The 49,840-nt window shown below is 60.4% G+C and carries 56 protein-coding genes (1 of these 56 only partly in view); 18 read left to right on the top strand and 38 right to left on the bottom strand.

Annotated elements, in window-relative coordinates:
• Positions 1-62: 62 nt before the first annotated feature.
• The 19 genes from traD to AWB76_RS12180 form a co-directional block, all read right to left on the bottom strand.
• The gene (gene traD / locus AWB76_RS12265; protein WP_244173333.1) at positions 63-1,679 is read right to left on the bottom strand and encodes a conjugative transfer system coupling protein TraD; all 1,617 of its coding nucleotides are present in this window, start codon (positions 1,677-1,679) and stop codon (positions 63-65) included.
• Positions 1,673-3,043 (bottom strand): TraI domain-containing protein, encoded by a 1,371-nt coding sequence (locus AWB76_RS12260; protein ID WP_061160373.1) that lies wholly within the window; start codon positions 3,041-3,043, stop codon positions 1,673-1,675. Before AWB76_RS12260 ends, traD begins: the two co-directional genes overlap by 7 nt.
• The gene (locus AWB76_RS12255; RefSeq protein ID WP_061160372.1) at positions 3,043-4,080 is read right to left on the bottom strand and encodes a type IV secretion system protein; all 1,038 of its coding nucleotides are present in this window, start codon (positions 4,078-4,080) and stop codon (positions 3,043-3,045) included. Before AWB76_RS12255 ends, AWB76_RS12260 begins: the two co-directional genes overlap by 1 nt.
• The gene (locus AWB76_RS12250) at positions 4,077-4,844 is read right to left on the bottom strand and encodes a TrbJ/VirB5 family protein (protein WP_061127554.1); all 768 of its coding nucleotides are present in this window, start codon (positions 4,842-4,844) and stop codon (positions 4,077-4,079) included. The genes AWB76_RS12255 and AWB76_RS12250 overlap by 4 nt, the downstream gene beginning before the upstream one ends.
• Before the next feature lie 57 nt (positions 4,845-4,901).
• Positions 4,902-7,364: a VirB4 family type IV secretion system protein gene (locus AWB76_RS12245; protein WP_061160371.1), complete on the bottom strand. Its 2,463-nt coding sequence runs from the start codon at positions 7,362-7,364 to the stop codon at positions 4,902-4,904.
• Positions 7,358-7,621 carry a conjugal transfer protein gene (locus tag AWB76_RS12240; RefSeq protein ID WP_061127553.1) on the bottom strand — a complete coding sequence of 88 codons (264 nt, stop codon included), beginning with the start codon at positions 7,619-7,621 and terminating at the stop codon, positions 7,358-7,360. The genes AWB76_RS12245 and AWB76_RS12240 overlap by 7 nt, the downstream gene beginning before the upstream one ends.
• A gap of 46 nt (positions 7,622-7,667) precedes the next feature.
• A complete protein-coding gene (locus tag AWB76_RS12235; protein WP_061160370.1) occupies positions 7,668-8,021 on the bottom strand; it encodes a TrbC/VirB2 family protein in 354 nt (117 codons plus the stop codon).
• A gap of 13 nt (positions 8,022-8,034) precedes the next feature.
• On the bottom strand, positions 8,035-9,084 hold the full coding sequence (locus tag AWB76_RS12230) for a TadA family conjugal transfer-associated ATPase (RefSeq protein WP_061160369.1): 1,050 nt from the start codon (positions 9,082-9,084) through the stop codon (positions 8,035-8,037).
• A gap of 747 nt (positions 9,085-9,831) precedes the next feature.
• The gene (locus AWB76_RS12225; protein WP_061160368.1) at positions 9,832-11,145 is read right to left on the bottom strand and encodes a vWA domain-containing protein; all 1,314 of its coding nucleotides are present in this window, start codon (positions 11,143-11,145) and stop codon (positions 9,832-9,834) included.
• A gap of 9 nt (positions 11,146-11,154) precedes the next feature.
• Positions 11,155-12,069: a hypothetical protein gene (locus AWB76_RS12220; protein ID WP_061160367.1), complete on the bottom strand. Its 915-nt coding sequence runs from the start codon at positions 12,067-12,069 to the stop codon at positions 11,155-11,157.
• Positions 12,070-12,202: 133 nt separating this feature from the next.
• Positions 12,203-13,228, bottom strand: coding sequence for an AAA family ATPase (locus AWB76_RS12215; RefSeq protein ID WP_061160366.1), 1,026 nt, complete (start codon positions 13,226-13,228; stop codon positions 12,203-12,205).
• Between the two features lie 251 nt (positions 13,229-13,479).
• Complete coding sequence (locus AWB76_RS12210; RefSeq protein WP_157696116.1) at positions 13,480-13,833, bottom strand: hypothetical protein; 354 nt, start codon at positions 13,831-13,833, stop codon at positions 13,480-13,482.
• A gap of 358 nt (positions 13,834-14,191) precedes the next feature.
• Entirely contained in the window at positions 14,192-15,496 is a 1,305-nt protein-coding gene (locus AWB76_RS12205; protein WP_061160363.1) for a hypothetical protein, read from the bottom strand.
• Positions 15,497-15,597: 101 nt separating this feature from the next.
• Complete coding sequence (locus AWB76_RS12200) at positions 15,598-16,044, bottom strand: hypothetical protein (RefSeq protein WP_143746525.1); 447 nt, start codon at positions 16,042-16,044, stop codon at positions 15,598-15,600.
• Positions 16,045-16,273: 229 nt separating this feature from the next.
• A complete protein-coding gene (locus AWB76_RS12195; protein WP_061160362.1) occupies positions 16,274-16,738 on the bottom strand; it encodes a hypothetical protein in 465 nt (154 codons plus the stop codon).
• On the bottom strand, positions 16,735-17,133 hold the full coding sequence (locus AWB76_RS39130; protein ID WP_200823051.1) for a hypothetical protein: 399 nt from the start codon (positions 17,131-17,133) through the stop codon (positions 16,735-16,737). Before AWB76_RS39130 ends, AWB76_RS12195 begins: the two co-directional genes overlap by 4 nt.
• 101 nt (positions 17,134-17,234) lie before the next feature.
• Positions 17,235-17,696 carry an outer membrane lipoprotein gene (locus tag AWB76_RS12190; protein WP_061127508.1) on the bottom strand — a complete coding sequence of 154 codons (462 nt, stop codon included), beginning with the start codon at positions 17,694-17,696 and terminating at the stop codon, positions 17,235-17,237.
• A gap of 104 nt (positions 17,697-17,800) precedes the next feature.
• Complete coding sequence (locus AWB76_RS42685) at positions 17,801-17,935, bottom strand: hypothetical protein (protein WP_279616402.1); 135 nt, start codon at positions 17,933-17,935, stop codon at positions 17,801-17,803.
• A 109-nt stretch (positions 17,936-18,044) separates the two neighbouring features.
• Positions 18,045-18,290: a hypothetical protein gene (locus tag AWB76_RS12180; protein WP_157696115.1), complete on the bottom strand. Its 246-nt coding sequence runs from the start codon at positions 18,288-18,290 to the stop codon at positions 18,045-18,047.
• A 598-nt stretch (positions 18,291-18,888) separates the two neighbouring features.
• Here AWB76_RS12180 and AWB76_RS12175 point away from each other — a divergent pair.
• Together AWB76_RS12175 and AWB76_RS12170 are read left to right on the top strand one after the other, a co-directional pair.
• Positions 18,889-20,157: an adenine nucleotide alpha hydrolase family protein gene (locus tag AWB76_RS12175; protein ID WP_244173326.1), complete on the top strand. Its 1,269-nt coding sequence runs from the start codon at positions 18,889-18,891 to the stop codon at positions 20,155-20,157.
• 108 nt (positions 20,158-20,265) lie between these two features.
• A complete protein-coding gene (locus tag AWB76_RS12170) occupies positions 20,266-20,835 on the top strand; it encodes a response regulator (RefSeq protein WP_061160359.1) in 570 nt (189 codons plus the stop codon).
• A gap of 51 nt (positions 20,836-20,886) precedes the next feature.
• Here the strand turns inward: AWB76_RS12170 and AWB76_RS12165 are convergent, their stop codons facing one another.
• The 15 genes from AWB76_RS12165 to AWB76_RS12095 form a co-directional block, all read right to left on the bottom strand.
• Entirely contained in the window at positions 20,887-21,969 is a 1,083-nt protein-coding gene (locus AWB76_RS12165) for a hypothetical protein (protein ID WP_061160358.1), read from the bottom strand.
• 90 nt (positions 21,970-22,059) lie between these two features.
• Positions 22,060-22,542 carry a hypothetical protein gene (locus AWB76_RS12160; protein WP_157696114.1) on the bottom strand — a complete coding sequence of 161 codons (483 nt, stop codon included), beginning with the start codon at positions 22,540-22,542 and terminating at the stop codon, positions 22,060-22,062.
• A 70-nt stretch (positions 22,543-22,612) separates the two neighbouring features.
• A complete protein-coding gene (locus AWB76_RS12155; RefSeq protein WP_061160356.1) occupies positions 22,613-23,446 on the bottom strand; it encodes a PRTRC system ThiF family protein in 834 nt (277 codons plus the stop codon).
• On the bottom strand, positions 23,443-24,084 hold the full coding sequence (locus AWB76_RS12150; RefSeq protein ID WP_061128471.1) for a PRTRC system protein A: 642 nt from the start codon (positions 24,082-24,084) through the stop codon (positions 23,443-23,445). Before AWB76_RS12150 ends, AWB76_RS12155 begins: the two co-directional genes overlap by 4 nt.
• 2 nt (positions 24,085-24,086) lie before the next feature.
• Positions 24,087-24,812 carry a PRTRC system protein B gene (locus AWB76_RS12145; RefSeq protein WP_061128470.1) on the bottom strand — a complete coding sequence of 242 codons (726 nt, stop codon included), beginning with the start codon at positions 24,810-24,812 and terminating at the stop codon, positions 24,087-24,089.
• A 16-nt stretch (positions 24,813-24,828) separates the two neighbouring features.
• Positions 24,829-25,866, bottom strand: a complete 1,038-nt coding sequence (locus AWB76_RS12140; protein WP_061128469.1) for a PRTRC system protein F — start codon at positions 25,864-25,866, stop codon at positions 24,829-24,831.
• Positions 25,867-25,868: 2 nt separating this feature from the next.
• Positions 25,869-26,084 carry a hypothetical protein gene (locus tag AWB76_RS40870; protein ID WP_061128468.1) on the bottom strand — a complete coding sequence of 72 codons (216 nt, stop codon included), beginning with the start codon at positions 26,082-26,084 and terminating at the stop codon, positions 25,869-25,871.
• Positions 26,077-26,325 (bottom strand): PRTRC system protein C, encoded by a 249-nt coding sequence (locus AWB76_RS12130; RefSeq protein ID WP_061128467.1) that lies wholly within the window; start codon positions 26,323-26,325, stop codon positions 26,077-26,079. Before AWB76_RS12130 ends, AWB76_RS40870 begins: the two co-directional genes overlap by 8 nt.
• A gap of 9 nt (positions 26,326-26,334) precedes the next feature.
• Positions 26,335-26,826 carry a PRTRC system protein E gene (locus AWB76_RS12125; protein ID WP_061160355.1) on the bottom strand — a complete coding sequence of 164 codons (492 nt, stop codon included), beginning with the start codon at positions 26,824-26,826 and terminating at the stop codon, positions 26,335-26,337.
• A gap of 87 nt (positions 26,827-26,913) precedes the next feature.
• Positions 26,914-28,599 carry a PRTRC system ParB family protein gene (locus tag AWB76_RS12120; RefSeq protein ID WP_061160354.1) on the bottom strand — a complete coding sequence of 562 codons (1,686 nt, stop codon included), beginning with the start codon at positions 28,597-28,599 and terminating at the stop codon, positions 26,914-26,916.
• Positions 28,600-28,861: 262 nt separating this feature from the next.
• Entirely contained in the window at positions 28,862-29,248 is a 387-nt protein-coding gene (locus AWB76_RS12115) for a hypothetical protein (RefSeq protein ID WP_061160353.1), read from the bottom strand.
• A gap of 167 nt (positions 29,249-29,415) precedes the next feature.
• On the bottom strand, positions 29,416-30,783 hold the full coding sequence (gene ltrA, locus AWB76_RS12110; protein WP_061160352.1) for a group II intron reverse transcriptase/maturase: 1,368 nt from the start codon (positions 30,781-30,783) through the stop codon (positions 29,416-29,418).
• Between the two features lie 463 nt (positions 30,784-31,246).
• Positions 31,247-31,492 (bottom strand): hypothetical protein, encoded by a 246-nt coding sequence (locus AWB76_RS12105; protein WP_061160351.1) that lies wholly within the window; start codon positions 31,490-31,492, stop codon positions 31,247-31,249.
• Entirely contained in the window at positions 31,489-34,608 is a 3,120-nt protein-coding gene (locus AWB76_RS12100) for an SNF2-related protein (protein ID WP_061160350.1), read from the bottom strand. The genes AWB76_RS12105 and AWB76_RS12100 overlap by 4 nt, the downstream gene beginning before the upstream one ends.
• Positions 34,609-34,671: 63 nt before the next feature.
• Positions 34,672-35,466: a hypothetical protein gene (locus AWB76_RS12095; protein WP_061128461.1), complete on the bottom strand. Its 795-nt coding sequence runs from the start codon at positions 35,464-35,466 to the stop codon at positions 34,672-34,674.
• A gap of 544 nt (positions 35,467-36,010) precedes the next feature.
• Here AWB76_RS12095 and AWB76_RS12090 point away from each other — a divergent pair.
• The 12 genes from AWB76_RS12090 to AWB76_RS40855 all read left to right on the top strand — a co-directional run bounded on the left by AWB76_RS12090 (position 36,011) and on the right by AWB76_RS40855 (position 42,977).
• Positions 36,011-36,649: a hypothetical protein gene (locus tag AWB76_RS12090; protein ID WP_157696113.1), complete on the top strand. Its 639-nt coding sequence runs from the start codon at positions 36,011-36,013 to the stop codon at positions 36,647-36,649.
• A gap of 204 nt (positions 36,650-36,853) precedes the next feature.
• Positions 36,854-37,087: a hypothetical protein gene (locus AWB76_RS40865; RefSeq protein WP_143746637.1), complete on the top strand. Its 234-nt coding sequence runs from the start codon at positions 36,854-36,856 to the stop codon at positions 37,085-37,087.
• Between the two features lie 110 nt (positions 37,088-37,197).
• A complete protein-coding gene (locus tag AWB76_RS41585) occupies positions 37,198-37,533 on the top strand; it encodes a hypothetical protein (protein WP_167357747.1) in 336 nt (111 codons plus the stop codon).
• Positions 37,530-38,735: a DUF1173 family protein gene (locus tag AWB76_RS12080; protein ID WP_061160404.1), complete on the top strand. Its 1,206-nt coding sequence runs from the start codon at positions 37,530-37,532 to the stop codon at positions 38,733-38,735. The genes AWB76_RS41585 and AWB76_RS12080 overlap by 4 nt, the downstream gene beginning before the upstream one ends.
• Positions 38,736-38,788: 53 nt before the next feature.
• A complete protein-coding gene (locus AWB76_RS12075) occupies positions 38,789-39,259 on the top strand; it encodes a hypothetical protein (protein WP_235012413.1) in 471 nt (156 codons plus the stop codon).
• 47 nt (positions 39,260-39,306) lie between these two features.
• Positions 39,307-39,897 (top strand): hypothetical protein, encoded by a 591-nt coding sequence (locus AWB76_RS40860; RefSeq protein WP_157696112.1) that lies wholly within the window; start codon positions 39,307-39,309, stop codon positions 39,895-39,897.
• Positions 39,872-40,144, top strand: coding sequence for a hypothetical protein (locus tag AWB76_RS12070; RefSeq protein ID WP_061160403.1), 273 nt, complete (start codon positions 39,872-39,874; stop codon positions 40,142-40,144). Before AWB76_RS40860 ends, AWB76_RS12070 begins: the two co-directional genes overlap by 26 nt.
• A complete protein-coding gene (locus AWB76_RS12065) occupies positions 40,141-41,211 on the top strand; it encodes a phage Gp37/Gp68 family protein (protein WP_061128566.1) in 1,071 nt (356 codons plus the stop codon). The genes AWB76_RS12070 and AWB76_RS12065 overlap by 4 nt, the downstream gene beginning before the upstream one ends.
• Positions 41,208-41,528, top strand: coding sequence for a hypothetical protein (locus AWB76_RS12060; RefSeq protein ID WP_061128565.1), 321 nt, complete (start codon positions 41,208-41,210; stop codon positions 41,526-41,528). Before AWB76_RS12065 ends, AWB76_RS12060 begins: the two co-directional genes overlap by 4 nt.
• A 52-nt stretch (positions 41,529-41,580) precedes the next feature.
• Positions 41,581-41,976, top strand: a complete 396-nt coding sequence (locus AWB76_RS12055; RefSeq protein ID WP_061160348.1) for a DUF7682 family zinc-binding protein — start codon at positions 41,581-41,583, stop codon at positions 41,974-41,976.
• Positions 41,977-42,092: 116 nt separating this feature from the next.
• Positions 42,093-42,758, top strand: coding sequence for a Lar family restriction alleviation protein (locus AWB76_RS12050; protein ID WP_063936332.1), 666 nt, complete (start codon positions 42,093-42,095; stop codon positions 42,756-42,758).
• A gap of 78 nt (positions 42,759-42,836) precedes the next feature.
• Positions 42,837-42,977, top strand: a complete 141-nt coding sequence (locus tag AWB76_RS40855) for a hypothetical protein (RefSeq protein WP_157696111.1) — start codon at positions 42,837-42,839, stop codon at positions 42,975-42,977.
• A 133-nt stretch (positions 42,978-43,110) separates the two neighbouring features.
• Here the strand turns inward: AWB76_RS40855 and AWB76_RS12045 are convergent, their stop codons facing one another.
• Complete coding sequence (locus AWB76_RS12045) at positions 43,111-44,253, bottom strand: integrase domain-containing protein (RefSeq protein ID WP_061160402.1); 1,143 nt, start codon at positions 44,251-44,253, stop codon at positions 43,111-43,113.
• A gap of 1,552 nt (positions 44,254-45,805) precedes the next feature.
• Between AWB76_RS12045 and AWB76_RS12040 the strand changes: the two genes are divergently transcribed.
• The 4 genes from AWB76_RS12040 (at position 45,806) to AWB76_RS12025 (ending at position 47,716) form a co-directional block, all read left to right on the top strand.
• Positions 45,806-46,828 (top strand): PRTRC system protein D, encoded by a 1,023-nt coding sequence (locus tag AWB76_RS12040; RefSeq protein ID WP_061128562.1) that lies wholly within the window; start codon positions 45,806-45,808, stop codon positions 46,826-46,828.
• A complete protein-coding gene (locus AWB76_RS12035; protein ID WP_061128561.1) occupies positions 46,825-47,184 on the top strand; it encodes a hypothetical protein in 360 nt (119 codons plus the stop codon). Before AWB76_RS12040 ends, AWB76_RS12035 begins: the two co-directional genes overlap by 4 nt.
• A gap of 153 nt (positions 47,185-47,337) precedes the next feature.
• Positions 47,338-47,490 (top strand): hypothetical protein, encoded by a 153-nt coding sequence (locus tag AWB76_RS12030; RefSeq protein ID WP_157696110.1) that lies wholly within the window; start codon positions 47,338-47,340, stop codon positions 47,488-47,490.
• Positions 47,480-47,716: a hypothetical protein gene (locus AWB76_RS12025; protein WP_061128559.1), complete on the top strand. Its 237-nt coding sequence runs from the start codon at positions 47,480-47,482 to the stop codon at positions 47,714-47,716. The genes AWB76_RS12030 and AWB76_RS12025 overlap by 11 nt, the downstream gene beginning before the upstream one ends.
• 60 nt (positions 47,717-47,776) lie before the next feature.
• On the opposite strand, the gene AWB76_RS12020 is transcribed toward AWB76_RS12025, so the two are convergent.
• The 3 genes from AWB76_RS12020 to AWB76_RS12010 all read right to left on the bottom strand — a co-directional run.
• A complete protein-coding gene (locus AWB76_RS12020) occupies positions 47,777-48,001 on the bottom strand; it encodes a hypothetical protein (protein ID WP_061127953.1) in 225 nt (74 codons plus the stop codon).
• Between the two features lie 103 nt (positions 48,002-48,104).
• Entirely contained in the window at positions 48,105-49,190 is a 1,086-nt protein-coding gene (locus tag AWB76_RS12015) for a DUF7146 domain-containing protein (RefSeq protein ID WP_061127952.1), read from the bottom strand.
• 289 nt (positions 49,191-49,479) lie between these two features.
• Positions 49,480-49,840: the 3' portion of a single-stranded DNA-binding protein gene (locus AWB76_RS12010; protein ID WP_061127951.1), read on the bottom strand. 170 nt of this gene lie beyond the right edge of the window; the window shows 361 of its 531 coding nt (coding positions 171-531); its start codon lies off the right edge, out of view; the stop codon is at positions 49,480-49,482.

The raw sequence follows: 49,840 nt of genomic DNA, 5'->3' as shown, positions 1-49,840 counted from the left end.
CGCCATGCGAAAACCCATCCGCTGCAAACCGCGTCTGAGGTTCAGATCGTCATGTAACAGCCTCAAAGGTTACGGTTTATCTGATTGTTTAAATTTCCTAATACCTGCAGCATTTTCGCTGCATTTCCAAGTTTTGCTTCGAGGTCGGCCCGCGCCTGGAAGGCGACGAACGCCTTGAACCCTGCTCCGCGCCCCTTGTTCAGGATTTGAATCACCTGTTCGTTGATGGCTTCAGCAATTTCGTCAATGATCAGAACGACATCGGGCTTTTCCGCGTAGAAGTTGTAGATCGCGCCGCACACGGCCGCGACATCGGACAGCGCCATCGAGGCGATCGCCTTCTGCACGATGTTGTTCGACAGCGAATCAAGCCCCATGTACAGCACGGCCTTCTGCTTGATGATCTTGTCGATGTCCCAGATCTCGCGCTCGTCCTCAAAGTCATCGGCCTTTGGAGCCAGCATCAGACCGGTCTCACCGGTGGCCAACATCTGCAGCAGCGGCAGCGCCGACGCGATGATCCGCATGTAATGCTCGCGATCGTGCGTGTGCGTGGCGATCAGACCGTCGAGCGTCTCATGGCCCCTGTCGTACGCGGCGAACTTGTCCAGGTAAAGCTTCGCCATCCCGTCCGTGAGGGACACGTCGTTGCGCCGCTGGGCGTCCTTGACCGTGGCTGCGACGGTCAACTCTTCCCAGTTCGGCAGGCCGTTCTCAACGAAGAAGCGTCGCAGGCAGCGCTCCAGCAGATTGCCGATGCCCGACTGCGCATACTTCAGGATCGAACGCAGGTTTGGCTTGTCGCCGACGTACAGTTCGCCCTTCACCGCGCGGTCGATGAACAGGAACGCGAAATCCCGAAAGGGTCCCTCGTCCATCAACTGCGCGATTCGCGAGGGGATTTCGGAAGGTTGCGACCAGTTTTCAAGCGGATTGAGGCGGATCGACTCGTTGGGCTTCGCCTGATTGAAGTACAGGAACTTCCGGCCGGCGCGCGCGCACTCTTTTTCGACACGCCTTTTCCACTCGTCGTCGTTCTTCGGGTCGACGATGATGAGCACGTCTCTCGGGTTGTGGATGACCTGGGTAGAGATGACTTCATAGGTCCGCGTCTTGCCCGCGCCCGTGGTGCCGCCAACCAGCGTATGGCCGCCCATCGCCTTGTAGTGAAACGGCACCCGTACCTTCTTCGGCTCCATGCCGTGGATCCACGACGAACCCTGCGGCATGCGATCGCGGACGCTGTCTCCCGGTCGAAACAGATTCTCGATGCGCGTCTCGACGTCCCGGCCAACCTCTGTTTTGGACAGCCATTTGGGCAACGATGGAATGTCGGTCACGGGCATGCGGAGGATCTCGTGTGCAATCTGCGTGTGCTTCTGCGTCCATTCAAAGCCGGTGCCGAGGTACATGGAGTCCGCTTGCTGCTTCATGAGCTTTTGCGTCGCGAGCAGCTTGTCGATGTGGATCTTGCTGAGCCACTTGGTGGAAATCGCCATGCGAAAGCTCAGCGCCTTCCACACCTGAAAGACCCGAATCGCCAAGAGCACAGCGCCCACGAGCGCGAAGGCCCAGCCGTACGGCATGCCCGAAGCGAGAATGCCCACCATGAGGACCGGCCAGAGGAGAAACGGCCGGAACTCGTAGATCGGACGGAAGTGATTGACGTATTTCATGATGTCGGCCGCTCCGAGATGAGCCTTCCTGCACGCCCGACAATGCAGACGTCATTGCCGTGCGCGCGAAGAAGCAGACTGCGTTTCCTGAGTTGCTCGACCAACGTATCGCTGGTCATGCCGTACGCACCCACCAGGCGCTTTTGCACCGCCAGTCCCTTCTCTTCCCACGCCACCTTCGCTTTCCCGGAGGCCACGTCGCCAGCCAACGCTTTGAAAAACTCCTTCAACATGGCGGAGCCCGGGCCCAACACGTCGTTCAACGCCTCATCTGTCGGCCCGGTCTTCGCCGACGTGGCGCGCGGGGGCGCACCTGCGGTTGCGGGATCGACGGGCGCGGGACGCGACGGCGCAGCACCGGCCGACGCGTCAGCTCCCACCGGGACTTGAGGAGCGGGCTCAGTCGAGGCCGCTGCAACGGCCTGTGCGTCGCTGCGCTCCAACGCATCGAGCAACGACTGAGAAAACTGCGGCCCACCCGAAGGTGCAGCAGCGGGGGCGGGCGAAGATGCAACAGTTGACTCGTTGGGCGCGGTTTGATTAGTAGCAGCTGTCCCCGGCGCAGCGGAAGGCTGAGGTCCAGCGGCCGCGCTTTGCGGCGCGTTCGCGACGATCTGCGGCTCCAGTTCCAGTGCGACATGAACGGCGGACGGCACATCGAACTTCACGGGCGCAAACACCGCGCGCTGCGCCTTTTGCTCAAAATTCACCGAGACATCCATGGCCTGCCGCACAACCTTGTGCACCAGTGCCTCGAATCCCTGCGGACTCCGTTCGGGATTGATCGCGTTGAACAGGTCGGAGTGCACTGCGGTATCGAGCCCTTCGAGTAGCTCGGGCGTGATGACGGTCTGCGCGAACATCGCCGTGCGCATCCGTTCGTTTTTCAGGGGCGCCACGCGCCGCTCAACGGCGTACTGCGCAGCACCTATCCAAGCACCGAACGCCCCGTGCGCGGCGGGATTCCATTTCGCGCGGTCGGATTGGCGGATGAACTCAAAGTGGCGGAATGGCTCGTCGAGCATCGAACACGCTGCGGCAAGGAACACAGCGTAGTTATATTGCGGCTCGAGCTTCCTGCGCTTGTCCGAAGTCAGGTCTGCCGCGAACTTCTGGCCACCGGCCAGACGCATCGCATAGAACGTCGATTCGATGGTCGCTCGAAACGCACCGCCCGGCTCGCAATGCAACTCAGGCGTGAGCGGCATCGAGGAGAACCAGTTCGCACATCGGCGAAGCACCGACACCCACTTCCTGCCAAATTCCGACTCAGTACTCTCGTTGGCACATTGCCGTACCAGTTCGATGCGCTTCTGGTGCGTCGTGAAGAGCGCTTCTACGGCAATCGGTTCATGCAGCCCGCCCATCACAGCATTCCCTTGAGAAGCCTGAGTGCTCCGGTGCCGGTCGCAGTTGCACCGCCGCCGAAGATCGTCGCCAGTTTGGGAATCTCGAACGACAGCAGAAGGACGAAAATCGAGAGATCGAAAACATAGGCGCCGTTCACCGTCGTGTTCCCGCCGACGTTCGTCGCGGCCGTCACAGCGTTCGTGATCGAATCGCCGACCAGTTTGATCAGTATCGCCACAATGACGACATACATGCCGGCACTGATCATCCAGTCCAGCCATTTCACAAAATAGTTTCGCGTGTAAGACGAGAATCCGAGCGCGAGCGCGATCGGTCCGAGCACGATGCCAACAGCCGCTTGGATTTGACCCACCGCCGAGAAGTACACAAACACGATCGAGGCCACGCACATGAAGAACGCGGCCAGCAAGAGAACGATAATGTCCGCCGCCGAGCCGCCAAGATCCAGCAAACCAGCCAGACTAAACTTGGCTTTCACCGCCTCAAAAATGGTGCCGGCTAGCTTCGCCATCGCCGCACCCGTGGTGCCGTTCTCACCCCCGCTGATATTGCCCGCCAGTTGCTCGAACCAGGTCCAGAAGCCATTAGCCGTGGTTGTATAGCCGAGATAGAGGGCTACGAAGATGCCCAGGATTGCGACTTCTTCAAAGAGATTGACCCAGGCTGACACTGGATGATGGGTTCCCGCGAAACGCACCCCGACGAGGACGAGCGAGATGATGCCCAAGCCCCACGCGAATTTGTTCGCCTCGGTCATCACCCCCGCGCTTGTCGCGATCGCGGTCGGCATGAGATCGCCCAGCAATGCGTGAATCTGCGCCGCGGCCCGCGTCGCACCACTCGCGAATTCCCCGGGTTTGCTTTGCAGCGCCGTCGCGGCCGCCGTTCCTGCTGCGGCAGCGGCCGCGTCCGAAGCCGTCGTCGGGCTTGCCGCTTGTGCTAACGCGACGGTGGACGAGCCGACGGCGCCCCAAGAGATCACGAGCATCAGGCAAAAGGCGCGAAGGATCGTCATGACGAGACCTTTCATCATTGCCCCAGGGTCCTCGACGAGCCGATTTGCGCATCGAATGCCGCCCGTTCACGATCCTGCTGCGCCTTCAAGGCGGCTTTCGCGTTGTTATTGGCTTCCTGCTGAACAACTGTGGCCGAGTCCTTGACCGCGTCACTGCGTTGCTTGGCCGCCATCATCGAGATGAGATCGCCGTTCTGGCTTGAGATGATGTCCAGCATGTGTGTGGTCAACTGCGCGGTCGCCTCCATCGTCGGCGACATATTCAGCTTGTCCTGAATTTCCTGTCGGCGCTTAGCGAGCGCCCCGACGTGCGAAATGACGTCGTTGCCCTGCTGGAAAAGTTGCTTGGCCGTCTTGTCGTTGTTCTGCAGCAGCGTGTTTTGGTCAGTGAACCACTGTTCGGGCGTCTTGCCCGATTGCGTGATAAGCGCCTGAACCTTGCTCGCATACTCCGCATTGCTCTGCAGGCCACCATACAGATCGTTGAGGGCACTGGTGTATTTCGACAGATCCGTGATATCGCTGGTGATGCTCTTGAACTGAGCCAGCATCGCGGCGGGGTCAAGATTGGTCGCCTGCTTAAGCTGGTTCAACATCATCTGGTACTGGTAAATCAGGTTGCTATCCTGATAAGCCTCACCTTTGACGGCGGCGGCCGCAGTCATCGTGTTCTGAATGAAGTTCGACGCATCGAACACAGGCATGTTTGCATCGGCGTGTTGCACGAATCCGATCGTCAGGACGCCGGTCGCGACGATGCAGCGAAGAATTTTTTTGATCATGGCCATTAACTCCGTTGAGCCTTCGATTGAGCGTTGGATTGAGCCTCGGATTGCGCGCTAAGCGTTGGCAAGCACGTCGCGCACGTAGTCCTGCTGCCACTGGGCACTTCCAGACTTCACGTGCTTGTCGAGTAGCGCTTGAGCGCGTCCGTCCGAGCGCAGGTAGGCCAGCGCTTCCTTCGGGAACTGGGCTTGCAGCATGCGTGTCTGCGTGGCCGTCACCCACAGATAGTCACGATTGGGCACCGCGTCCGAAATCATGCGGATCTGATGCGCCGTGAGGCCGAAAATGTCGTGATAGAGCGACTGGTTGTTGATCGCGTCGCTGTTGGGCAGGTAGATGATGTTCGGGATGTTCTCTTTGAGAATCTCGAAATTCGGCACCCGTGCGAGCTGTCCAAGCGACTGTGTCGCCATGAGCAAGGCAGCGTTAAGCTTTCGGATCGTGACGGCCCAGATTTCCAGACGCGCGTAGAACTTCGGGTACGTGAAGAAGAACCCCGCCTCCTCGATCTCGATCACGGTGTAGCGCTTGCCGTCCAGAATCTGCGCGATGCGATAGAACGCGTAGTCCATGAACAGCGCCGCGGCAACGGGATAGTTCTGAAACAGGTCGCCCATCTCGATCGAGAGGTTGTCCGAGATCGCGAAGCCGTCCTCGACATGGTCGAAGAAACGGCCGTTCTTCTGCCCTTCCGTCCACACGAACAGGCGATCGCGAAGGTCGGACGACAGCAGTGTGATCAGCCCCGACAACCGCCACGTCTCGGACGGGTAGCCCACCGCGAGCGTGCGGATGCGCTCGAAGATCTCCGTTTCTTGCTGCGGTGTACAGGTGTAATCCTCGCCCTCAATGACCAGTTGCACCCAGTCCGCCACGTACGGCCAGTGCTTCTCGTCGCCGATCAACGAGAGCGGATTCACCGACGTTGCCGCCTCGAAACGGCCCGTGGCGTCGATGAATCGTCCGCCGGCGAGCAGCGTTGGAATGCGCGTCGAACGATCCTTGTCAAAGCGGATGCGGCGCGCGCCGTGACGCTCCGTCTGCTCCATCAAGTAGTTCAGGAAAATCGACTTACCACCGCCAATCGGGCCCACGACGAGTAGATGGGCCTTGCCGCCCGGATGATGGAGGTCGAAATACTGGAGGGTCCGATGGCGGGTCGGCAGGCAAGTGAGCGGGCCGGTTTTTGTGCCGGATTGCTCGGTCAGCCAGTCGTTGACCTTCTTGCCTTCGCCGACACTGCACAGCGGCGCAATGTCCGAGATCGCGGGCGTCTCAACAAATTGCAGGCGCTTCTGCTGGTCCCAGCGGCCCGGCAAGGTCGCGCTCCACGACGCGAACAGGTTTGTCTTTTCCTGAATGACGCCGAAGCCCGCGTTGCCGATGACGCCGACAACCTGGCGGGTCGCGTCCTCGCACTCCTCGGGCGTGTTGCCGTACACCACCACAGAAATGTTTGCGAAGCCGTACTGCTGGCCTTCAGCATCGAGCTTGGCGAGCGCATCGCCCGCCTCTTTGGCGAGCAGCTCGCGCCCCTCGTCGTTTTTCTGCTCTTCCTTCGTTGCCCACTGCTTCAGGATGGCGACCGGATTGAACGCCGCCACCTTGTAGAAACCCCGAATCTTCTTGATGTAGCTGCTCGCGCGCGACGTATCGAGAAAGCGGAACATCACGCAGACGTCCAGCTCCGCATCGACCTGCGCGAGCACGTCGAGCGCCGCTTCCTGAAAGCCCATCCACTCTTTCACGCCGATGATGCGCGCGTACACCTTGCCGTGCGCGGACTCGAACATCAGTTCGGTCGCGCCAATCGTCACTTCAGTCTCCGTCAGATGCGTGTCGAGCATCGTGACCGGATAGCGCACCCGGCGTTTCGGACTCGAGGGATTCGCTCTCTGATGCAGGAACGACAGGATGTTCTGCAGTTGCAGCCGCTTCATATTCAGGCGCGTGACGCCACCCGTGAAGCCATCGATGACGGATTCAAAGCGCTTGATCTCGTTCTGGATCTTCGTCAGATCGAACGCGAACGCGCTGCGCGCGAGAATCGTGTCTTTCGCCGCCTCGAACATCGCGACGAACAGATTCTTCCCGCCCACGGTCATGTGGTAGCTGATCTTGTCGAACACCCGAGAAATGCCAGTCTCGGGCGTAAACGCGAGCGCGAGCGAATGCGAATTCTTGAAATACTTGCCGCTGCCGATGTTCGCCTGATTGATGGCGTCGATCCGCGCGGCGGCGGCCGACGAGAACACCCCGTCGATCCCGCCCTTCACGCGCCGGTGTGACATGCGCCACCACGCGGTTACCCGGTGATCGAAGTTGCGGCAGGCGTGGTCCAGGTTGTCGCGCGCGGCCGTGATATCGCCCGGATTCGGGGAGTCGGCGTCGACGCCGTCGAATTCGAACACGGTCAGCAGCGACCCGTCCTTATTGAGTATCAGCTCGGGCGTAACCAACGTCGCCCACGGCGCGATTTCCTGCACCCCGCGCTTCGTGAACGTCATCTTCAGCATGGTAGATCCTGATCGAAACCGTACGGGCGCTTGAAACGCGCGCTGAATTTCTCGCTCGGCCCCGGCTCATAGACGTCCGGATAGCGGTTATAGACCAGCATCACGATTCGCCACCAAGGGTCGGTCGAGCTTTTCCATCGCAGGAAGACATGCATGATTACCCCAACGACGAGGAACGCCGGGCTCCAGCTCGTGTAGCAGAGCAGCGCTGTCAACGTGCCGTTGAAGATCGCCAGTCCACGATCCGCCCCGCCCATCTGGCGCGGCAGTGACAGCCCTCGACTCACCTTGTGTTGCCGCATATCAGCAGGCAACAGACATATGGAAGTGATCGCGCATGATCGGCACGGCCACCGAGGCGATGCCGAGGCCCACCAGTACCACCGAGAACGTCTTGGCGATGTTGCTTTCCGAGTTGGCCACCGCGACGCCGCCGATGGTGATGAGCACAATGCCGATCCCGTACAGGTACGGGCCGCTGATGAGGTTGCTGATTGTGCAGATGATGTCGGTCAGTCCCGTGAGCGACGAATAGTCGCCGGCGGCCATCGCCGCCATCGACACGACACTCAGCAGCGCGCCGACGAGCATCGGTTTGCCCGGGCGCAGGCGGCGGGCGACCGTTGCGGCGTGGATCAGAACTTTCATTCCCTTCATTTTGATGCTCCCGTTAAAAAACGCGTTGTAGGTCGTAATCGTTATCTTTGAAGCCTCGGATTTCGAGGATCTCGGAGACGTGCCGCATTTCGCAGGTGCGCTTGAAATGCACGACGTAGTTGAAGCAATCGGCGATGTTTTTACGCATGTCCTCGAGCTCCCAGCGCGAGCCGTTGGGGATGCCGAGCATGGCGAGCGATTCGAGGCGGCTGAGCGCGGTGCGCCCGTTGTTGGCGTGGATCGAGGCCAGTCCGCCGTCGTGGCCCGTGTTGAGCGCCTGCAGGAGGTCGTACGCCTCACCGCCGCGCACTTCGCCGACGATGATTCGGTCGGGACGGAAGCGCAGGCAGAGCGCGACGAGCAATTGGGTCGTCACGTTCGTGTCTGCGTTGGAGAGCAGCCGCACGCGGTTCGGGACGTGCAGCTTCAGTTCCATCGTGTCCTCGATCGAGATGACACGCTGGTCCGCCGGAATCTGTTCGATGAGCGCGTTGAGGAACGTCGTCTTGCCGGCCGACGTGCCGCCGGCGACCAGGACGTTTTTGCGCGACTGCACGAGCGCGACGAGCGCGCGCATCAGCGCCTCGTTCTCGATGCCTTCCTCAAAGTGGATCGCTTCGGCGAATTCCGGTCGGGCGTTGGATGCGGCGAATGCGCCCATGCTCACGTAGTCGGTGAGCGCGAGCTTGGATTCGCGGTGCTTCCGGATACTGAGCGCGTGCCCGTCAATCGATGTCGGACTCATGACGGCCGCAATACGCAGATTCTGGTGACCCGCGTTGATGATCCCTTTGTCGCTCCCCGCCTTCGCCGATTTCTCAACCGACGAGGCGAGCGAATAGATCGCGCCTTCGAGGTGCTCAGGCCGCAGATCGATGTTCTCGCGCGTCATCACACCGCGCCGCTCGACCCATACGTTGCGGTAATCGTTGATCATGATTTCCGCGAGGTCGGGCGCTTCGAGCAACTCGCGCAGCGGCGCAAGCGCCCGGAAGAACATGCGCACCGCTTCAGCTTCGAGCGGGCGCAACTTCAACAGATGGTTGTCGGCGGTGTCTGACATGCGATGCTCTGTGGGCGATCTAACATGTCGAGTATTGTTCGCGTTGCAACGCTTCCGCGGGTGCTGAAAGAGGCGTCAAATTGTGCGGCTTTTGATGAGCGACGCCGATGCACTGGTCTGCGAGACTGCGCGAAGGAAGCTTGCCACGCTATCGAGAGCAAGGAGAGCTACCTGGGTAGCGCTGTCAGCGGGGAAAGACGCTGAAAAAGATGTAGCTTTCTCGGCAAGCAGCGGGTCAATCTTTGCTAAACATGGAGTCTTTAGACTGATCCGACTAGCGGGCGTGTAGGGAAACCATGATTGAGATTGGGATACAACCTGTCTGCACAGTGTTGAACGCGAAAGATGGAGTAAAAACACTATGGTCGTGCCAGGGGCACTTGCATCGGTCAAACCCGTTCGTCATTTTCGAGTCGTCAGAGAAATTTGCACATCGTGTGCATCGGGCACTGGAAGCGGGATATGCAAGTGGTGAGCTGCGGATTTGTTGGTGGTTGAAGGCGAACTTTCGCGACAGCGATGTTCTTCAATGGTGGATCGAACCCCACGAACACATCTCACGATGGCGTTATCTTCCTGTCGTTCGTCGCGGGATCGACAAAGAGCTGCGGCGCCTCGCGACGTTACTCAATCCATTGACCGAATGACTGAATGCGAATACGAGGCCGAAAGAGGATTCGAGAAACAAAAAAACCCCGCAGACTCTGCGGGGTTTTTTTCAGTAATGTCCAGATCGACTGCACTGGTTTAGCAAATCACCTCCACTGTTTCGCCGAACGGCGCCTTGCGAGCGCGCGCGAGCGGTGTGGTCGATGCCCACAGCACCGGGTAATGCGGTGCGACGGCCGGAAACCGCCCATCCATATCCGTCAGATAGACGAGAAACGCCGGATTCATGCCGTCTTGCACGACGCGATTGAACGGCTCGACGAACGCCGTTCCGCCACCACCGCGCACCGGCTTGATCTCCGGTGAGTCGCCGCGCTCGAAGACCTGCACCTGCGTCACGCGCGTATCGCAATCCATCACGATGAGCCGCGCCGGCTTCAACGAGTGGAAAACCAAGAGGATTTCCGCATCGAACTGCGCCTGCGTCTCGTCGAATACCGAGCCGCTGGAATCGCGCACGAAGACCGCGTCGCCGATCGCTGGCGTGTGCAACGCCGGCAGATAGAACCCGAGATGCAGATACCGGCGATTCGGCATGGCGAAGCTGTAGTCGGACGGCGAGCTCTGCTGCGCGAAGCGATGCAGCACCGCACGCCAGTAGACGAGCGGCCGCACTGCTTCACTGGCCATTGCCTGCAAATCCCCGGGCAGCTTGCCGCGCATCGCGGCCGCTTTCGCGGCTTGCGTGACGGCGACCTTCCACTCCGCTTCCTTCACCGGCTGGTCCTGACCCTTGTACGGCCGAACTTCGCCAAAGGACCCCGGATTCGAGGGCTGCTGATCCGGGCGAGTTTGCTGACCCGGCTGCGGAGCCTGTGGTCCGCCCTGCTTCCCGTTTGACTGCGACGGTTGATTGGGCGGACTCGGCTGCTGCTGGCCTTGTGGATCCGGCTGCGGTTGTGATTTAGGCTGAGATTGCGGCGGCTGAGGCTGTTGCTGTTGCTTCTGCTTGGCCTCCTGCGTGAGCAACCCGTAGATCTCCTCAGCCGACTTCCCCGTATAGCGCGGATCGATCAGCACACCCTTCGGCAAAACCATGCCCGCGGACAGCACGATCGGATTGATCGCGTAGTCACAGGCGTCGTTCCACCGATCCGGATCGCGCGCGCCCTGGCGCCAGCAATGACCATTGGCCACATGCAGGACCTCGTGGGCGACGATGCCGCGCACTTCCAGGTCGCTGAGCGAATCGAGAAAGTCAGGGTTGTAGCCCATCGTCTCGCCATCCACCCAGAACGTCTTGGCCGTGGGATCTTCGCGAACAGTCAGTCGCAGCGCGAGCGCTCCGAAGAACGGTTGCGACAGAACGAGCTCGGTGCGCTGCCGGGCAATGCGCGGATGAACCGCGCAACTGCCCGACATGGCCCCCAACACTATCGTATTGCGGTCCATGACGCCCCCTTACGCGACGAGGCGCAGTTGGCCCGCGTGCGCCGATTCGACTTCCATCGGCTCCGGCTGCATGCCCATGAACGCGGCCATCAACCCCTCGATCTCCTGTGCCTTGCTGGCCACCTGAGAGCGCAGTACGCGCGAATCCTTCAACTCCGCGCCCGTGTGCACGGCCAAATGCGTCTTGGCCTGCTCGAGGATGTGCGTCAGTTGCGGGTCATTCGAGAAGTTGAGCTTCGGCAGCAGCGCGCAGAGCTCCCGCACGTTGTTGGCGACGTCCAGTCGGACGTTGCCCGTCGCGTACAGGCGGTTGGCCATCTGCGAAACGGCCTCGTAGAGACGGCGCACCAGATCGTCGTTCGCAGTCGCGATCGACGCCAGAACGTGCTGGTCGAGCTCGCTCTTGAGCGTCGTCAGCACGTTCGCCGGCAATTCGACACCGAACTGGCTGGCGTCAGGAAACGGCAGTACCGCCATCTTGACGCCGAACTTGGTCGACAGCTCAGCAAGAGTCGGATAGTCCGCCTCGTTGAACAGCCCATTCAGCTCCTCGCGAGCGGCCTCCTTCAGGTTGAGGTAGTCGGTCAAGAACACGGAAACCGCCAAATCGAACTCGTCTTTCAACGAGCGCATCTTCTCGGCGAAGTCCATGTAGACCATCGTCGGCAGCAGGCGCACGCCCAACTGGTCGTACTTCAGGGTGTGGTCATAGAAGTACGAGCGGATGCGACCGGCGAGCGTTACGACTTCAGCGAAACTCGGCGCGTGCTCGGGCAACAGGCGTTTGTTGAATCTGCCGATGCCCTTCGTGTGGTGCTTGTTCTCGACCTCCTCGGTCACCTTGCCGTCGAAACGGCGGGCAACCCAGGTGGAAATCGTGACCGAGCACAGCATGACCTTCGATTGGATGGAACTGATGTCCATGAGAAAACTCCGTATAAAAAAGGGAAATGTTTGAAGCCAAGAAAATGGCCCTGCGCGTCCGAAGACACGACAGGGCCGAGAGGTGACGCTGAAAGACGTGAAGCTGAGATAGAGAGTGAAGCTGAGGAGCGTATTACTCGCCGCGGATGATCTTGCCGATCTCGCCGCCTTGCGCCGCGATGAACGCGTACGAGTTCTGGATCTGCGGGGAGCGCTCGACTGCATCGAGCATTAGCAGCGCCACAAACTCGCGATGCCCATCGACTGCCAGTCGCTCGGCGTAGCGCACGACGCGATCGAAATTCGCCTCAGTCGCGCGTGCTGCGAGCGCGGTTGCGGTCGCATACAGCGCCGCCGGCATCGTCGGGATCATTGCCGTATCGGGCGCGAGGAGAATCGCGTCCGGTTGCGGCAGTTCGCGGAAGATTTGGAGAAAGCCGACGAGTTCGGTCGCCGCGCCCTCGCCCACCGATCCGGCGTAGGAGATCAGCTCGAGGTGCTTGGGGACTACATCCATGGTTTTCGCCACGAACCCCCAGCTACGCGGACTGGGCGTGTTCTCGATATCGCGCGACGTTTTCTGCACGGACAGCAAGTCCGGACGGAAGCGGAGGAACGCGATGAGCGCGGGCGGGATGTTTTCGCGCACGGCCCACTGCGTCCAGCCTTCGATCGATGGTTCCAGTTCGACCACCGTGGCGAACCGGGAAATCACCGGATCGAGGATGCCCGACACACCGGCGTTGTCCGTCCGGCGGTTGGTGGCCGCGAGGAAGGTCACCTGCGGCGGGAGCACGTGCTCGCCCACACGCCGCGCGAGCAGCAGTTGCATCTTGGCGGCTTGCACGGCGGGCGAGGCCTGCCCGAGGTCATTCAGAAACCAGATGAGCGGGCGTCTGGCGGTCATCGCGCGTTCCAGATCCCCGAAGGGCAGGAATTTCGCGGTTGCGCCGTCGGCCGAGGGAAACGGCAACCCTTTCGAGTCGGTCGGATCCTCGACGACCGGATGGCTGATGAGCAGTTCGTGATCAGTCGCTTGCGCGGTCTGTTCGACGATGTCGCTCTTGCCGATACCGGGGCGCCCAGTGATCAGCACCGGCAGGCGCTTCGGCACGTACAGCGAGAGAAGTTCAGTGAGTTGAGCGGGCGTGACTTTCATGATGGCTTCCAGGGAAGCCCCATCAAGACTACGCCCGTAGGGACGTGGTCCCTGTGGGGCGATAAGCGAAATGCCGGCTGGTGCCGGCAAGGTCGATGCGTCAAAGACGCGGGTGATGAGAGCAGTGTAGGGAGCTGGCCGCGCTGGCAACGGCGAAATGATCGCTTTTTTGGGGTGCCTTATCCGACCCCGCCCGTCTTGATGGCGAAAAAAACCCGGAACGGATGCTGGGTTGGTTAAAGATTGTCTGATTAGCTCCTGCCGTGTCCGAGAGGAAGCGTCTCCAAATCGACGACACGCAAGATACGCGTCGTCCTGGGGCATGCGTTGTGCTCGAACGCAAATCGAACGCTGGCCTCGATATCGGCCCGCACTTCTGCGTCGGTCGGTTGATCCAGCCCCGAGCGGGCACGGCTGACGATGGCCGACAGGACGCCGACCAGCGCTTCCGAGCCATCTTCATGCACGTCCAGATTGCACATCTTGAGCCAGTCGTAGACCGCCTCGCTCACACGTTTGTCATCGGCGATTCTTTGTAGCCGCTTACGCGACCTGAGCACGACAGCCGCACCGTCCTCTTGCGGCGGCATTTCCGGTTGTTTCATGATTTACCTTCGGTGAATTTGTCCACGTTGTGCGGAGGTTGATGAGATGAACCTACTGACCAACCCTTGTCGGATCAAGCTCCGACAAGGGCTGATTGCGCCGGATGGCGCCATCACGCCAGAGGTTGCCGGAAGGCGCCTCAGCTTGCGCGCTGCTCGAGCGACGCTCGCGCATAGGCTAGCGTGCCGTCAGTCGCACGAAGCGATACCTGCAGGCGACGCACAGGGTCGGCGAGCGCGTACCGCACGCTTGCGCCCTGGCGGACGCTAACGATCTCCGAAAAGCCTTCAGCGATCGTGCGATCGACCCAATCGGCTGCGGTCAAGACAGCACCGTCCTCTGTACGAACACGCGACATCAGCGCCATCTCGCGGGCACGTGCAACTTCACGCGCAACGCGCCGCGCCTCACGCTGCGACACGGACAGCGCCTCCCACTCCACCTGCTGCGCCGAATCCATGCCAGCCAACTCGAAGATCGCTCGGCCCGCGCCGCGGCGCGAATGCCGATGAGCTTGATTCCGAACACTTCCCGCACAGCTAGTTTCGTCCCGCGGTTCGCGTCGTCAGGTCGATCAAGCACACTCAGCAGATACGACATGTCGCCTTCCTGAATCGCTTTCGCGAGATCGTTGCCGAACGTGTGCGTGGACCTGCCGTGATCGAGAATGGCCAATTGCTTGCCCAGTTCGAGATCGCGCTTGCTCTTCGTGCCCGTTGCCCGCGCCTGCTCGAGCTCGCTCAACCGCTTGTCACGCGCTTGATCAGCCAATGTCCGCCTGAGCACTTCCGCGAACTTGCATGACGGCTGTCCGACGTCGACCGGCTTTAGATACGCCTCCGGCAACGGGTGCGGATCAAGCACGCCCTTTGCGTGCAACAGATCGTCGATCTCCACCGTGGTCGGCTCGTTTCGGGCCGGACCCATGAGCATGACCAGCAACGCGGCGTTCTGTGAGGTGATCGCCTGCTTCGAATGACGCATCACAGACGCGAGCGCCGCGAGCTTGGGAAGCGGCAGCGCACCCCGCAGTTCAGGCACAACGAGCAGCGGCTTTGCCCATTGCAGGTCCGAGTCGAACTTCGACAACGAGGTGTAGTCATCGATGACCGCGTGCGGAACCGGCTTTCCTGCGGCAAGCGCATAGGCGACATGGACTTCATGCCGACCGTTGCGCTGACCGCCTCCGTCCTCGACGACCGGACCCGCGTAGCGAAATCCGAAACGGCGTTCGGATTCAAGCTGCAGGTGCTCGAAAAGATCCAGCCCGCGACGACGATACTTACCCGCCTCCTCGTTGGCTTGCGCCAGCTGATCAGATGAAAACAGATACAGCGGCTCCCGAGCCAAATCAAAGGCGAGATAAAGCAGCTGCCAGTGTTCGCGGCGGATTTGCCACGGCTCCAATGCGGCGAAGGCGGGTCTGAAGTACGCCCCATCGATTTCGTCGATCAGCGACAGGAAGACGCTGGTCGCAGTGCCCGGTCTGCGCACGGTCAATGTGCCGTTGAAACGAGCGACCGGAACGGGATGGCCGAAGAAAGCGAGCGATATGTCGGCCGCATCGAGGCCGGCGGTAAGCGTGTTGCTCCGGAAGAAGCTCAACACTTCGAGCATCGTGCGGAAGGACTGGGAAAATCCTGCGAAGGAAAGCTGATACATGATCGATTGCCTCAATGAAAAGCCGGGCGATCGATCCCCGTCGGGTCGATGCCCGGCAAGGGTGGGTGGCGCCTACCGGCGCGAGGAAAGAGAGAACGGCGTTACGCGGCGTCGAGCAATCGCGCAATCACGCGCGCGAGCGTCCACGCGTGGTCGCTCGAGAAGACCTTCGCGCGCAGCAACGGCATAACTGCGTAGGTCCGCTCAATCGCGTCAACGGGCGGTCGGCGGCTAATCCAGTCGACGTGGATGATCCACCCTTCCGAATTGCCCGTGCAGACGGACACGGAGATCCGGTCGTACGCGAACGATTCCGGCCACAATCTGCTGTGACGAGCGCCGTAAACGGCTTCATTGGCGTCGTCGAGCATGTTGGCCGGGCACAGCCACTCCGGCTCGAGCTCCGTTTTGTACAAGGCACGGCTCAGGTCTGAGAAAACCTGACTCACCGTTTTGCCTTCGGTGTCCAGTCGTGCGACCGCTTTGACATCGACCGCGCCGGTGGCGCTGACGCCCATCGGCAGTGCAGCGGTGATCGGTTGAGGCATCGTGGGGCTCCTGAAATGCAAAACGCGCCCGTAGGCGCGCGAAAACGATGGACGAAAAAAAACCGCACCCCGGAGGGTGCGGCTTACGTGTTGTGACTCAGCTTGCGCTGCGTTGAATCAATTGCCCCAATCGCGTTCGCGATCGCGCTTCTGTCCGTTATGGTTTGTCCACATGAAGAAGGCAGCGATGGAGAGCCCGAGCACCAGCGTGAAAATCGTTGCGCCCACGTCATTCTCCTTTCATATGTAAGAATCCTGCATACCACAATATTACTCCAAGACCGACGAGAGCAGCAGTCCCAACGGCAGTCGCCCAATCCCATGAGGACGAGGAGTGCGCGTAACCCACCGCACCGCCGAGCGATGCTGCCGATAGCGTGTGAAGGTACCGGCCGTTCTGCTGCCGCTGATCCTTCGACGGATTAGCGATCGCATAAAGCCTATTTCGCAGCCCCGGCCTTAAATCGGGCGGCACCGAGACCACGTAGGCGCCATCAGTCTTGAGAGACACAGGCAAGACGTAACCCTTGTACTCCAGGCTGAACGCCGGCGAGCATTCGGACTCCTCCATCTTGCTCAACAGCCCGTGCATGCGCGGCGCCAGATGAACTTGCCCAGTCGCTGGATCGAGGGTGACTCGGTCGATGATCGTCGTGCCGGAGCTGTACTCGATTCTCACCTTCGCCAGTTTCATCGACGACCTCCGCACTTCAAGTCGATTCCGCCAGCGAGACGCAGCCCATCAAGCATTGCCTGATAGCCGCCTCTGGTTTCAAGCTGCAGCAGGGAGACGTGGTTCTCTCCGCCACCGGTGAGGTCGGAACGGCCACGCCGAGTTCTAAAACACAGCGCGACGCCCGAGCCACAGCGCCGCTCGACCACATCGACAAAAAGCGTTTCGGTACGAAGCGACACCCGAACCGCAGAACTGCCACGGCGTGAATCGTTGACGATTTCGTGCGAACTGCCGGCGAGCCGCAAGTCATGCGCGACACGTCGAAGAACGCGCGTTGCATGACGCTCAAGGGCCGCCTTCGCGCCTGAATTGGCGCTACAGCGGTCCGCGTAAAACACTCGGGGAAGTTTCATGATTGCCTCGGATAAGACGAGGCAGGTCCCTTGCGGGGAGCCTGCCCCGCAAGGGATTTGCGCGGTTCACACCGCGCACTGAAGGATGTTGGACGAAGAGATCAGTGGGTGATCCGGTAGCCGGACCCGCTGGAGACGAGAAAGACTTGCTGACCCGGCGCGTACTGCTGATCGTCGACCTGCGTCACGACCACGGTTTGCCCGTTAGCGCGGCGAAGGAAGACTTCGACACCGCTGTGCCTCGACATCACCGAACTGACACGCTGCGCGATCAGCCCGGAGGCCGAGCCGGACAGCGCGCCGGCGATATATCGGCCGCGACCATTACCGATGACCTGCGAGCCGAGAAACGCGCCCGCTGCCGCGCTCACGATCGAAGTGATGCCCGATGTATCGGACGGGTTCTCGATCGTGATCGGACGAACGCGCAGGATGGTTGCCTGCTCGTACTGACCGATGTGCTGCACGTCATAGCGCTGATACGTGTTCGGCGAACCGAAATCAGCAGTGGCGCAGCCGGTCAGAGCCGAAAGGAGGACGACGGCGAAGAGAAATTTGAACATGGATTGCCTCAACAAATGAAAGCGGGGCCATCCGTCCCCGAGGGGCTGGTTTGCCCCATAGGGAAGAAAGAGAACGAACAACGAGAAATGCGAAGCGGCGCGCGTCAGTGCGTAAGCGAGGCGATCGCAGCCGAGAGGAACACCACGCCGACGAGAAACGACAGCATCTTCCAAGCTTCGGCGTCCTGTTTGGCGTACCAGGCGAGACTGCTGAAAGCATGTTTGAGTATCGGGAACATGAGCGACTCCTGAATCAGGGAGGGAGCCGCCCGTGAAGCGAAGCTCCAAGCACCGGAAACAACGAACCGGCGTCCAGCAAACTGCACTGGACGCGTCATCTAAGGGGACCTACGAGGTGGTGCGGTTAAGGTGATGCAGTCTGACGTGACCGCTGCTCACGAGATGCCGCTCGGCTTGATGATTGAGCGGATAGTCCCAGGTCACGACCGCCGTACCGTCGCTCCACACCGAATTGATTCGACCGGTGTAGCGTTGCGGCGGACTAGCCTCGACGTCCGTAGCGATCACACGCTGATTCGCCATGAAACCGCTGTTGCTGGAAACTTTGACGATAGGTGCGAGATTGCGAGACATAGACAGCTCCTAGAAAAAAAAGGAGCCGTCTCCCATTGGGATTGGCTCCCAACGGGACGAAAAAAGGCGACCAACAGGTGGTCGCCAGAAGATAGCCGTCAAAAACGGCTGGAGAGAAGAATGGACCTCCAGCACGCTGGAGGGGTAGGTCGATGCGCAAGAAGCGCGGGGAATGACGTTAGTCTACTGATCCAGCGTGGCGCCGAATGCAGGAAAGCTCGTGATTTTGCTATGCCTCTTCTCATTCATCGTCTTCGGTCGAGCGGCAATGACGCGATCAGGCTCCGCAACAGCAAAAAAAGCGCCGGATCCTTGCGGAAGCGGCGCTTAAAGTTCGTTTTGTATCCGAGGGCCGTGACGAACTTAAGCAAGATTTTATTCTAATGATCGGCGGCTCATCCCGACTGCCGAAAAGCGAGGGCAAACTCGCTCTCATTGGTCCTTTGCGCCCATCGGGTAATTCGAAATGATTCGTCGGAGTGAGTTAGGTGTGGTACCAAAACCCTTCGGAGCGATCCACAGGGGTCTTTCTTTTTTGTCTGTGCTCGCGCTTACCTGCCTGCCTTCGCCGCCTTGACTTCGCGCTGCAACTGCGAAGATGAATCATCCTCTTCGATTCCTCTTCGCCATGCTCCAAGCCATCGACCTGTCCTCGTTGCGCGCGCCGCGCATCAATCATCAACACATCGGTGCTCCCGCGCGAGATGTCGCCGTCACGCCCGAGATCGCCGCGCTGCTGGCAGCAGATGCGGTCGTCGCGATTGGGGTGAGTGGAGGCAAAGACAGCGTCGCTTGTGCGCTGGCCGTGGCGCGTCACCTCGATGCGATTGGCCACACTGGTCCGAGGATTCTCGTGCATTCCGATCTCGGTCGCGTCGAATGGAAAGACAGCGGTCCGGTGTGCGAAAGACTCGCGGCGCATCTCGGATGGGAACTGCTGACGGTGCGGCGACAAGCGGGCGACATGCTCGCCAGATGGAAAAAGCGCTGGGCCAATAATGTCGAGCGATATCGTGACCTGTCCTGCGTGCGGCTTATTCTGCCGTGGAGCACCCCGGCTCTCAGGTTCTGCACGTCCGAGCTCAAAAGTTCGATCATTTTCTCCGCCCTCAAAAAGCGGTATCCCACTCAAGACATTGTCAATGTTACCGGCGTGCGCCGGCTCGAAAGCAGCGCCCGAAGCAAGATGCCTGTATCCTCCCCGCTCGCATCGCTATCGACGAAAGGCCGCACCGGCATCACGTGGAACGCCATCATCGAATGGACCGTCGACCAAGTCTTCACGGAGATCGCAGCGGCCGAACTGACGCTGCACGAGGCTTACACTGTCTACGGCGCATCGCGCGTGTCGTGTGCTTACTGCATCATGAGTTCGCTCGATGACCTTCGCGCCGCTGCAAGCTGCGCGGACAATCACGACGTCTATCGCGCGATGGTCGCACTCGAGGCCGCGTCGACATTCGCCTTTCAAGGACAAAGGTGGCTTGCCGACGTCGCGCCCGAACTCTTGTCACCAGCGCTCGCCGCCTCCGTCTCCCGTGCAAAAACCGCCGCTGCACAACGTCAGGCCATCGAAGGGGAAATCCCCGCGCATCTGCTGTTCACGTCCGGCTGGCCAACCGTCCGTCCGACCCTCGACGAGGCCAAACTGCTCGCCAGCGTGCGGTCCCGCGTAGCGGCGCTCATCGGCATCGACATACAGTGTGTGGACGCCGCGTCTGTGCTCGCGCGGTACGATGAGTTGCTCGAGAAAAATAGCGGTACGCTAGAAACGATCCAGCAGCCGCATCAGGCCTCTTTCCAGTACACTCCACGGCACCCAATAACGGCGAGAGGACGCTGCGCATGGATGAGCCTTCGGAAGTAATTTCTGTGAGACACGACGCCGGCGGCTGGGTCTGGTCGATCACGGTTCCGGATTTGACCGAACATCGGATGAAATTGCTTCGCCAGTCCGCTCGGGCCTGCGCGAGCTATGAGGAAGCCCGCCGAGAGGCGGAGCTCGCTCTGGACGAGTTACGCGAGGGCCATCGACACGGGTGAACTTAGGAACGGGCGTTGCGCAGGTTTCGGACATCCGTATAAAGAAACGTCCGAGGTTCACATCCTGAGCACCGCCCGATCGACACCACCGTTATGGACCACTCGTGCCTTTGCACCTGTTACCCCGCCAATCTGCGTTCTGATCGTCGACGACGACGGCGACGTAGCGGATGCCCTGCAGGCCGTACTGGAGGCTGAAGGGTTCACGGCTCGAACCGCCGACTCAACGGCGAGCCTCAGGCTCATTGGTGTCTGGATTCCGCACGTCGTCGTGCTCGATATCGAGATGCCAATCCAGAACGGATTTGATCTTAGCCGCTCGATACGGCAGATCGCGCACATGCGGCTCGTCCCTATCATCGCTCACACCTCGCTTCCGGAAGAAGACGTCATGACCGAAGGCGTGGCAGCGGGCATGGATGCTTATTGCAGCAAGAGCAACCCCCCATCGGTACTTTTGACGCTCGTCCGGCATATGACTCCGCTGTTGCTGGGGTCTTAAAAAGAAAGCGCCACGCCCCGAAAGTCCGGGGGCGTGGCGCTGGTCGAAAGGTTATGCAAGACAGAGGGATAGCTGAACGTCTGCCGCGAAGAACGCTGGGTCCGGCGCCACCCCTTCGCGGCTTACCGGAACGTCCCAGTGCGCCTGGGCATCGCTCAGACCGCCCAGTCCGTAAAGCAACTGGCCGGTGTCTTCCCGCCCGAGCAAATCACCAAATGCAAAGCTAAACACATCCGACGCGGATTCGCCGTCGGCAGCCATCCCGAGTCTCTGCGCCAGTTCGCCTGCTGATCGAATACGCCATTTGTCCTCGCCCTCAGGCGATCGCGTCACGGTGATTCGAGTCGCCGCTGGCACCGTGGACGCCGTGCGCACCGTATCACGAAACGCTGGGATCGCCTTCTTCGCGAATCCCGGCGCTTCCATCTCGATCGAATACACGACGTCCGTGATGAACGAGCCGATGGCGTTGTACTGCCAGCCAGCATGCCGCCACGGCGCGACGCCGATCGCGATCAACCGATTATCGCGATCGATCGCATGACACCGGACCTCGGGCATGCGTTCCATCGCAGTCTTCGATGCCAGCGGCACGGGAACGTCGATCTGCACGGTGCCGGTGTCGTACTCCTTGAGTATCCGCCACACGCTGAGCGGTCCGGCATTGCCATAGATCGAGAGCAGGAGTTCGATGTCCGCATGCAGCGAGACGGTGAGACCGCCTGTCGCCAGTTCGTCGGCTTGCGCCTCGAACCCGGACCTTATCAACTTCGACCGAACGTCCTCAAACTGCGACTCCGGCACCGCCGAATACATCGATCTCGACGACGAAAGCGTGATTCGTTGGTCCGGCAGCGTGAACGGCCTGGCCAACTCGCGCTGCCAGGACGTGATGAAATTTTCCGGCTTGATTGAGCCAGCCTTGCTTCTGAGCATGCCGCCTTCGCAACTCGCTGCGTGCGAGAACAGTCTTCGCATGACCTCGGCATAGTTGCCGAGCGCGACCGCCGACCAGTGGTCCTGGTGCGGATAGACGTTCGACTCGTAGCCACGCTCAAACAGCGCGTAGATCCACTCGCCATCGGCCTTTTGAAACGCAGCCGCACGCTTGCCGGTCAGAATGGAAGAACTCATGATTTGCTCCGATGATGGCGCGGAGCAGCCCCAACGGGCTGCTTACCCGCTGGGGATGAAGAGAAACCGCCCCATGCAGGGGCGCAGAAGTTACGACTTGCTGGGCATCGCGGCGTAGTCCGCCATCACCTGGAGGCAGCAGAGAATCGCGCCGAGCCATACGATGAACGACGCGGCGAAAATGACGCCTTGCTCACCGAACGGAACACTCGCACCAAACACTGCGGCGCCCGCGGCGGCGATGGCCGGCATCACACGCTTCGTTAGCACGTTGTCGCACGCGCGGACGAACCGACTGGACCGCCCGCCATCGTGTTTCGCGAAGTGCTGATACACCAGCGACGCCAAGAGCACGGCGAGCAGGGCCAGCATGAGGTAGCCCAGAGGCTCCGCAGCACGATGCGCAATGCGATGGAATTTCGCATCGAGCCACTCGCTGCCCGGCCACGATTGCGGATACCAGCGTACGCCGAGGCCCACCAGCAAACCGACGCAAGCTGATTTCCACTGTTTGACCAAATACGTCACCACTTTCAGTAGCGACAGCACCAGAGTTACAACTGCACGAAGCATTCAAGCTCCTATAGAGAAGTGCCTTTCGGCACGGGTGGAGACCCGATTCTCCGAAGAGAGTCGGTGTCGTTTAGTCAGCCGGTTTAGTCTTTCGACGTTTGCCGGCTTTCTTTTCAAGTGGCTTCGAAACCGTATAGCCAAAGCGCGCCCATACGGCCGGGTCCAGCGCAATCGGATTCGTGCGCCCCGTTGCGAGGTTCACGAACACGCCCGAGAACGGCACTGCGCCAGTTCGAAACATGGTCCAGAGCATGTTGAATGCTTGGACCGCGATGGCCTGATTGATGACCAGCGACTGCTTGCGCAGCGCCTCTGCCATCGAGCAGGACGGTGTGTCGTCTTTCACATCGAGCTTCGCGTTGATGAGTTCCGGAAACAACTCGCCGACGTGCGGCAAGCGTTCCGGATTCTTTTTCGCGTAACTCTTGCTGCAGACCTGCCCGAACACGATCTGACCGCGATCGGTATCGTTGCCACAATCGAGGTAGTAGACGCCCGAGTGCTCCGCCGCGCGGACAATCGCATGCCTTGCGGCGCGCGTGTCCACGCAACCAATGACCAGATCGACGTTGTAGACCGTCTCGCTCGCGCCGAAGCGCCGCGTCTGCGCTCGCCAGTCGGTTCCCATCAGCGTGTTCAGCCGATTGACGATGAGCGAGGCTTTGTACTCGCCCGTATCGTTCGGATAAAAGCCCTGTCGGCCGACGTTGGTCGGACTGACCGTGTCGTCATCGAACACCGTGCAGTCGATTCCGCCCGGGTGACCGAGTTCGACCATCGCGTGATGCAAGCGCGCGAGGCTTGGAAGCACCGCGCTGCCTGTACCACCGGCGCCGACCACGACCACGTTCCAGGCGCGCTCGAGCATCCGCGAAGGAAGCGCGTGACGGATAGCTGTCGTCATGCGACCTCCTTCAGACGCGCGGCCGTGTACCAACTGCTTGGCACACGCTCGACGTCCTCGAAGATGCCTTTCGCGCACAGCCGCAAGGCCATGCTCGGCACCGGCGAGGCGCAGTTCCCGACGACGAATGCGAACTTCGTCTCATGCCGGTCGTCTTCGTTGTCAGTCGACGAGAAAAACGCCGGATGCGCGCCGTGCGAGTGGCAGTCGATTACCCTCAGTTCATCGGGCGAGAGCGCCGGCCGCTCATATTTGAGCGAGCCGGTGTCCTGTGCGAGAACCTTGACCGGAGCCAGACGAAATTGCTGGGTCTGAACATTCCAGACCACCCACGCGCCCGTTTCCAGCGGGTGTGCCGCGCGCGCCGTCTCGACGAACTCGCCGATCAGATGCGGCGGCACAGATCCGCAGCGAAGCACCGTCGATTCAACCACCTGCCCATACGGGATTGCGGTCGGAACAGAGTAATGTGCGACGCGGCGTACGACCGACAGCCACGGCAGATCGATCTCGATATACACGCCGTTTTCACCAATGAGCAACCGCTCACCGGCCGCGGCCATCGGTGCCACCGGCTCGCGCCGGGGAACCATCACGGTCGGAAAAGAGCGCTGAAGCGCCAAATCACCAGCATTCATCGTTAGACTCCTTGTTTGCCGGCAATCAGCTCAGCGAGAGTAAGGTTCATGGGGACAAGCACCTCCTTCGGGAATTGCTCGCCAAACTTGCCGTCGAGCATTTCCTTCCAGAAGGCGAACTCGCCGTTGCGATGCGAAACACGTTTGCCGCCGTGATTTGGGTGGGTGAACGCGGACTCGAAGAATCCGCTCTCCCAGCCTGCGATCGAAGCCACATCGACGCGCCGAGGAACTTGGGCCGAGCCGATGCAGATCTTTCCCAAATCCCAGGTGTTAAAGTAAGGCGGTTCGTGCAGCTTCGACTCAGGCGTTGGCCGGCAGGCCTCCTGCAGCGCGAACACGGAAAACCCGTTCGAAGCTGCGCGGAACACCAACCCCGGATGCGGCACGACCGCACTGCGCCGCCCGATCTCCGGACATTCGAAGAAGACTCGACGCATCGCCGGTCTGCACCACCACATCACCGCATGCTGCGACACGGACAGCACCGTCTCAGGCAGAAACTCGGCCGGCGCCGCCGCATGCTCTGCCAGCTCGCGCAGGCATTCGAACAGCGCCTTGCGTTCGATCGGCCGACCCGCTCCGATCGTCGCCCGACCGCCTTTGCCTTGCAGCACGGGATGAACGGTGCCGTAGACCGCACTGCGCTCCTCTCGGCCATACAACAAAATTGCGCTCGTCGCGGCGAGTTCGTCGACGCGATCCGAGCCGATATCAAGCCCTTTCATATGTAAGCTCCAGGTGTTATGCCGCGAGCGACGCGATGACGCGATCGAGTTGGCCAATAATGGAAAGTCCCATGGCCCAGTCCGCGTACTGCTTGCGGATGGCGTCGGGGGAAGAGGCAAACGGCACGAAGCCGTAGTACGTGGTGCCGTCGCCGACGCTGGACAGATACTCGTAGTGCGAATCGAGCAACTCGCCGACGCGTCTGTCGTTTTGAACCGTCAAGGTCGCCGCCGCATACGCGCAGCGCGGTTGATAAGCGCAATTGAACAACTGACTCTTACTCGACCGGCGAAGCATCAAACTTAGCCTTTCGAGTTCGCGGCAGACACGACGGGTTGGACCGTAAGTGAACCGCTGAAGCCGACGCAGCGTAGCGACGCTAAGCGGGTGCTTATGCACAAGCCTTTGCCTACCGCCACGCGAGCGCTTACAACGAAAGACATCCATGTCATCCGGACAAAGCTCGGCGCGTACGACGGAGGGAAGGTAATGCTCGATCTCCCCCTCGTCGTCGCCGAATCGTTCCGTCATGCACTCGCGTGCTTCGTCGTCGGTCGCGGCCGGGTCGCCCTCCCAGAACCACGAAGAGAATTCGCACAAAAGCTCGTCCGGCGTGCGAATCCAGACCGTACGGCCGGCAGCCCGGTTGATCAGCAGCATCGCGGTGGTCACCAGCCGCGGATGTACCTTCCTGAGTGCGGCCGCTCGTGTGCCGAATTCCAGGATGTTTTCGCCGGTGATCTCGATGCCGAGATAGAGAGGCGAGGTAGGCTCAAAATCGACACCATCCTCTTGATACTGCGCCACCTCCCGAACCGCGGCCACGTCGCACAGCACGAAATCGAAGTTCAGACACTTCAACTTCGACGTGTGACGCCTGGCCCACGCAAAAAATGCGTGAGCGAGCGCGTCGCCCGCTCCCTTGAATTCGGGAACATCGCGTGCCTGAAGGACGCCCGAGTCGAACTGTTCGGCAATCAGACACGCGACATCTTTCTCCGCGTTCCAGCGCAGATCAGCGCGCGTATGAACATCGGAGCCGATGGCCGGCAAGCTCAGAAAATCATGGGCAGGTCGACGTCGGGCAGCGCGATTGCATCGCGATTGCCATGACTCTCCTGCGACAGCGACCTCTGCACCAGACGAACGAGGATCGAAGAGCATTGCTCGATCTCCTTGTCATGAAAAAAAACCGCCCTGTCGGGCGGCTGCTGATGTGAAACGGCCAAGTCCGGATCGGACAAGGCCTTGAGCAAATCGCGCTTACGCATGGATGACTTCGGGCTGCATGGCAAACTGAGCAGCACCCTTGGCACCCGCCGCGCGCACGAACGTGAAACGCATCACCTCGCCTTCCAAGTTCGGCCCGTCGACGGCAGCGGTCGTCAGCTCCGGATACTGCGCGCAGTAGAGATCGCGGACATCGTCGGGCGAGAACGTGGGACCCGGATCGGGGAACGTGACGCCGTTGTAGACAAACTCGCGCGTGAGCTTTGCGACTGAAATGGACATGACGGCTCCTTAGTCGAAAAGTGAGGCGAGGTTGGTTCCGGTGCTAGCCGGTTCCGTCGATGCCGACGCGGCCGCCGACGAATCGGCAGGAACGGTGCTTTGCTCTTGCGCGTTCGCGTCGTTATCGTTGTCGTCGTCATCGCCGTCGCCGTCGCCTTCACTCGATCTACCGGAAGCCGGCGAAGCGGGTTTGCTGCTGCCCTTCGCGAGCGTCTTGGTCGCCTTGGCGACTTGCGTCGTCTTGGCGGCTTCGAGGATCGCGGTCGTGGCAGCAACTTGCTCGGCCAGCGACGCATGCGCGCCGGTGTAGGCCGCGAGTGCATCAGCGAAACCTGCATCGAGTTCAGCAGCGGTCGCCGTAAGTGCGAGCGGCTGAAGCATGGCGGCGTCCTTCGCCGTGCCTTGCGGCATGACACAGACGATCATTTCATCACCCTTCATTTGCAACGAAAGGGTGAGCTTTGCGCAATTGCGCAAGAGCGGTTCAATAGCGACGAACATGGAAACTCCTGAGAACGAAAAAAAGACCGCCCGAAGGCGGTCTATAAAGGATGGAAACTACGATCGATGCGCGGGCGAACCGCGCGGTTAGAACTTGAGCACCTTCGGAATCTTGCCGGTGTAGTCGAAGCCGTCGACGGTCAGGAGCGCGTCGATGACTTCCGACTTGGATTTTCCGAAGACCTTCTTGAAGTTGTCGCCGAGTGCGGCACGGATGCCCAGCTCATCAGCGACCACCATCATTTCCGACTTCGTGATCAACTCCAGAAACTCCTTGCAGAGCTTCCAGTGCTTCGCGAGATCGAGCCGATGGTGCTTGCACAGACGCGTGAGGTACTGGACGTCGAGACCCTGGATCGCTGCGATGGTGACGCCAGTCACGGCGTGCGCCATCTGTGCGTCCTCGGCAGCAGCCGTAGCGGCAGCGGCCTTCGTCACGTCACCCGCCGGGATCTGCTCTTGCGTGAGCTTTTCCCAGATGCCCGAGAGCGTCTTGTGATCGACACAGCGCATCTGGTCGGAGAGCGCGATCGCAACGAGATATCGCTGAGCGAGCATGGGATCCGAGCCGACCTCACGACGCAGGGCTTTACGCCACAACGCCACGCGATAAGACTTGATCCGGTCCGACTCGGACACGACCGTCACCGAGGAGTTCGCACCCGTGGCCTTCGCATCCGATGCCGAAATCGGAGCCGCTTTGCAAGCAGACTTACCGCCGCTCTTGCCCGCTTGCGCCGTCTCGGCCGCTTTTGGCTGCGTGGCCGCCTTCACAGCTTGCAGGTTCGCCGCGACTTTCTTCATGTTGCAGACTGTGTCGAAGCACTGGCCCTTGTAGACCTTGCCGATCGAATCAGGCAGCGCACTCACGGCCGCGCCGTAGTTCTGGCACGCGTGACACGCCTTCGCCTGCTCTTCGCCGACGCCTTTCGGACCGTCGACCGAGAGTTGCACGCGCGTGTGGTTGTCGCCCGCACGCACGATACGTACGACCGGATATTCGTCGCGCAGGCCGGTAGCCGTCGCGTCGAGCATCTTTTCGGTCTTCTCGTTGTAGCAGGTGCGGTTGGTGCAGTTTCCCGTACCAATGGATTCGCCGAACATCTCGCCCTGAGTGGAGGAGTTATGCGGGCATCCGGCGCAATTGGCCTTGTCGAAGATCGCGGCCGCCAACGAACAGGCGATCTGTTCGATGGTTTTCTTGACCTCCGCGACGGGCTTGCCTTCTTTGACGATCACCGGCAGCAGCTTGTCCTGCGTCTCTTTGGGGAGCGCCGCCAGCAACTCGGCGTGACCCAGCAGGATCTGGCGCGTGCTCAACGCATCGAGCACGCCCGTGCTGCAGTTCATCAGCGCGAGGCGTTTGTCGAGCGTCGCGCGCGACCAGCCGAAGATACGCGCGACTTCGTCACGATCGCCTTTGCACAGCCCGACTTGCTCGGCTGCGGCGATCGCTTCTTCCGCCGGCGACATATCAGCACGCTGGATATTCTCGATGATGGCCAACTGCTTGGCTTCGGCTTCATCGATCTCCCGGACCACGACAGGGATTTCGTAGTCGTCGCCGTGCGCCGCAAGCGCAGCCTTGTATCTACGGCCGCCGGCAACGAGGGCGTAACCGCCATCAGCGAGCGTTCGTACGATGACGGGCTGAATGACGCCTTTCTCGCGCACGGACGCCGTGAGCTCTTCCATCTCCGCAGGATCGAAATACTTGCGGGGATTGACGCTGACCTGAATGTGCTTGAGAGCGAGAGTAGGTTGTTGTTGCATTGCAGGGCTCCAAGGAGGGAACCCGCCCCTTCGGGTGGTTCCCGAAGGGTTGAACAACGTGGGCTGATGAGAATCAGCGCTGGTCGATGCGTCGAAAGACGCGGGTGATGGTGCAACGATAGCGGTTTACGTTGCCCTCTCCGGCCCGAAAGCTCACGAAATCAGGCTGTCTCTCAATCTTTGACGAGAACCAATTGGCGCTGATGTCACACGGCTTTTCATTCTGTGACCTGCTCTCCCGCAAGCGCGCGCGGCAACGACGCTACATTTTCTCGGTCGGGTACCGCTCAAGAACCTTGATGAGATCCTCCGGCACTCGCCACTCGCGCATGAACGACTTGGCTCGGACCACGTTGATGATCGACAGCGCTATAGCCACCAACGCAAAAAATGCTCCGAGTGCTGGAATGCCGTAGCGAATCCACGGCGAGTTGAGAAAGGCCGGGTCCGTCCCGTCTATGTCCGAGAACAAGCCGCTCATGGCGGCTGCGCCTGCCACAACCACTGCCAGGAAGATCGCGCTAACCTGCAGTTTCCGTTGCTGTTTGCGAGCCTCACGATAAAGCGCGATCGACACCCATTGCTCTTTGAAGAAGGCTTCGAGGTCTACCTTCCTGGGGTCAAACTTAGAATAGTCATTGCGGGTCATTGGTTACTCGGTTCACTGCACGGGGCCGTCCGGGCTCTGGCTTCAAAGCGGACCAGGATTGGCGACTCTTGAGTCGGAATCGGGATAGGGGCAGGCCTCGCGGCCCGACCCCTCCCACACCACCGTGCGTACGGGTCCGTACACGGCGGTTCGGATCGGTTGATCGGCTAGGGACGCAGTGATGGAAGACCGAGGGATCGCAGAAAGCGATTGGTCAACGCCCGTTGCAGTGCAGGGCTATTACTCAGCCGCCATGCATTATGGGGTGACCCGGCTGTCTGGGCAGCAAGGGACCGGTCCACCCCTCGCGCCGTCAGTTCCCGGAAGCGGGTGTTCCCGCGTCGCCACTGCTTCCAGAAGAAGCAGCGAACCCGGCGGCGCACCCATTCGTCCAGACGCTGAAGGACGCTCGGCGTTTCGCAGAATCCAAAGTAGCCGCGCCATCCAGTCAGGTAACGGTTCAGCATGCCGATCAGTTGGTCAACGCTGACCCCGTGCGAGCGCTGGGTCATTTCCCGGATTCGCTCCTTGAACCGGCTCAGTGCCTTGGGCGCGATGCGCCGTTTGACGTGATCCCGGGTCCCGAAGGTGAATCCCAGAAACTTCCGCGTGTGAGGCTCGGCCACTGCGCTCTTCGTCTCGTTGACCGTCAACTTGAGCTTGCTGGTGAGGAAGGCTTTCAGCCCCGCCATCACCCGTTGGCCCGCGCGTTCGCTGCGTACATAGACGTTACAGTCGTCGGCGTACCTCGCAAATCGCAGTCCGCGTCGCTCAAGTTCCCGGTCGAGGTCGTCGAGCATCAGATTGGATAACAACGGTGACAGCGGACCGCCCTGGGGCGTCCCTTCGTCCGTTGCGCCAACCAGCCCGTCTTCCAGCACGCCCGCCGTCAGAAAGGAGCGGATCAGCTTCAGCACTCGCCTGTCGCTGACACGCTTTGCCACCCTGCTCATCAGGATATCGTGGCTTACGCGATCGAAGAATTTCTCGAGGTCCAAATCTACAATCCATCGATGCCCCGACTGGATGTAGCTTTGCGCCTTTGCCACGGCCTGATGCGCCGAGCGTCCCGGACGGAAACCATAACTGGAATCCGAGAACGTCGGGTCCCACCGCTGTTGCAGCACCTGCAATACCGCCTGCTGAACGAATCGATCAAGCGCGCACGGAATGCCAAGCTTGCGCACGCCACCTCCATCCGGCTTGGGTATCTCGACTCGTCTGACAGGTTGTGGCTTGTACGTGCCTTCCAGCAGCATGGACCGTATCGTCGGCCAGTGCTCACGCAGGTACGCCGGTAGTGCCTGAACCGTCATGCCGTCCACGCCCGGTGCGCCTTTGTTTGCTCTCACACGTTTCAACGCCTGCTTCAGGTTCTCCCGTTCGCAGACTTCCTCCATCAGTCGGTCACTAGCCGACGGGCTTTCAGACTCGGGGTTCGCCGCCATAGGTTCAGCCCCTCGATCAGCAGCCCTCGGGGCTTCACCCCTGCCTCCGCTATCGAGGACGCGATGCGTTTTCTGCTGCGCTCCCATGTCGAGTTCTCCGGCTTACTCGCCGCTCCTCTCCGTTTGGGCCTTCAGGCATCGCTGCCCTACTATGCCCGCTGCTGACTCCTGCGCGGTGGTCAACAACCCTTGCGAGCCGTTCAGTCCTGAGTCCAGGACACCGCGCAGGCCTCCCGAGGTAAGCCCAACCGCCTTCGCCACACACCCGCCAGATCTACCACCCCGGACCTTGATGGCTATGGACTTCGCGATCATTGGCTCGCTCGTCCGTCCGGGTAGGCCTCCCATCTGGTTTCTGTTCGTCAGGTCGTGGCTTTGCTACACGCTTCCTTCAGACCCCGCCTCACGACGACGCCCTTGCGTTTCGCTAGTCCTTCACCACCATCAGGTTGGACAGGGGACTCGCACCCCCAAGCTGTTGTGCATGCTCGGCGCACCAAAAAAAACCCGGCAAAGCCGGGTTTGGGTTCAGATGACAGACGAGTTGGTGTCACGCAGTCGCTGCGCCAGCGCCCAGGAGAGGACGCGACAGGAGCGTCGTGACTGCACCCGCGAGCGTCCAATCGCCGAACTGCTGTTCATGGCTCTCGTGCACGAGGCGATCCAGGCACAGTACTTCGACGCCTTCGACCGACACCTTTCCGAGAATCTTCGCCATCACAGCGCGGTTCGAGCCTTCGCGCTTGACCGTCACGACGTCCTCGCCGACCAATACAGATACCTTCGCGTCTTTCACGCAGCCTCCTTCAATTGTTTGCGCATGTCGCCCGCCGTGCTATCGGCGAGCAATGCGAGATCATCGACAAAGCGATCCAGCAACGAGTCCATGTGCAGGAACGTAGCGTCGTCGAGTTCCGGCGTCGCCCAGTCCAGTCCTGCCTGCGTCGCATCACGTTTGTGCGCGACCATCTGGTCCTGATACTCGTCGATGCTGCCGGGCAAGTGGAAATACAGCACCTTCAGCACCCCCTTCCGGTTCCAGCGCAGCGCGCGCCGCATCGCCTGATACTCGATGCGCCACGTCCACGACCGGTCGTAGAAGAGGATGTAGTCGGCGTTGGGCAGGTTGTAGCCCGCCCTCCCGGATGCTTTTGTCGCCATCAGCCCGGTCGCTAACCCCGTCAAGAAGCGCTTGTCCTTATCGGCCACGCGACGCTTGATCGGGATCTCGCCATGAAACGGCACCGTCTGAACGCCGTGCGAATCGAGCTCGCGCGCAAGCAGATCGAGTACGCCCGGATTCTCGGCAAACACAATGGCTTGCTTACCCTCCGCCGCGATCGCCCGCATGCGCTCGACCACCGCGCGTTGCTTGCTCGTCAGGCCGCCCACGTGCTCGACGCCCTCCATGCCGAACTGCGGAAAGTTGGCAGCGAAATGCACGGCACGAATGCGCGCCAGGATCGTCACGAGGTTGCACGCCTTTTTGTCATCGCGCGAATCGCGGTACCAGTCGGCGAACTCGTCAGCAGCACGCAGATACGCGGCCAGATGGCCGCGATCCCATTCGACCGTTTCCACCTCGAATTCAGGTGGTTCGATCTGGATGTAGCGCGACACCTCCGGCTCAGCGACAAGCCTGCGCTTGATGTGCGGGGCCAACATCGCCCGGTACCGATGCAGGTTGCCGATCTTCGGCACTTCGCGCTTCGCCCCATCCTGCAGGCTCTCCGCAAACTGCCACGTCACCCACTCCAGCACCACGAAGTCATCCCTGAATCGATCGACGCCGCGCATCGCGTACTCCACCGAGTTGATCCAGTTCTGCTCAAGATAGCCGACGCGGTAGCCATAGGGTTGTGCCGCCGTTCCGTCACCCCCCGAGAACGCAATCAAACCGAATGCGTCCCTGGGGTAATTCGGGATCGGCGAGCCCGTCAAAACGAAGCGCCGCCGCGCCGAGAGTTCGCAGAGCGCGCGGCTCTGATCGCTCGTTGGATTGGCAAGACGTTCGCCCTCGTCGGCCACCAGCAGGCCGATCCGACGACGAAGCCGGTGCGCATAGGTCACGCGTGCTGAAACCGACTTGTCGACAGGCATCCGCAGCCGCTCGTACGAAATCAGATTGAACTGCCGCAAATCGCTCAGATCCGCCGCGGACTCGATCACCTTCACCTGTTCCGCTGCGATAGGCAACTGCGCGATCTCGTTGAGCATCTCGGCAATCAGGCGGGACTCGACAACGATGAGACCGTGCTTGACGCCCGACACGAGGATCAACGCCAGTGCGAGCCGCGACTTGCCGCAACCTTGCTCCCAGGCGACCACGCAACCAGTGGGCTTCAGCAACGTCTCGACCAGATCGTCGACCTGAAACTCCCAGTCGAGCCATCGATCGACGCCAAGCGACTTCACGCGCGAGCGCAATGCAGCCGCTTGGTCGGGAAAGCGCGCGCACAATCCTTCGTGCACCACTTCCCACCCTTCGCTCACGTTCTCCACCGCGAACCGCGCGTTGAGCTCGTCGACCGACAGGTGGTACGGCACGCCATGCAGCGCGTACCGATATCGTCTGTTGTCAACCCGTTCAAACTGGACAGCATCGCCCGCCTTGATGAGCGGACTTGCCCATCGCGTCGCATCGACCTTGTGGGTCTCCTTCGCCGTGCCGCTCACCACGTCCCGCGACCCTGCTCCGGTGGTCCATGCAACATGCCGCAGCGGTATTGCCTGCCGCACGCTGCGCCGCATGCGTCTGCGGAAGTGCTCCATGAAGCCCGGCGCCAGTTGCGGCTCGCCCCCGACACTGCGAAACCGTGTGAGCAGTTGATCGAACGCGGCAACCGGATCGTCCTGTATCAGATACGTTTCCATATCCAGCAAGCCCTGTCCCGAGCAGCGAAAGCCGCGCGGCAGTCGACGACCGTCCCGAGAATAGATCCGCTTCACGAAAACAGCATTCAGCACCATCGCTTCGTTGAAACCACAGGCGAAGCCGAGGCGAATGCGTCTACCGTCGTGAGAGATCATCACCGACTTGTCGCCGGTGACCGCGCGCGTGATGACGGGCTTGCTGTCATCCAGCTTCTGCAGCCGCAGGCGTGGCTCCCCGAACGAGCGATCCTCGAAATGAAGCCCGAGATCCGGGCCCGGCTTCGAGAGATCGTCAACGAGGACGCGAACGAAGTCTGACGGGCGCATGCGATAGCGATCGAAGACGACCACCGCCGTGCGCACGTTTGCACCCTCGAGCTTGAACGCGTCAGGCGGCAGCTCGAATAGGCCGGCCGCACGGCGCTTGAGCGTGTCGCCCTGCTCACCCGAGACCATGGCCTCGGCCGTGGTGATCGGAAGCAAGGCCACGACGATGTTTGCCGCCTCCAGCGCCTGATGCACGCTGTAGTCATGGCTCAACGCACTAGTATTGGCACCGTATCTGCCCCAGGTCGTGCATTCGAGCGGCTGCAGGTGCGGCGACTCGAGGTGAATCGAAAACGGCGGGTTGATGAGCGCAATATCGAAGCGCGTCGGACGAATGTCTTCCATGCCGGCTTGCCTGAACTCGCATTCGAACCCAGCCTCCTCGAACACCGATTGACACTTCTGGATCACATCGGCATGGACGTCGATGCCGTACACGGCGTGACGTTCCGGATCCGCGTACTGCAGCAGCCGCCCCGATCCCACCGAGTTGTCGAAGAGACGAATGCGGCGGTCGATATGCCAAGCGCTCACGAAACTCCACATGAACGCGGCGATCGCGTCCGGCGTGAAGAACTGGCCAAGGTGCTGGCGTCGAGCCGCGGCCAGCTCACCTTGATGCGCGACCGACGGTGCCTGCGAACCCAGACTTCTGATCGCACGCAACGGCCCGTACCAGTCCGGCGCGAAGGAAAAAAGATCTCTCTGCATGGAAAAGCCTCTAGAAATAAAAAGACCCGCCGAAGCGGGTCGAAAAGATGAAGGTTGGGAAGATCAGTACCGATCGCGCGAGGCGAGATACTCGGCACCGAACTCGCTAACGAAGATCGACAGTGCGTCGCCGACGTCGTGCGCGAACTTGAACTGCCATTTGTCGTTGAACATCACAACCTCAAGTCCGGTGAAAGTTAGCTTTTCACGAGTCGAGAAGGTCAGACGATGCACGCTGAAATTGCGCAGTTGATTCGCAAGCGCACCGAAGCGATGCTTGTCCGCGAAGGTCGCCAGCCCACCAAGTGTTGATGCGACAGACGACTGCGAGTGGTAATTGACCTCGCGCTCGCCTTTCGAGCGAAACGATGCTTCGGACGAAACACGCTTTTCCAAGATCACCGCACTGCTGGTGCGTTTGATCTCGGTGTCGGGCTTGAGCCAGAAGCCGCTGATGATCGCTTTGGCCGCCTGCTCGAAGGCAATCCGCTCGCCAGCATCACCCCCGAACGTGCGTTCGAGGTGCTGCCAGAAGCCGTCCAGGTTAGGCAGATGCCCTTTGCGCAGGGCCTCCCCAACGTCGAGGCCAAACCGCTCCGCCTCGCGGTCCGAATCGATTTCGATTCTGCCGCCCGCCGGCGCGAACTTGCGACTGGCCTCCATCACCAGACGCGAAACGAGACGAGCGCAGAACTTTTCGAGTTCGCACTCGGCCTTGTATTCGCTGCGTGTTTCCATCGCCGAATAGTCGGACTTGCCATCGCCGAAGGCATCTCGTTCGGCTTGAACGACAACGCTGTAGGCCGATGCGGCTGCCGTTTGAGCATTCTTGAATTGCTCGATCAACTGGGTGTACATGCGGATGCTCCATAGGAATGGGCAGGCGCACGCCCGCGAGGGGGACGTGCCCCTGCGGGTTTGGGAAAGGAACTTGGAAATGCGGCTTGCCGAAAACGGCGTGCCGTAGGTCGATGCGCGAGAAGCGCGGGTAATTCGGAAACGATACCTGTCCGACGCGCGCCACGCTCACGCAAAAGCGGAGGATTTGATAGCGTCTCTCGCCGCGCGCCGCACATCGTTATCCCCAGTTTCTGGGCATAACCTTGTGGATAACCCAACCCGGGTCGTACCGCGATAGGAGGTCGTTGAAGGGCAAAAAAGCGGAGAGGAGCTACCTGGGTAGCTCTCTCACGGGACAAAGACGCAGTTTTTAGCGAGCTTTTCAGTCGATCGCTTACGAGCTGCTTTCGATATGAGCACAATCCGCCTGCTGCGCTGCCCGCGAAAGTCGTCCAAATCTACCCGTCTTTCGGGCACGCAGCGACTTCGACGTCGGTGAGAATAAATCCGTGCCGCGCGTCAATGCCGCGCTCCCACACCACGACCAACCATTGGGTAGAAAGTGAAAAAGAACCTATTCGTCGCATTGTCCGCGTGTGCTGCTTTCGCTTCTCATGCGGAGGTGCCCGGGCAGTCACTGGAACTTCAAAACACGACCGTCACGGCTCAGGCGCACAGAATCACAGCGCCAGATGGTCAAAGCATCGTCGTGACAAACACGGTGGGTGAAGTAAACATTGCACATGTCGCAGCGTCCACGGTGCCGCGCGCAGCGGCCTTCGTGCAGAGCGGCGATACCGCGTGCCCTGTCGAACACAACGGCTTATTTGCCGAAACCGTTGATCATCAGCTGGTGATCTGTTCGAACGGGAAACGGCACGATGCCGCGTCACTACCGATGACACGCATACGGTTCGAGGAGTTCGACATGAGCGCCGGCAAAATGATCAGGCAGATCGACCAGGCGCGGCCCCTTGGCGTGCAAAGCGTCTTGCAATCCAGTGACGAAAGAACCACCTTCATGCTGCTCAGCAAGGTCGTGGCGATCAATCCGGACGACACCGCACGTATTTCTCTGGAATTCCTCGACGCGAGCGGCCAACGTCAGCAGGTCGATACGACCGTGAAGCTGGGCAGGCCGACGGTTATCGCATCCGGACCTATGGGCCACGAATACCGCTTACGCGTGATTCGCTCCTGACAACGACGATCTCCACCTCAGACAACCGAGGGACACGCCTCCTTCCACTCAATGAAAGTTAGTCACCTCGCCACCGTCGTTCTTCTTACCGTATCGACCATCGGCTCGATTGGATCGATTGGTTTCGTCGCCCCGCAGTTCACTCTTCAGCGCTCCGCTGTTCGAGTCGTGGCGAACACGGTGGTCGTGGAGCGCATGCAAGGAATGAGCGACGCGCTCGCCCATATTCCCGATGGCGAGCGGCACGCGGCTGTCGTGGGATACGGTTTTACTGGCGACAAGGATCTCGAGGCCGCACTCATGGCAAAGCGTCGCGAGCTTGAAACGTCGCAGAACGCGCGCGCCGAGGAACTGGCGACCAACGACAAGCGATTGGCGGTGTTGCTCGCGGCTTGCGGCTTGCGGCTTGCGGCTTCAACGCGATCGTCACGATCATGAGTGCGCTCGCGCTATACGAGCTCGCGGCCAGCCAACGTCGGCGCGCCTCGGATCGCCCCGCTCCCGTGAGAGCATCACCCGCCCCACTGCAGCGTAACTGCACCCGAACCATGAATCTGATCGTTGTTAGCTTCGAAGATTGCACGATAGATCCTGCTGGCGCACGCGCAGCGTCGACCCCTGCGCGCGGCATTCCTGACAGCTGGATCGACGCGTTGATTGGAACCGGTTCGGTTTTTTCCCGAGACTACGCCGCACCCGATACCGTGTCGACGGTCGGACTTCAGTTTCCAAGTTGCGACCACGCGGAACAGTTCTGCCTGAGCGTGCGCGAGGTGGCCAACCTCCTCGGCACCCGGGCTCACATCCACAAAGTTCCGGCGAACGACGCGCAGCGAACCCTCCGGGAGGCCGCGAGACATGTCGCAAGTTTTTTGACGGCATAACCGTCGCCCTCGAAGAGGTCCAGGACAATCCAGCGAGGTACGCGCGGCAACTCGAGCGCGCCAAGGTTTCCTCGGGATATGCCGTATGTCGCTGCACGACTGGCGCGGGCGGTGACCCACTACGGCTTGTCGTGAGGCGTTACGGCGCGCTCTTCCATCTCGCGCGTTGGCCTGATGAAGGTCCGCGACACGACGCCCAGTCATGCTCCTTTTACGCAGCAGGGCCGTCCGCGGATAGCGCGAATCCTGATTCGCTTGACGCGATCCGGCAAACTCCCGCTGGCCTAAACGTAAAGCTCGACGCCTCGCTGGCCGTTCGAACTGTCGAACCCGTTCCCCGATCAGCAAGCAATCTTTCAGGCGCCGGACCAACCCGCCGCTGTGCGCCCTTTCTCGGCTTTCTGCAGCGCGTGTGGCTCGAAGCAGGCTTGAACGTCTGGACGGGCGCGCCGGCACGCAGCTGGGGCCAATGCAATGCACAACTGCTGGCAGCGCTCGGCGACGGGAAACTCAACGGCAAGCCGATGCAGGACGTCCTGCACGTCATGCGTAGGTACGACGAGAGCGAAGGCCCCTCCATCGTCGCCGAGTTCGACCGCTTCCTCGCGCGAATCACCACGACGCCTGAAGCCACCCAACGCGGTATCGTCATCACCGAGGTGCGAAGCGTCGACAACTCGAAGTTTGGATTCGTCCTGAGGCTGCGTCAGACCAGCCGGACACTCTTCGCGTCCAAGGCGATCATCGACGCCGCGTCGAAGTCTTTCCGATCCGCGTGGGCGCAGATCGGTGCCCCGACCGCGCGGGTTGTGGCGCTGGCCGTCAACGAACGCACGCTGGGGAAGGGAGATAAGGAGGGAAACCTGCGGATCGTCGACGTGGCGCTTCAACTGTGCAACAGCACCTTCATCCCCTGTGATTCGAGTTACGAAGTGGCGATGGCGAACCGGCTTGTCGCCGAGCGGCGCAGGTTCAAGAAGCCCCTTCGTCTGATGCCGGGCGATGACACGCTGCCCGATTCTCGGTTGACAGACACCTCGACGCCTACCGCGATCGAGGTCTACGGCATGCTGGACAACGCCCAATACCTCGCACGCAAAACACAGAAGCAAGCCATCTATGCCCGAGCCGCAACGCCGTGCGTGGAATGGATCCCGCCCGCTGCCCTCGAATCAATCCGTCTCCCCGTCGCCGCGCCTTGACAGCGCAAAGCGCCGGGATATGTTCAAGGCGATTCCCACTCCCGAGCAATGTCATGGACTCGAACTCTTTCTTCCTGAAGCGCGCCATCGCGCGTGACGCGGATTGGCAGGTGAGCTATCCGGCGCTCGCCCTGGCCAGCTCGATCGACCCCGTCGACGAACGGCGCAAGCAGATCGTGGTCGCGGCGGCCGACGACTACCACTTGCGCATGGTCTTCTTCAGCACGCTCGGCGCCATCCTCGACTTCGAGGCGACGTGGCCGGAAATCGACCGATCGGCACGCGGCTGGCTCGCATTCACGCTTCGTTGGAACAGGTGGTGGTTGCCGAACCAGCCCGCTGCTCGCGCACTCGAACAGCATGCATCAGCGCCGACCGATCTCCTCTTTGCACATCGCGATGTTGAAGGTGGCCCCACAGACACGGTTTGTTTTCGTCGCTACCTCGATGCGATTGAGCAGCACTATCGCCGCGATGAGGCTATCTCCCGCCTTCTCTGCCCGAGCGCCGAATCGCTGGCCTAAACCTCGTCCTATCAATACGGCAACATGATCAAGGCGACCGACGACAAGTGAACCAACGGCACCTGCAATCGGCGTGCCCTCCTGGACAAGAACAATGCGTTTCAGGCAGCACCGCCGAACAGGCGTCCCCGTGCGAAGCTGAGAAGGAGGTCGCCTACGAACTGGCCGGTTTTCTCGATATGGTTTCGCGCGGCGACTATCCTCGAGCTAAGGACGATGAGGACGCGCCCGATAGGTTCAATCAAGATGACATCGACCATCTGAAAGCGCTATATAAGCGACTTGCCAAGATCGCCATCCACGCCGGTGCACTCCGGCGTAACGTTGCCGCGCAAGTCGCACCGGAAGCAACGGCTGACGTCGAAATCGTCGCGTACTCCGTTGGACGTCTTGCCAGCGGAGACGAAGTATTTATCGAACGCGCGAGCCAGGTATGTAGCTCCAATCTGTGGAAAGTCAGGACTCGCTTCTCGTGCCTCAACACGAGCGGCGAGTGGGAACACGACCCGGTGCCGAGCTCGCGCGACGACACGTTTCTCGTTCGCTGCCGATTCGCCACCGTTGAAGATGCAATCGCGGCCGCTCGTACCGCAGCTCGCAAAAGAACTATGGATGCTCCACATTCAAGGTCCGGATGACATCGTTGCCGCGCCGTCGCGTGCGCAAGCTGATGCGGTCGCCGCGGCGTTCAATGCCCTTCACGGCGAGCGCACCAAGAAACAACGTGCCGAGATCGTCGCTGAAGACAAAGACCCAAGCCACCATGCCGAGGCCAAGGCCGTGGTCCATGGCTGGTGTGGTACGCCCCAAGCGCACGCGGAAAGCGTCGACGAGTACTGGCCGGAGTATGCCAAGTACCTGAACGCCCAGGAGCCTAAATCTTGAGTGAAAACGGCAAAATCGAGTGGACCGATCACACGTTCAATCCATGGTCCGGATGCACAAAGGTTTCGCCGGGTTGCGACCACTGCTACGCTGAGTCCATGATGGACACCCGCCTGCATCGGGTCCGATGGGGTGCCGGCCAACCCCGTGTTCGAACGTCGCACGCCAACTGGCGGAAGCCGCTCCAGTGGAACGCGCAGGCCGACGCTTTCTTCGCCAAGCACGGGCGCCGCCAGCGCGTATTCTGTGCCTCCCTCGCCGATGTATTCGATAACGCGGTTGATCCCGCATGGCGCGTTGACCTGTTCGATCTTATCGACAGTACACAGGATCTCGACTGGTTGCTCCTGACGAAGCGCATCGGCAGTGTGGTTCCTATGATTCGGGAGGTTGCCGCGCAACGCCCCAATCTCTGGTATCTGCATGAGCCGCGATTGCCCGACAACGTCTGGCTCGGAGCGACGGTCGTCAATCAGACTGAAGCCGACCGCGATATTTCAAAATTGCTCGCCACGCCCGTGCGCGTGAAATTCCTCAGTATGGAGCCCCTTCTAGGCGCGGTCGACATCGGTGACTGGCTCACACCCAGTTATCCTCATTGCGGGACCGGCTTCTCTCAGGGCGGCGGAATGGCGGATGGCTATTGCGGAACGTGTGCCGGGCACGCCAGCGATCCGATTCATAAACTGGGCCGGCGCGATCTCATCGACTGGGTCATCGTCGGCGGAGAAAGCGGGTTCGGCGCACGCCCCATGCATCATGCATGGGCTCGATCCCTGCGCGACCAGTGCGCGGCCGTCGGCGTTCCATTCCTTTTCAAACAATGGGGCGAATGGTATCCGATGACAGTCGACGGCGAAAAGCAGACGGCCCGTCTTCCCGATGCCAAGGAAGTCGCCCTCGACCGCCAGTATGGTGTCACCGGCGCTCGTTCTCACGAGTGGGCTGCCGATGCGGGGCGAGTCGCGCAGCCCTCGATAATCTCGATCGCGCTCGGAAAGAAGTCTGCAGGCCGGTTGCTCGACGGACGCGTACACGACGAGTTCCCGCGGCACGAGGTCGCATGAGTAAGGTCATTCCTTTTGCTCGCCTGCGTGTCTCCGTCGCTGAACAGAATGAACGCCCACGCGGCGAGTGCACGCATCGGCGAATCAAACTGGAGCCAAACGGCGGCGTTGTTGTCTGTTCCATTTGCGGCGCAATGCTGAGCCCCTTTTGGGCGCTATCGATGCTCTCCGAGCAATACGGACTGGCGCTCGCTCAGATCGATCGGCTGAACGCCCGCTTGGCGCTCGCGAGCGCACGGGTCCTCGAACTGTCTGAGGAGCTCGACGCGCTCACCACTCAAGAAAGAGCTTCAAAAGCGTCGCCAACCGAGACTTGACCGAGCAGCGTTAAATGGTGCAATAGCTCATCAACAATGACGGAAGAGCACCATGAAACAGACGTTCGCTTGCGGTCACAATGGCAAGGGCAAGTTTTGCCACACCTGCGCCGCGTCCGAGAAAAGAAAAGCTGACCAGTCACGCGCGCATGAAGAGAAGCGCGCGGCCAAGCGAAGTGTGACCTCGACTGATCCGATCGATCTGACCATCGTGCGGCACCTGAGCTCCGTTCAACGCGAGGCACGTGACCTGCTTGCCCGAGTCAGCAGCGGCGTCCATCCGCTTTCCCTTGACGGCAAGTTTCTGAAATCATCCGCCGGTAAGCTTCTGTCTGTGCCAGTCGGCCGATCATACAGACTGCTCTTCGACGCCCCATCTCTCACGCCGATCCGACTGGTCAGTCACGAGGACTACAACGCGATCGCATCAAACCGCGTCGCGGCATAGTTGTTCGTCCTCTAGGGCTGGGTTTTGGCGGAAATTGGGGCCTGATCGGCGCTGGCTATAATGCCTTCCGCCTACATTTTTCATCTCGCCGGCTTTCGACGCCTTAGGACCCCGCCATGACTGACGAACTGTTTCCCTGCGACCATTGCGGCGGAGCGTGGGCGTTCGGATTCTCCCAACGATTGATTGGCCGGCCATCAGCACCTGAGCGAGACTTTTCTCGCCTCGGCTCGAGCCTCGCACCGGCCACGCACGACATGGAAGCGCGCTCGCTCTACGAGGCGCCGACCGAGAAAGTCTGCTGCATCTACTGTGAAGAGTGCGGGATGCAAACGCCTTGGATCGCGACCGGCAACGACCGGCACGCCGCGCTGGACCAAGCCGGGGAAATTTGGAACGCCCGTATGCGGCGACCGACGGCGAAAGAAGGCGACCTCGTCAAGCTCGTTCGGAAGGAAATTAGCGCCGTCGATGCGGCATTTCTGATCGACCTTCTGTCCCGCAACGAAGACGACTGGGAAAAGCGCGGGCCGATTTTCGGAATGATCGCCAAGAAGATCGCGGACAGCAAAATCACGATGAGCGAGTATTGGCCCGTCGATCCCGTGCTTAACGATGCGGCTCGCTACCGCAAGCTTCAGCAGCTCGCGAGGCGCATCTACATCGACGGGATCGCGTCCATCCAGTTTCCACGGATTCCCGCCACGGGCGGCGACGAGGGCAATTTCGAGAACAGCGTGAACCTCGCCGTCGACGATCTCCCAGATCGCAACCGCTGGTAGCTTGACTTGGCACCAGGGCCGGCATACTGATCTTATGCTCTGGTCGCCGACCGGGGATTCAACTAGAGGAAGAACAGTATGTCTCCCGTCGAATACATCCGTGCCGCCTATCGTCTGCGTGCGCAACTCGCGCCGCAGATTTTCACCGTCCTCGCGTTGGGGGTGATTCTTACCTATCACGCCATGACGAGCCCGATGCTGAGTTGGTTGCTGAATTGAGCTACCCGTCTAAGCCGCCCTGCTCCTCACCAGAGCTACCCAGGTAGCTCTGGTGATTTTTCGCTGAACTCGTTAGTTATTGATTTGTATAGACTTTTAGCTTCTGGTAAATGTGCCGTTTAGCGCCCCCCCTCTATTCTGCACATTTCTCCCGATCCAGGATGCGATAAAGCGATTGCCGTGAGATGCCCAGTAGCTTGGCCGCGGCCTTCTTTTCACCGCCCGCACTGACGACTGCTGCCTGCGCCTGTTCCAGGGAAATTGCGGCGGATTTCTGTTGGGCGACGGCGTTGTAGCTCGCCAGATATGCATTGGCCTTACGACGGCGACTATGGCCCGCTGCCGCAACCACCTGAATCATCGCTTCCCGATGACTCTTGATATCGGCCTTCTCGCCTGTTCCTTTGATCGGCGCAGCGACGCCGGTGAGCCTCTCGTACATCTGCTGGAGATACCCGTGCCGCATCCCATGACTGGTGACGCCCAAGCCTGCTTTCGTGACGCCATACCGCTTGAGCACGTCATAGTAGTGATTCCTCCATTGGGTCTTGGTGTACCCATCGGGGATTGTTGAGCCGGTCAGCGTGTTGCAATATTGCATCGCCTCTTCCAACACCGATATTTGCAACTCCATCGGCACGACTCGGTCTCGACCGCCCTTCGTTCCGCGCGTGACACTTAGCAGGCCGTCGTGGCGGACCGATTCCTTTGGCCTCAGAAGAAAGCTTTCCTCGACACGCAACCCAAACGCCGCTTGCATTTTCAACTGCATCGCAACCACCGGGTCTGTCCTCGCGATCTCATCCAATACGGCGATCGCGTCGACCTGATTGCCCTCCCACGACTTGTCCTCAAGCGCGGAGTAAGAGCGAATGAGACCATTCTCTTTGCGATCGACATAGTCGCCCACGGTCCCGACGAGATTTGGCTTGTCGATCCAGCTCGCGAACGCACGAAAGTAAGTAATCTTGTTTTCGATCGTGCCGCCGCTTTGCTTTTTTCCGACCCAAAGATTGACCAGGAAGCGGATGTGCTTTTCCTTGAGTGACCATGGCGATTGCAGCGCAAAGCCGTTCTCCCGGAGTTCTTCAAACGAGCGGCACAGCTTCTGTAACCGATATCCTTGCGTTTTAACTGAAAGTGATTTCGAACTGAGACGGGTCCGACTGTGCACGCGATTGACGTTTTCCCTGAACAGAACCTCGAGTTCGCGCTTGAAATCCGCTGGGAGCCGGTAGTCGTTCAAGAGCGCTTTCACATTCAACGTCACTTCCATATACATTCTCCAAAAGTTCATCTGACTTTCTACTGACTGCACAAAGAGAAGCCGGCCCGAGTCGAACGCCCGGCACACCCCTGCCGCGTCGAAGAAGGCCGTGCGACTCTCTCCACGCCCTGATCCCGCCGCTTACCATCCCGTCATTCCCGCATGCTTAAGCGCGCTATCGCGTTTTCACATCAGCGATCTCGAAACGCAGTGACAACTGCCACTCCGACCACGCAGCGTCCGCTTCGAGATGTCGGTCAGTGGTCCCAACACGTGGTCGACCGAAGCGACGAACACCCCTGCGCTCATTCGCCGCCTGAGAACGAATTCGCTAAGGCGCCCGCATCAGCACCTCGTACTTGCGTTCTTATGGGCCAGGCGATATCTCTCCCGCCCGCTTCATTTGCCGCAGCTTGAGAGCCCCTCAGGGAGCCTATCTCCTGGTCTCGATCGCGCTGCGCGCCGCGTACCCCGCCGGGTCCTGCCTTCCTGTCCTTTAGCGATTCCATTCGATAGCCCCGCACGTGGAAGAAACGTGCATCGACCCTCCGTATTGCTGCGTGCTGCCGTCCTCACGCTTCGCGTGAAAACCGCTGGCGACGGTCCCGCTGGCACTACTCACGACCGGCTCTGCTTACGCAGCCTCCTCGTCGTTGTGTCTTGCCTTGTCGCCGCTTCCCCGTGTTCGCGCTTCCGCTGCGCCAACCTGAGACCGCCGCTTCTACGGCTACCGCGCCGGCCTAAACGCATCACTGCGCCCGTGTGCCCTGTCTTGCGACCGCACGACATCGGCCAATTGCTCGGTAATTCGTTTGCGCTGTTTTTTCTCCGGTCGCGCCTACCGTTCGTCTTCCGTACAGGGATGAGCCGCCTCTTGTGGCCTGCCCATACCCCCATCCCCAAGCACGTTCAATCGGCCGCGGTGTGTCGGGCTTCATGCAACGTACCCAGCTTCGTGTGCTGAAAGGATGTGTCCATGCGCATTGAGTCGGCGTGATTCGAAGCACACAGAGCCGTGTCCGTGTCCGCTTCCAAGCCGTCTCAACTCGCAGATTCGGGCAAAACCGCCCGCAAACCCAATGGATATCGCGTGTCCGGCGTCCTCAACGTGGGTCGCCTTGTACTTGATCTGATTCAGAAAAAGGCCGCATCACTTTGCGGCCTGTGACAGAGGGGTTTTCGCTAGGCAAAGCGAACCCCTCGATGGTCCTTGTAGGAGGGTCGATGCGCTGGTCGCGCGGTGGGTATTTCGAAGGATAGACGCGAATTCGGTCAGTGCGCAGGCGAAAGCTCCTTAATTCATGCTGCCTTTTGCTTCCTTGACATCGTCTGTTGCTCGCTACAGGAGATCGGCATGGCGGGGTGACTTTCTGACCGATTTCTCCCCGAAAACTGACCGTTTGATTTAGCTCTAAATTTGCTTCGCGCTTCTAACCGTTTTCGAGCACTTATCGGTTGGTTTTCGGTGACTTCCTCGCTTCCCGCCATCGTTTGGATCTGCCCGAAATCTGACACTTTTCGGGCAGAACGCGAATTGAACATGACACACTCTGGAGAGAGAATGAAATCGCACGCAGCAGTCTTCGCCGTCGACGTCGGCTACGGTAATACGAAGGTCGCTTTCCGAAACGGCTCGGAGGTCGCAACCCTGATCTTCCCATCGCTCACCCCGACTTACCAGGAACAAACGATCGCTATCGAGAGCCAAGGGCTGTTGACCGTCCCGAAGACCGTAGCGATCGAATGGAATGGCAAGACCTACGAGGTCGGACCCGGTGTGCCGTTGAGTTCGCGCAACGGCGACGCAGGCGGCACGCTGGCCGATAACTACTGCACCACCGATAGCTACGCAGCGCTGCTGGGCGGAGCCTTCCACTTTGCGAATATCGACTCCGTGGACCGGATGGTGCTGGGCCTGCCCGTCAAGAACTTCCACAAGTACGCGGAACACCTTCGCCAAACCTTCACTGGTAAACTGGATTTCGGCAACACTCAAGTCACCGTCGGCCGGGTGATGGTCCTGCCGCAGCCAATCGGCGCGCTCGTGAACTTCACGAAATACCACGAGTTCGACCAGGAGAACCCTCATCTGATCATCGACGTCGGATATTTCACGACCGACTGGGTCGTCGCGACCGGCCTCACAATGGACGAGCGCCGCAGCGGTGGGCATCAGAGCGGCGCCTCGCATTATTTCCAGAAAATCGCAGAGCGCATCAAGGCGAAGCTCAAGGCGTCGCCCGATGGAATCGAACGCATCGACAAGGCAGTACGTGAGGGCAAGAAATACCTGCTCGCCGGACAGGATATCGATCTCGCGCCCTATCGCGCCGAGTCGCAGCCTGTCATCGACGGCACCGTGAAGATCATTCACAACCACATCGGCCACACCGAAGATCTCCGCTCGATCGTTCTAACCGGGGGCGGTGCCGCACTCTACGCATCGACCATTCGCGCGGAATTTCCTAGTACCCGGATCGACATGATGTCGAATCCGAGCTTCTCGAACGTCAAGGGCTTTTTCGCGGCCGGAGAAGTGGCGATGATGCGCGAGAAGCCGCGTAAGGAGGGCGTTGCTGCATGATGGGATCATTGGAGGTCAAGATCACGATTAGCGAGGCCGTCACGCCCACGTTGTTTAAGGCACTGACCGCCGTCTCCAACCCAAGGCAGCGCGCCGCGCTGCTCAAGCGCCTTGCCGAGGACGCATTGCGCGGAAGCTTCGCGCCGGCCCATACCTCACCTTCGGCGGGCTCCGTCAACAATGACGGGGGCAACACGGATCGAGACACTCCGGCATCGAGCGCGGCTGACTCAATTGCGGTCCCCGATCATCCAAGCGCCCGAGCCGATCACGGACCCCTGAAACCGGCGACTTCCAACGAAGAAGAAGGACAGTTCGACTACGCGTTCCTCGCAGATAAGCTCGGCGATTTCTGAAACTCGATCACGGCGACACGTGTCTCGCATATCTTGCATATCGAGCGCGGTCGCCGTCATTCATTCCGAGGGGCGCCTTGACTTTAACGCGTGCATGCCATGATGGGTTCATGGGTCGAACGACACGACCTACAACGCTACGGAGATTTGTACATGACCCTTCTCGAAACTATCATGCAACTAGACTGGACCCGCGCTGCCCGCATGTGGGTGTTCGTTGCTGGCGCACTCGCCGCGTGTGAGGCCGCCTACCTGTTTCACCGCGCATTCATTGCCTACAGGAAAGGAGCTGACGATGCACGCTAAGTTCGTGGCCCTCCCCTTCGTCACGCGTCGCGTGCTGATCGCGCTCGCCCTCTTCTTGCTCGCCTTCGTTTCGGTGCACCTGCCGAAGAACGGTTTCAGCGAGACGTTGTGCTTCGGGTCGTTGTTCGGCTTGCTATGGGCGGTCGGCATTCTCGTTCCGTTGCTCAAAGTGACCTTCTTTGTGCTGCGGTGGGTGTTGAGATACCACGTGTTATTCAAGTACTGACACGCGCGCGAGCAAAAAAAAAACCCAGCCAATCGGCTGGGTTTTGTCTTAATGGTGTGCTCAGTGCAGCAACGACACCCCTTGTGCGCTCGCCTGTCGGCGAATGCAATAGAACCATGCGGTGTCGAGTGTGACACCCTGCTTCTCGATTCGAGCGTTACCGCGCTGCCCGCGATCGATAACGTCGTACGCCTCGGCTTCGGACTTGCCGACTCTCACGGAACCATTCTCCACGCCGGAGGTTGCGACAATCTTGTAGCGGCCGACAATCATGCTGAAGCTCATTTCCGTTTCTCCATTGGAATAGCTCGGACGGATTGCGGCCCCGGGTGGGGACGAATCCCCACCGGGCGAAAGTTACAGTTAGCGGCGCAAGCGCCGCGAACAATCAAACGTGAGCGGCTTCCCGCTGCAAATTTCGAACAGGCAACTTCGATGCGGCACGCTTCATACCGCGGCAAACCAACCACTCATCCGCGAAGTCGGTTTCCCGCTTCTTCGGACGATGAATCACAGCCGTGTACCCTTCGGCACGCAGCCGCTTAGCAAGCTTCAACGCGGCATCGACCCCAGGCGACTTGCCTGTACGAGGATCGATAGCGTCGAAGTCTGCAAAGATGTGAACCACGCGGATGCCGAGCCCGTCCGGCACCACAAAATCCGCAAGCAGGATGCGATTCAGGCAGTACCACGTCGGCACGCCGAATTGCATGTGAGCGGCATACGCTGTTTCGAGACCTTCAGCTACCCCGATCTCGCCATCGACCGGATCCATCAGCCGGACTGCGCCGCCGTTGAGCTTGTGAAGCGTCACGTCGTTCAATTTGGCCGGTAGGATCTCGCCATCGTTAGTGACAATCGTCGCCTTCGCCACCGTCGAGCGTTCGAGGAACGTCCGGTGCAGTGTGCCAAGGCGGCCGTCCGGCAGCGTAAAGCGAGCGATGATGCCCGGCCACTGGCCGATCACCTTCTTCTCGTGCCGATAGTCGAGCATCGCTTGGCGCAGAGCCTGCGACGGCGGCGCCGTCAGACCCGGAACCCGCGCGCGCAAATAGCGCGGCACCAATCCATCGGATCCGATGAGCGTCGCGCGATCCCACATTGACTCGAGCCGCTTGCGCGCCCATTCGGGATCGACTTTTCGGCCGGGAGCCGGGGCCGCCGCCTGCTGCGCTCGACACTGTCGAGCCTCAGCAAGCGATCCACCTTCGAGCTCGAGCATCAATTCACGGAAGCTCATGCCCGCTACCTTGCAGATGAGCTCAAACCCGTCGCCGGCTTTGGGGTCACCGTTGTTGCATTTGCGGCATACCCAATCGCCACGGCCGCGTTTGTTGTCGTAAGTGAAGCGGTCGTTACCGCCGCAGATGGGACACGATCCGCTCTTCCCGGTCAGTGAGCTTTCCGGCACTCCATACTTGTGGAGCAACGTAACCCACTGTTCCGGGGACAGCTTGAGTCTCTTTGCATTCATTTGTCACTCCGTAGTGGTGCGGTTGAGGTCGATGCCTGAACAGGCGGTGAAACCGTGCTCAAAAAAACCGTCCGTGCACGCGCAAGATCGCGGCTAACGGCTTTTTTCAGCAGAGGTGGTGCGCAAAAAAGATTGATACGCGGACCGCGCGAGGAGAAACGGACGCTTCGCGGTTCCGCCGGCCCAAGGGGGCCGGACAGAACGACGAAGGTGAGGTGAGGTGTTACGGGAAAGAAGGTGAGAGGCTACGGGATTAGATCGCAGCCCATTCACGACCCATTAAATATGGTCAGAACGGAATATCGTCGTCCATATCTGCGAATCCACCGCCGCCGCCGAAAGAGCCGGACGATTGCGGCGCACGCGCCGTCGAAGCGGCCGGAGCCGAACCGCCGGAAGCCGGTCGACCATTCTCCTGGCGACCCTGACGCTGCGATCGCGGCGACTCGAAGTCGTCTGCGCTCGATGCGCCTCGCTCGCCAGCTGCTCGACCACCGAGCATCTGCATCTGGTCCGCGACGATCTCGGTCGAATACCGCTCCTGTCCAGCTTGATCCGTCCACTTGCGTGTGCGGATTCTGCCTTCGACGTACACCGATGAGCCTTTCTTCAGATACTCGTTGACGATCTCGGCCAGCCGGCCGAAGAAC

The organism is Caballeronia temeraria, from assembly GCF_001544795.2.
In the GTDB taxonomy this organism is placed as follows: domain Bacteria; phylum Pseudomonadota; class Gammaproteobacteria; order Burkholderiales; family Burkholderiaceae; genus Caballeronia; species Caballeronia temeraria.
The sequence above is the reverse complement of the archived record's forward strand: the minus strand, read 5'-3'. Positions and strand labels throughout refer to the sequence as shown.

Bases quoted from the DNA above. Each gene is read 5' to 3' on its own strand.
- AWB76_RS12170 (WP_061160359.1), top strand. From the start codon at position 20,266: ATGAGGAAGCCCGCCGAGAGGCGGAGCTCGCTCTGGACGAGTTACGCG.
- AWB76_RS12075 (WP_235012413.1), top strand. From the start codon at position 38,789: ATGGACTCGAACTCTTTCTTCCTGAAGCGCGCCATCGCGCGTGACGCG.
- AWB76_RS39130 (WP_200823051.1), bottom strand. From the start codon at position 17,133: ATGAAACTTCCCCGAGTGTTTTACGCGGACCGCTGTAGCGCCAATTCA.
- AWB76_RS12245 (WP_061160371.1), bottom strand. From the start codon at position 7,364: ATGCTGAAGATGACGTTCACGAAGCGCGGGGTGCAGGAAATCGCGCCG.
- AWB76_RS12050 (WP_063936332.1), top strand. From the start codon at position 42,093: ATGACTGACGAACTGTTTCCCTGCGACCATTGCGGCGGAGCGTGGGCG.
- AWB76_RS12260 (WP_061160373.1), bottom strand. From the start codon at position 3,043: ATGGGCGGGCTGCATGAACCGATTGCCGTAGAAGCGCTCTTCACGACG.
- AWB76_RS12155 (WP_061160356.1), bottom strand. From the start codon at position 23,446: ATGACGACAGCTATCCGTCACGCGCTTCCTTCGCGGATGCTCGAGCGC.
- AWB76_RS12230 (WP_061160369.1), bottom strand. From the start codon at position 9,084: ATGTCAGACACCGCCGACAACCATCTGTTGAAGTTGCGCCCGCTCGAA.
- AWB76_RS12045 (WP_061160402.1), bottom strand. From the start codon at position 44,253: ATGGAAGTGACGTTGAATGTGAAAGCGCTCTTGAACGACTACCGGCTC.
- ltrA (WP_061160352.1), bottom strand. From the start codon at position 30,783: ATGGGAGCGCAGCAGAAAACGCATCGCGTCCTCGATAGCGGAGGCAGG.
- AWB76_RS12235 (WP_061160370.1), bottom strand. From the start codon at position 8,021: ATGAAGGGAATGAAAGTTCTGATCCACGCCGCAACGGTCGCCCGCCGC.
- AWB76_RS12035 (WP_061128561.1), top strand. From the start codon at position 46,825: ATGATGGGATCATTGGAGGTCAAGATCACGATTAGCGAGGCCGTCACG.
- AWB76_RS12160 (WP_157696114.1), bottom strand. From the start codon at position 22,542: ATGCTTCGTGCAGTTGTAACTCTGGTGCTGTCGCTACTGAAAGTGGTG.
- AWB76_RS12225 (WP_061160368.1), bottom strand. From the start codon at position 11,145: ATGGACCGCAATACGATAGTGTTGGGGGCCATGTCGGGCAGTTGCGCG.
- AWB76_RS12205 (WP_061160363.1), bottom strand. From the start codon at position 15,496: ATGTATCAGCTTTCCTTCGCAGGATTTTCCCAGTCCTTCCGCACGATG.
- AWB76_RS12200 (WP_143746525.1), bottom strand. From the start codon at position 16,044: ATGCCTCAACCGATCACCGCTGCACTGCCGATGGGCGTCAGCGCCACC.
- AWB76_RS40855 (WP_157696111.1), top strand. From the start codon at position 42,837: ATGTCTCCCGTCGAATACATCCGTGCCGCCTATCGTCTGCGTGCGCAA.
- AWB76_RS12215 (WP_061160366.1), bottom strand. From the start codon at position 13,228: ATGAAAGTCACGCCCGCTCAACTCACTGAACTTCTCTCGCTGTACGTG.
- AWB76_RS12250 (WP_061127554.1), bottom strand. From the start codon at position 4,844: ATGATCAAAAAAATTCTTCGCTGCATCGTCGCGACCGGCGTCCTGACG.
- AWB76_RS42685 (WP_279616402.1), bottom strand. From the start codon at position 17,935: ATGTTCCCGATACTCAAACATGCTTTCAGCAGTCTCGCCTGGTACGCC.
- AWB76_RS12255 (WP_061160372.1), bottom strand. From the start codon at position 4,080: ATGATGAAAGGTCTCGTCATGACGATCCTTCGCGCCTTTTGCCTGATG.
- AWB76_RS12070 (WP_061160403.1), top strand. From the start codon at position 39,872: ATGCTCCACATTCAAGGTCCGGATGACATCGTTGCCGCGCCGTCGCGT.
- AWB76_RS12180 (WP_157696115.1), bottom strand. From the start codon at position 18,290: ATGTCTCGCAATCTCGCACCTATCGTCAAAGTTTCCAGCAACAGCGGT.
- AWB76_RS12030 (WP_157696110.1), top strand. From the start codon at position 47,338: ATGACCCTTCTCGAAACTATCATGCAACTAGACTGGACCCGCGCTGCC.
- AWB76_RS12040 (WP_061128562.1), top strand. From the start codon at position 45,806: ATGAAATCGCACGCAGCAGTCTTCGCCGTCGACGTCGGCTACGGTAAT.
- AWB76_RS12195 (WP_061160362.1), bottom strand. From the start codon at position 16,738: ATGAAACTGGCGAAGGTGAGAATCGAGTACAGCTCCGGCACGACGATC.
- AWB76_RS41585 (WP_167357747.1), top strand. From the start codon at position 37,198: ATGAATCTGATCGTTGTTAGCTTCGAAGATTGCACGATAGATCCTGCT.
- AWB76_RS12240 (WP_061127553.1), bottom strand. From the start codon at position 7,621: ATGGGCGGGGCGGATCGTGGACTGGCGATCTTCAACGGCACGTTGACA.
- AWB76_RS12095 (WP_061128461.1), bottom strand. From the start codon at position 35,466: ATGTACACCCAGTTGATCGAGCAATTCAAGAATGCTCAAACGGCAGCC.
- AWB76_RS12130 (WP_061128467.1), bottom strand. From the start codon at position 26,325: ATGTCCATTTCAGTCGCAAAGCTCACGCGCGAGTTTGTCTACAACGGC.
- AWB76_RS12100 (WP_061160350.1), bottom strand. From the start codon at position 34,608: ATGCAGAGAGATCTTTTTTCCTTCGCGCCGGACTGGTACGGGCCGTTG.
- AWB76_RS12210 (WP_157696116.1), bottom strand. From the start codon at position 13,833: ATGAAACAACCGGAAATGCCGCCGCAAGAGGACGGTGCGGCTGTCGTG.
- AWB76_RS12125 (WP_061160355.1), bottom strand. From the start codon at position 26,826: ATGTTCGTCGCTATTGAACCGCTCTTGCGCAATTGCGCAAAGCTCACC.
- AWB76_RS12120 (WP_061160354.1), bottom strand. From the start codon at position 28,599: ATGCAACAACAACCTACTCTCGCTCTCAAGCACATTCAGGTCAGCGTC.
- AWB76_RS12190 (WP_061127508.1), bottom strand. From the start codon at position 17,696: ATGTTCAAATTTCTCTTCGCCGTCGTCCTCCTTTCGGCTCTGACCGGC.
- AWB76_RS12165 (WP_061160358.1), bottom strand. From the start codon at position 21,969: ATGAGTTCTTCCATTCTGACCGGCAAGCGTGCGGCTGCGTTTCAAAAG.
- AWB76_RS12150 (WP_061128471.1), bottom strand. From the start codon at position 24,084: ATGAATGCTGGTGATTTGGCGCTTCAGCGCTCTTTTCCGACCGTGATG.
- AWB76_RS12020 (WP_061127953.1), bottom strand. From the start codon at position 48,001: ATGAGCTTCAGCATGATTGTCGGCCGCTACAAGATTGTCGCAACCTCC.
- AWB76_RS12175 (WP_244173326.1), top strand. From the start codon at position 18,889: ATGAATCATCCTCTTCGATTCCTCTTCGCCATGCTCCAAGCCATCGAC.
- AWB76_RS12115 (WP_061160353.1), bottom strand. From the start codon at position 29,248: ATGACCCGCAATGACTATTCTAAGTTTGACCCCAGGAAGGTAGACCTC.
- AWB76_RS12220 (WP_061160367.1), bottom strand. From the start codon at position 12,069: ATGGACATCAGTTCCATCCAATCGAAGGTCATGCTGTGCTCGGTCACG.
- AWB76_RS12015 (WP_061127952.1), bottom strand. From the start codon at position 49,190: ATGAATGCAAAGAGACTCAAGCTGTCCCCGGAACAGTGGGTTACGTTG.
- AWB76_RS40865 (WP_143746637.1), top strand. From the start codon at position 36,854: ATGAGCGACGCGCTCGCCCATATTCCCGATGGCGAGCGGCACGCGGCT.
- AWB76_RS12145 (WP_061128470.1), bottom strand. From the start codon at position 24,812: ATGAAAGGGCTTGATATCGGCTCGGATCGCGTCGACGAACTCGCCGCG.
- AWB76_RS12055 (WP_061160348.1), top strand. From the start codon at position 41,581: ATGAAACAGACGTTCGCTTGCGGTCACAATGGCAAGGGCAAGTTTTGC.
- AWB76_RS12060 (WP_061128565.1), top strand. From the start codon at position 41,208: ATGAGTAAGGTCATTCCTTTTGCTCGCCTGCGTGTCTCCGTCGCTGAA.
- AWB76_RS40870 (WP_061128468.1), bottom strand. From the start codon at position 26,084: ATGCGTAAGCGCGATTTGCTCAAGGCCTTGTCCGATCCGGACTTGGCC.
- AWB76_RS12025 (WP_061128559.1), top strand. From the start codon at position 47,480: ATGCACGCTAAGTTCGTGGCCCTCCCCTTCGTCACGCGTCGCGTGCTG.